Origin of the sequence: Phytopseudomonas argentinensis (assembly GCF_900113905.1) — a bacterium.
In the GTDB taxonomy this organism is placed as follows: Bacteria; Pseudomonadota; Gammaproteobacteria; order Pseudomonadales; family Pseudomonadaceae; genus Aquipseudomonas; species Aquipseudomonas argentinensis.
The window spans coordinates 1,186,950-1,242,189 of the sequence record NZ_FORC01000001.1 but is presented as its reverse complement, the minus strand read 5'-3'; the positions used below and the strand labels follow the sequence as shown (position 1 = coordinate 1,242,189).

Here is a 55,240-nt window from a genome sequence, read left to right as displayed (position 1 = left end):
CGATGGTTGCATTGGAAATGTCGATGGCACGGGCGGTTGCTCCAGTCTCGTCCACGGCGGTCACATCGATGCTTCCGCTGTTGACAAGATCCCCATCGACGCGCGCCTGATCGCCGTTACCGCTATAGGCGATAAGGTCAATGCCAGTGGCTTCATAGCCACTGACGGTGATGGTGCCGCTGTTGAGCAGCCGGCCGCGAACGATGCTGTCGCCGACGGTTATGCCGTTGGCTTCGCTCAAATTACGGGAGTCATCACGCGACTTGATGCCCGTTGCACGTACCGTTCCTGCGTTGATCAGTTCGGCCAGATCACTTTTGAAGTTGACGGCGATGGCGTGCACTTCATCACCAGTCACCTCGACACTGCCGCTGCTGGTATTTTCAAGGGCGCCGGCCAATGGGGTGCGTATCAGCTCTATACCTCTGCCAATATCCGCACTGATCACTTCAATGCGTCCGCTATTGCTCAGACTACCCACGCGGGTTTCGCTCAGGCTTATGCCGGCAGGCATCGCATCGCCCAAGAGGTGGTTCTGGGCGTCCAGTATGTAGGTGTCCCGGACACTGATCAGGCCTGTGTTGCTGAGCGTGCCATCTATGGAGAGATTGCGCCCCTGGATGCCGACGGCGCTGATACCGTTGGCGATCAAATTACCCTTATTGATGAGTCCGCCATCAATGCGCACCTCATCGGAGAAAGCGATCAATCCTTCCCCAAGAGTGAGCGGACGACTGTAACGTTCCTGTGAGCTTTCGGCGCCTGTCGTATTGATCGAGGCATCGATAATCAGGTCGCCCTGCACGTGGGTTCCCGGCTTCAGGGTCAGCGCGTTGGCTGGCGTGGTCAGCTCACCACCGATGCTAAGGCCATCTGCAATGACGACGTTCTCCCAGCTCTTGGGACCGTTATCGATCTGGTAGGTTTCTGCCTCGGCTGAGAGGCTGGCAGCTGCAATGGCGAGGGTGAGGAGGGAAAGGGATAGGGGGCTGTGTTGCATGGGGCTCTCCTTGAGCGCAGTAGCGGGTTCCGATAGCGCCGCAAGCCGGGCGCGTGTCGCCTCAGGCAAGCGGGCGACGCGGGCAAGGGTGCGCAGTGGTGGCGCCTGAGTCAAGGCTTAGCCAGCGAAGCTGCCGCGCGCATCACAGAGTTGCGGCGCTGCGGTTCCCCGGCCCCGCTCGGCCGGCATGCAGAGGAGCCGCCTGAAGGGGCCATACGCGGACCTGGTTGCTGACTATTTCAGTGGAATAAACCTATATCGCTTCGATCTAAGCAGCGCCCTGATTAGAAGAAGGTGCTGTGCTAGAGTGCGCCCTCGTCCAAGGCCCGTCTGGCCTGAATAAAATACCGTGACCTCGTGAGTAGCCATGCTCGATAAACTGACGCACTTGAAACAGCTCGAGGCGGAAAGTATCCACATCATTCGTGAAGTGGCCGCCGAATTCGATAACCCGGTGATGCTCTATTCCATCGGCAAGGATTCCGCCGTGATGCTGCATCTGGCGCGCAAGGCATTCTTTCCCGGCAAGCTGCCGTTTCCGGTGATGCACGTCGACACGCGCTGGAAATTCCAGGAGATGTACCGCTTCCGCGACAAGATGGTCAGCGAGATGGGTCTGGACCTGATCACCCACATCAACCCTGATGGCGTGGCGCAGGACATGAACCCCTTCACCTACGGCAGTGCCAAGCACACCGACGTGATGAAGACCGAGGGCCTCAAGCAGGCGCTGGACAAGTACGGCTTCGATGCTGCTTTCGGTGGTGCGCGCCGCGACGAGGAGAAGTCCCGCGCCAAGGAGCGCGTGTACTCGTTCCGCGACAGCAAGCACCGCTGGGACCCCAAGAACCAGCGCCCCGAGCTGTGGAACGTTTACAACGGCAACGTCAAGAAGGGCGAGTCGATCCGCGTGTTCCCGCTCTCCAACTGGACCGAGCTGGATATCTGGCAGTACATCTATCTGGAGCAGATCCCGATCGTGCCGCTGTACTTCGCCGCCGAGCGCGAAGTGATCGAGAAGAACGGCACGCTGATCATGATCGATGACGAGCGCATCCTCGAACACCTCAGCGACGAGGAGAAGGCGCGCATCCAGAAGAAGAAGGTGCGCTTCCGCACCCTGGGCTGCTACCCACTGACCGGTGCGGTGGAGTCCGAGGCCGAGAGCCTGACCGACATCATCCAGGAAATGCTCCTGACCCGTACTTCCGAGCGCCAGGGCCGGGTGATCGATCACGACGCCGCCGGGTCGATGGAAGAAAAGAAACGTCAGGGCTATTTCTGAGGATCACGCACCATGAGTCATCAATCCGATTTGATCGGCCAGGACATTCACGCTTACCTGGCGCAACACGAGCGCAAGGAACTGCTGCGCTTCCTGACCTGTGGCAACGTCGACGACGGCAAGAGCACCCTGATCGGGCGTTTGCTGCACGACTCCAAGATGATCTACGAAGACCATCTGGAAGCCATCACCCGCGACTCGAAGAAGAGCGGCACCACCGGTGAGGAAGTTGACCTGGCGCTCCTGGTCGACGGCCTGCAGGCCGAGCGCGAGCAGGGCATCACCATCGATGTCGCCTACCGTTATTTCTCCACCGCCAAGCGCAAGTTCATCATCGCCGACACCCCCGGTCACGAGCAGTACACGCGCAACATGGCCACCGGCGCCTCGACCTGCGACCTGGCGATCATCCTGATCGACGCCCGTTACGGCGTGCAGACCCAGACCCGCCGGCACAGCTTTATCGCCTCGCTGCTGGGCATCAAGCATATCGTCGTGGCCATCAACAAGATGGACCTCAAGAACTTCGATCAAGGCGTGTTCGAGCAGATCAAGGCCGATTACCTGGCGTTCGCCGAGAAGATCGACCTGCGCCCGACCACCCTGGAGTTCGTGCCCATGTCGGCCCTCAAGGGCGACAACGTGGTCAACAAGTCCGAGCGCTCGCCGTGGTACACCGGCCAGTCGCTGATGGAGATTCTCGAGAGCGTGGAAGTGGCGGGCGACCGCAACTTCGACGACCTGCGCTTCCCGGTGCAGTACGTCAACCGCCCGAACCTCAACTTCCGCGGTTTCGCCGGCACCCTGGCCAGCGGCATCGTACGCAAGGGCGACGAGGTCATCGCGTTGCCGTCGGGCAAGGGCAGCAAGGTCAAGTCCATCGTCACCTACGAAGGTGAGCTGGAACAGGCCGGCCCGGGCCAGGCCATCACCCTGACCCTGGAAGACGAGATCGACGTCTCGCGCGGCGACATGCTGGTGCACGCCGACAACCGCCCGCAGGTGGTCGACACGTTCGACGCCATGCTGGTGTGGATGGCCGAAGAGCCGATGCTGCCGGGCAAGAAATACGACATCAAACGCGCCACCAGCTATGTGCCGGGCTCGATTGCCAGCATCACCCACCGGGTCGATGTGAACACCCTGGAGCAGGGCGCGTCCAGCAGCCTGCAGCTCAACGAGATCGGCAAGGTCAAGGTTGCCCTCGATGCGCCAATCGCGCTCGACGGCTACGAGCACAACCGCACCACGGGCGCGTTCATCATCATCGACCGCCTGACCAACGGTACCGTCGGCGCAGGCATGATCATCGCCGATGCGCTGGGTAGCGGCGCCGGTCATCACAGCGAAAGCGGCCATGTATCCACCGCAGAACGCGCCGCGCGTTTCGGCCAGCGGCCGGCCACCGTGCTGTTCAGCGGCCTCTCCGGCGCCGGCAAGAGCACCCTGGCTTATGCCGTGGAGCGCAAGCTGTTCGACATGGGCCGTGCGGTCTACGTGCTCGATGGCCAGAACCTGCGCCATGACCTGAACAAGGGCTTGCCGCAGGATCGTGCCGGGCGTACCGAGAACTGGCGCCGTGCCGCGCACGTGGCGCGTCAGTTCAACGAGGCGGGCCTGCTGACTTTGGCGGCTTTCGTGGCACCCGATGCCGAAGGGCGTGAACAGGCCAAGGTGCTGATCGGTGCAGAGCGGCTGATCACCGTGTATGTGCAGGCTTCGCCGCAGGTATGTGCCGAGCGTGACCCGCAAGGGCTGTACGCGGCTGCCGGGGACAACATCCCGGGGGAGTCCTTCCCGTACGATGTGCCGCTGGATGCCGACCTGGTCATCGATACCCAAAGCCTGTCGGTGGAGGAGGGCGTCAAACAGGTTCTGGCCGTCCTGCGTACTCGCGGCGCCATCTAAAAACCTGCTTATGACCAGCTGCGCTTCGGCGCTGCTGCGTTAAAAAGAGGCTCGGAAAGCCGCTTGCGGCTAACGCACTTTAGTGCGGCTACGAAGGAGCGAGCGAAGCGAGTAATGTGAGTGGGCTACAGCACACTCGTCCGCGACCCCGACCGCTTCCTCGCCTGCTTTTGCCTTGCAGCGCTTTAGCTCGCAAGGTCATAAGCAGGTTTTGGTGGATATAAAAATGCCCGCTCTCCTAGGAGGCGGGCATTTTTCATTTCCGGCTGGCGGCAATCAGATGCCGTTGCCACGGGCGCGTTCGCGCGCGTTGATTTCCATCTGCTCGCAGGTCAGGAAGCCTTTGCTTTCCACGCGGTCAGCGGAGTTGAATGCGACGTAGTAGGGCTGCTCCTTGCCATCCTTGTTGAGGATGTAGTTGTTGCAGGTGCCCGGCGCCACGGTGCGATTGATTTCCGTAGAGGGTGGGCCGCCCAGCTCCAGGACGGTGGACTTGGTCATGTCCTTCTCGACCTGCTTGACCAGCGGCTCGTTGCGGAAGGTGATGTGGTCGACCGGATTTTCAGGCTTGCCGGCACAACCGGTCAGAACGGCCAATACGCATGCAGCACCCAGGCTTTGCTTGAACATGGTTAATTTCCCTTGTGATGAACCAGACCATTTTTCTGAGCCTGGGCCAGGTAATTAAGTTCGGCTTAAATCGCAAGGGCAGATGCAACCTCGTTCGCGTGCCCAACTAGCGCATGGCGCTACTGGGCGAAGTCGGCTTGCAGTTGGCTGCTGTCGATAGCCTCGCCCAGAATAGGCGCCGGGTGGCGACTGGGCAGTGCCAGTGCCTGCGCGCTCATCAGGCTCAGTAGCAGGGCAATGGTCAGGGCTTTCATGGTGTACCTCGTCTCTGGGCATTTGTTGCTTCACGGAACCATGCTAGGGCCGAGGCAGTCAGGGAAGAAGTCGAACGGCTCGATAGTGGCCATCGACGGTCATGATGTGCGTTGCGCTTGACCAGGGCCTGGTCAGGGTAACGCCCCAATGGAGACTGAAATGGGTCATCGTGCAGTTCCCCAGTATCCACTGGTTTTAGTTCCCGGCATGCTGGGTTTTGTCAGCCTGTTCGGTTTCGAATACTGGTATGGCATCACCACCGCGTTGCGTAACCAGGGCGTGGACGTTTACCCAGCACGCCTGTCGCCGGTGCACGCCACCGAACTGCGCGGCGAGCAGTTGGTGCTGCAGATCGCCGAGGCGCGTCGGCGCAGTGGGGCGGAAAAGGTGCACCTGATCGGTCACAGCCAGGGTGCGCTGGTGTGCCGTTATGCCGCCGCGCACCGACCGGAATGGGTCGCTTCGGTCACTTCCGTGGCGGGCCCCCATCAGGGCTCGGAACTGGCCGATCACCTGGAACGCAAGTACGCCTCGAACAGCCTGAGTAGCCTGCTGCTGCGCCTGGGCACCCATATGCTGGCGCGGCTGTTCACCCTGGTGGACAGCGGTGCGCGCGGTGCGACGATGCCGATAAATGCCATCGCCGCCCACCGCTCGCTGACCTCCGAGGGTGTGGGCATCTTCAACCATCAGTACCCGCAAGGCTTGCCCTCGGCCTGGGGCGAAGAGGGGCCGGAGGAGGTCAACGGCGTGCGCTACTACTCCTGGTCCGGCACCTTGCAGCCCGGTATCACCGACGCGGGCGGCAATCGCAAGGATCTGTCGAACTGGTTCTGCCGACGCTTCGCCCGCACCTTCGTGCGCGAGGCCGGGCAGTGCGATGGCATGGTCGGGCGGGTCAGTTCGCACCTTGGCAAGGTAATCCGCGACGACTATCCGCTCGACCATTTGGATATCGTCAACCAGCAGTTTGGCCGGGTCGGCGAGGGTGTCGACCCGATCAGCCTGTATATCGAGCACCTACGCCGCCTGCACGAGGCCGGTCTGTAACGCGGCTGTGCGAACGCGCGACCCTGGGCCGGGTCGCGCGATGCGATACCGGGGGCCTCCTCAAGCGTGATGCAGCCCTAGGGGTGGGCCGCACTCACTGTTCGGCCTGCGCCGCCTTGAGCGCTTCGTAGGCCGGCGCCGCGTAGATACCTACTTCGACTGCCAGCTCCAGCACCCGCGGCAGGTCACTGGTGTAAACCAGCACGGCCTGCAGTTCGTCATCCAGCGGCTCGCTGAAATCGACCAGCGTATAACCCTGGGTTTCCTTGGAAAGGCTACCGAGCTGCACCTGAATGCGATTGAGCGCCTTGAGCGGCTCGACCTTCTTGAGCTGCTTGGCGGTGAGCACGAAGTTCACTTCAGGGCCGAACGAGCCAGTGATCTGGCTGAACAGCTCTTCGTAGCTGTCGGCCTGGAACAGCACGGTGTCGGGCAGGTTGCCGACCACCATCCACTCGCCCAGGGGAATGGGAAAGCTGTCGTCGTAATTGATGTCCGGGTTGGCGGCCAGGAAGGCGGCGGGATCGGCATAGGCCTGGGCCGCTTCGTCGGCGATGCGGGTGATTTCGGCCTGTGGCAGGCAGCCCGAGCTGATTTTGCCGATGAGTTCTTCGAGCTGGACGCGCATGGCGGAATCCTGATGGTGTCGGTGGGGGCGCAAGGCTGCCCGTTAGCAGCGCTCAGCGCAATTGGCTTTCCGCCAGGTTGCGAGTCCGCGGAATAAGGTCTGCATCCCAGCGGGCCGCACTCCAGCGCAACAGTTCTTCGGCGCTGGCGTCGGCCAGCTCACTCGGTGTGGGCTGACCCAGGGCGCGCAGGGCACGCAGCAGCAGCGGCGTAGCCTGGTCGCCGGGCAAGGGGGGCGAACGATAGGACTTGCCGAGCTTGTGGCCGTCGGGCTGGATGATCAGCGGAACATGCAGGTAACGCGGCTGGGAGAAACCCAGCAGCTCCTGCAGGTAGAGCTGGCGCGGCGTCGAGTCGAGCAGGTCGGCGCCGCGCACCACATTGTTGATGCCCTGCCAGGCGTCATCGAGCACCACGGCGAGCTGGTAGGCGTACAGGCCATCACGACGACGGATGACGAAGTCGCCGACCTCACGGCCCAGGTGCTGGCTGTATTCACCCTGCACCCGATCATTGAAGCGGTAGGTCAGTTGTGGCACCCGCAGGCGGATCGCCGCGTCGTGGCGACTGTGGCCGGCATTGGCGCAGTAGCCCGGGTAGATACCGCCGCTGCCCTCGAGCTGCTTGCGCGAGCAAGTGCAGGCGTAGGCCAGGCCCTGGTCGAACAGGCGCTGTACCAGCGCTTCATATTCGTCGTGGCGCTCGCTCTGGCGTACCAGTTCACCGTCCCAGTGCAGGCCATAGCGCTCCAGGGTCTGCAGGATGGCGGCCTGGGCACCGGGGACTTCCCGCGGCGGGTCGAGATCTTCCATGCGCAGCAGCCAGCGGCCGCCGACGGAACGGGCATCGAGATAGGAGGCGAGGGCAGCGACCAGCGAGCCGAAGTGCAGGTAGCCACTGGGGGTTGGGGCGAAGCGACCGATATAGGGGGAGTTTGGCATGGCGGGGCGTTCAAACGGGCGAAACGAAACGGGGCGCCTAAGCGCCCCGTCTGTTGATCGACTCAGGAGCCGACCTGTTTTTCCTTGATTTCCGCCAGGGTCTTGCAATCGATGCACAGGGTGGCGGTAGGGCGGGCTTCCAGGCGACGGATACCGATCTCGACACCACAGGAATCGCACCAGCCGTAGTCTTCGTCTTCGATCAGCTGCAGCGTCTCGTCGATCTTCTTGATCAGCTTGCGCTCACGATCACGGGCACGCAGCTCCAGGCTGAATTCTTCTTCCTGGCTGGCGCGGTCGGCTGGATCCGGGAAGTTGGCCGCTTCGTCCTGCATATGGTGCACGGTACGATCGACTTCCTGCATCAGCTCCAGCTTCCATTTGTTCAGGATACTGGTGAAGTGGGCGCGCATCGCCTCGCTCATGTACTCCTCGCCCTTGGTTTCCTTGTAGGGTTCGAAGCCACGAATCAATTGGCCGTTTGTAGCTTTTGCTTTGGTGGGCATGGATGACCGCCTCTCACTCTCTCTAATCCACTGCGCAGGGAATGTGTCCGTTGCCGTTTACAATAACGGCCCTGCGACTGCAAGCGGGCGAACTTACCAGATCGACACAAGCCGCGCCACTCCCGGATGTCGCGGTTGTGCGTCTGGTTTCGAGCCGGCCCCGCCAGGGCTTCGCGGTGGGCCCGATGAGCCACCCCATGCCCTGGCGCAGGGTGCCTGCAATCGCAATGTAAACACGTATTTCAGTGGTGCGTTGGCACGGTATGACAGGGCACCGCTGATACAATTCCACCTTTATCGTTTCTCAAGGCAATCCCATGGCACAGCCTTACAGCGCCCGCAGCCGCGCGATCGAACCTTTCCACGTGATGGCCTTGCTGGCCCGTGCCAATCAGTTGCAGGCCGAAGGCCATGACGTCATCCACCTGGAGATCGGCGAGCCGGACTTCACCACTGCCGCGCCCATCGTTGCCGCTGGCCAGGCGGCCCTGGCTGCCGGCCATACTCGATATACCGCGGCGCGTGGGCTGCCGGCGCTGCGCGAGGCGATTGCCGGCTTCTACGCCCGGCGCTATCGGCTGAGCATAGACCCCCAGCGCATTCTCATCACGCCAGGCGGCTCTGGTGCCTTGCTGCTGGCCGCCAGCCTGTTGGTCGACCCTGGCAAGCACTGGCTGCTGGCCGATCCGGGCTACCCGTGCAATCGCCACTTTCTGCGCCTGGTCGAAGGGGCGGCGCAGCTGGTACCGGTCGGCCCCGAGCAGCGTTATCAGCTCACACCGGAAACGGTTGCCGAGCACTGGAATGACGACAGCGTCGGCGCCTTGCTCGCCTCGCCGGCCAACCCGACCGGCACGTTGTTGAGCGCCGCCGAGCTCGCGGCCTTGTCCCAGGCGCTGAAAGCCCGTGGCGGGCATATGGTGGTCGACGAGATCTACCACGGCCTGACCTACGGCGTGGACGCCAGCAGCGTGCTGGAGGTGGATGACGAAGCGTTCGTGCTCAACAGCTTCTCCAAGTACTTCGGCATGACCGGTTGGCGCCTGGGCTGGCTGGTGGCGCCCGAGGCGGCGGTGGCGGACCTGGAGAAGCTGGCGCAGAACCTCTACATCAGCGCGCCGAGCATGGCCCAGCATGCCGCGCTGGCCTGCTTCCAGCCGGAGTCGATGGCCATCTTCGAAGAACGTCGCGCCGCCTTTGCCGAGCGCCGCGATTTCCTGCTGCCGGCGTTGCGCGAGCTGGGCTTCGGCATTGCCGTCGAGCCCGAGGGCGCCTTCTATCTGTATGCCGACGTCAGCGCCTTTGGCGGTGATGCCTATGCCTTCTGCCAGCATTTCCTGGAAACCGAGCACGTGGCCTTCACGCCGGGCCTGGACTTCGGTCATTACAAGGCCAGCCACCATGTGCGTTTCGCCTATACCCAGAGCCTGCCGCGCCTGGAAGAAGCGGTTGCACGGATTGCCCGCGGCCTGAAGCGTTGGCAGCCCCATGCAGTTTGATCCACCCCTCGAAGAGGCCCGTCTGCTGCGGCGCTACAAGCGCTTTCTCGCCGATATCGAAACCGCCTCGGGCGAACGCCTGACCATTCACTGCCCGAACACCGGCTCGATGCTCAACTGCATGAGCGAGGGCTGCCGGGTGTGGTTCAGCCGCTCCGATGATCCCAAGCGCAAGCTGCCGGGCACCTGGGAGGTCGGCGAAACGCCCCATGGGCGGCTGGCCTGTATCAACACGGCACGGGCCAATGGCCTGGTGGAAGAAGCGCTACGTGCCGGGCGAATTCCTGAACTCGCGGGTTTCAGCGCCTTGCGCCGTGAAGTGCCTTACGGCGTGGAGCGCAGCCGGGTGGATTTCTGTCTCGAATACGCCAGCGGCGTGGCCTTCGTCGAAGTGAAGAGCGTGACCCTGGGCTTCGCCGACAGCGCCGTGGCCGCCTTTCCCGACGCGCGCACCGAGCGCGGCGCCAAGCACCTGCGCGAGCTGGCGGCCCTGGCGCGCAGCGGCGTGCGCGCCGTGCAACTGTATTGCGTGAACCTGTCGGGTATCGAGGCGGTGCGGCCTGCCCGGGAGATCGACCCGGCCTACGCGGCGGCTCTGGCTGAAGCGGTGAGCGCGGGCGTCGAGGTGCTGGCCTATGGCGTGGATATCTCGCCGCAGGGCATCGAGGTAATACGACGCCTGGATGTGCTGCTGACGTAACGGCGAACACCCGTTTTCACAGGTCGACCCAGATTCCCTCGCCATCCTCTCGGCAGTCGATTGCGTGCAGCGCTTCGCCTTCGCACGGCCCCGCCACGCACTCGCCGGACTCGATCAGAAACAGCGCGCCATGCCGGGCGCACTGGATCAGGCTGGCGCTGGGGTCGAGAAACTGGTCGGCCTGCCATTCCAGCGGCACGCCTCGGTGCGGGCAGCGGTTGCGGTACACGAACACCTCACCCTCCTTGCGAACGGCGAACAGTTGCAGGTCTTCAATACAGAAGCCCCGGCTCTGAGCTTCCGGTAGCTCATGGGGGGCGCATAGACGGATCATCGGAGTCTCCAGGCCTGACGGGGGATTATCCCCCATCGGCCTGGCGATGGAAGGGGCGCGTGCCCGCTCAGATTTCCCAGACCACATTGAAGGCCGCGTGGCGGCCAGGCTGGGCGTAACGGCCAAGGCTCTGGTTGTTTTCGCTAAGGCTGCGCACGTCGCCCCATTGCCAGTATTGCTTGTCCGTCAGGTTGAACAGGCCGGCATTGACCGATACGCCGGAGCCGATATTCCAGTAAGCACTGAGATCCAGCGTGCCGTAGCCCGAGGGTTCGAACTGGTTGGCGATCTGCGTTTGATCGACGCGTTTCTTGGCGGCCGCCACTGTCCAGGTCAGCTCGCCGCCAAAGCGTCCGCTTGGTGCATCGTAGCCAAGGCCCAGCACCGCCTTGAGCGGGTCGATGCTGTTGATCGGCTGGCCGCTCGCTTCGTCCTTGCCGCGGGCATAGGCGATGGCGCTGCGCAGGTGGCTGCCAGCCGGCATGCCAAGGCTGTCCAGCAGCAATTCACCGCGAGCTTCCGCGCCGCGTATGGTGACCCGATCGAGGTTCTGGTACTGGAAGGTCATGCGCCCGGCCCCGGTGGGGTCATTGGCCAAGGTCACCTGCTCGATGAAATCGTCGTAGCGGTTGTAGAACAGGGCGATACCAAAGGCGCCGGCTGCATACTGCCCGCGTAGGCCGACTTCATAACTATCACTGGTTTCCGGCTTGAGGCCGGGGTTGGCGATGGTCTGGTAATTACGGGCGAAGTTGATGAACTCGCCAAAGATATCCACCGGGTTCGGCGCGCGGAAGCCCGCGGCATACTGGCCATATACGCTATGGGCGTCGTCGATGCGGTAGGTGATGCCGAGCTTCGGTGAAATGGCCTCGTCGCGGTAATCGGCCGGGTTGCGGTTGATCGGCTGACTGTTCAGGTAGTGTTGCGTCACCTCCGGCTTCATCTCGTAGTGGTCGTAGCGCAAGCCGGGCAGCAGGGTCCAGCGGCCGATATCGATGCTGTCCTGCACGAAGAACGCATATTCGGTCGACGTCGGGTCCGGGAAATCGCTGAGCGGGAAGCTTTCATCGCCAGGGATTGCCGGAACCGGCAGGCCGCTGCTGACGAATACTTCGCGGCCCTTGCGCAGGTCGCTGCTTTCCAGGCGCTTGAGGTCAACGCCGTAGATCAGGTGGTGGCTCGCCGGTCCGGTATCGAAGGCCTTGTCGAGCTTGGCATTGAAGGCCCAGAGATCTTCCTCATAGGTCGAGTCGCGGTTGCGCTCACGCAAGGCACCAGCGCTGAAACGCTGCTGGTAGGTGCGTTGGCGAATCTGGCTTTGCTGATAACTCAGCTGCCATTCGGCGCCGTCGGCGATGGCGGTATCCAAGGCGAAGTTGTGCTGCAGGCTGAGGCGCTGGCGATCGGTGTTATCGGTGGCGTCGGAGGTGCGCACTGTAGCCGTGCTGCTGTATTCGCTGAGCACCTGGGTATCTGCATCGTCTTCATAGCGTTCGTAGGTCAGCTGCAGCCGATCCTCGTCGAGGTAATCCCAGCCGAGCTTGGCGAGCAGGTTGTTGGCCTGATAATCCTGATGGTTGGCCTCTTCGCGCGCGGCTCCAATCCCGCTTCGGCCGCCAAAGGTGTCGAGCGCCTGGCCATCGCGGCGGCCCAGGTGCAGCAGGCCGTCGACCTGGCCCAGACGTGCGGCAAGCGTGGCACTGCGCGACCAGCTGTCGTCGGCGCCGTCGTAACCGGTTTTCAGGCGGGCATAGGCGTCATTGCCGGCTTCCAGGTAGTCGGCGGCATCCTTGGTCATGAAGCTGACTGCGCCGCCAATCGCATCGCTGCCGTACAGCGAGCTGGCCGGGCCGCGGATGATCTCCACGCGCTTGAGGGTGTCCGGGTCGACGTAGTTGCGCCGCGCGTCGAGGAAGGGCCCGAAGGCGAAGGCGTCCGGCACCGGCACGCCATCCACCTGGGTGAGGATACGATTGCCGCCGATGCCGCGAATGGTGAAGCCCGCCAGGCCAAAGCGGCTGCCCGTTCCGCTGACCGACACCCCAGGCTCGTAACGCACCAGATCGCGGATGTTCTTCACGTTCTGGCGGTCGATATCCTGCCCGGTCAGTACGGTCACGGTACTGGGGACGGCATCGACAGGTTGTTCGCTGCGGGTTGCACTAATCGTGGTCTTTTCCAGCTGCAGCATTTCTGCACTGGCAAGCGCAGGACCAAGCAGCAGGATGGTCAGGCAGGTGCGGAACGGGTAGGGCGGGCGACTCGACATGGGGTTCTCCTTGATCATGTCGGAATACGAAGTGAGTGGCGGCTGATTAGATATTAATGATTCTTATTTGTAAAAGAGATTATGTGTCAATTAAGATTCGCTAACTGATAGCGGTTTCGCTCCCCGTGCAAGGCGTTTACCCTTTCGATTCACGGCGCCCCGCCTGTCGATGGCCCACAAGGAGTTGGTGTGATGAGTGATCTACCCGTAGCCGGCGAAGGCCTGTATGCCGCCTGGCAAGACCTGCGCGCCGAGCAGCCGCATCTGCGCGCCCGGGATGCCGCGGCGCAGCTGGGGGTCAGCGAGGGCGAGCTGACGGCCAGCCGCCTGGGCGTGGATACGGTGCGCCTGCGTGCTGACTGGGCGGCTTTACTGCCGGCGCTCGGCGAGCTTGGTCATGTCATGGCGCTGACCCGCAACGAGTCCTGCGTGCACGAGCGCAAGGGCGTCTACCGCGAGGTGACCATTGCCGGTAACGGCCAGATGGGCCTGGTGGTGTCGCCGGATATCGACCTGCGGCTGTTCCTCGGCGGCTGGGCCAGCGCCTTTGCGGTGGCCGAGCAGACGCCCCGTGGCGTGCTGCGCAGCGTCCAGGTGTTCGATCACCAGGGCACCGCGGTGCACAAGGTCTACCTCACCGACCACAGCGAGCAGGCCGCCTGGGAGCCGCTGGTCGCACGCTTTCGTGATGAGCAGCAAAGCGCCGAGCTGGCGCTCAAGCCCATGCCGGAGCCCGCAGCCGTGCAGGCGGATGAAGCCATCGACGGTGAATCGCTACGCGCCGGCTGGGCGGCGCTGAAGGACACCCATCATTTCTTCGCCCTGCTGAAAAACCATGGCGCAACCCGCACCCAGGCCCTGCGTCTGGCCGGGCGCGAGTGGGCCGAGCCGCTGGCGCCCGACGCCTTGCCAGGGTTGTTCGAGCGCGCCGCGGCGGCCGAGGTGCCGATCATGGTGTTCGTCGGCAACCGCCACTGCATCCAGATCCACACCGGGCCGGTCAGCAACCTGAAGTGGATGGACACCTGGTTCAACGTGCTGGACCCGCAGTTCAACCTGCACCTCAAGGCCAATGAGGTTCACACCCTGTGGCGGGTGCGCAAGCCGAGCACCGATGGGGTGATCACCAGCTGGGAAGCGTTCGACGCCAAGGGTGAGCTGATCCTGCAGCTGTTCGGTGCGCGCAAGCCCGGCGTGCCCGAGCGTGATGACTGGCGGCGTCTGGCCGAGCAAACCCCGGCCCTGCCAGCCTGACGCTACACTGCCTGCCCTGGCCGCTTGCGCATTTCGGGCGGCCCGATATGAACCTTGCTTTCGGAGTTGCTCCATGACCCGCCCCCTCGCTGCATTCGCCCTGTTCGCCAGCCTGCTGTCGCCGCTGGCGGCGAGCGCCGACAACCTGCCGCAACGCTGGGTCAGCGCCGGGGGCTCATTGAGCGAATGGGTGGTCGAACTCGGCGGTGAGGCCAAATTGGTCGGCGTGGACACCACCAGCCAACACCCGGCCTCGTTGCAGAAGCTGCCCAGCGTCGGGTACCAGCGCCAACTGGCCGCCGAGGGCATTCTGGCCTTGCGCCCCGAGGTGCTGCTCGGTACCGAGGAGATGGGGCCGCCGCCGGTACTGGCGCAGCTAGCCGCCGCCGGCGTGAAGGTCGAGGCGCTGCCTGCCGATGCCGACCTGCAGGTGCTGCATGGCAACCTCAAGCGCATTGGTTCATTGCTGGGGGATGAGGCACGTGCCGAGAGCGTGTTCGCGGCCTATCAGGCTCGCTTGAAAGAACAGGCTGCCTGGGTCGCAGAGGCCCAGGCGCAAACCCCGGCGCCGACCGTTCTGCTGTTGCTCGGCCATGCTGGCAGCAGCCCCATGGCGGGTGGGAAGGACACTGCCGCCGCCTGGGTGATCGATCGGGCGGGTGGCAAGAACCTGACCACCCATGATGGCTACAAGGCGCTGTCCACCGAAGCGCTTTTGGCGCTGGATCCCGAGGTGGTGATTTTTGCCGACCGCCGCCTCAGCGGTGATGAAGCCAGGCAGGCGCTGCTGGAGCAGAACCCGGCCCTGGCCTCGACCAGGGCCGGCAAGCAAGGGCGCCTGGTGGCCATCGACCCGACCCTGCTGGTCGGCGGGCTCGGCCCGCGCATTCCCGCCGGCCTCGCCGAGCTTTCCGCCGCCTTCTATCCAGGTCGCACACCGCTCAAACCCGCCACACCATGAAGGCCGTCATCAGCCCGCGCTCACTGTTTGTTGCACTGGGCCTGCTGCTGGCGCTTGCCTTGTGGCTGTCCCTGGCACTCGGCCCCGTCAGCCTGCCGCTGGGCGACACCCTGCGAGCCGCCTTGCGCCTAGCGGGTGTGCCGTTGCCGGCCGATGGGCTGCAGCAGGCGGAGCTGATCCTCGGGCAGATTCGAATGCCGCGCACCCTGCTGGGCCTTGCCGTCGGCGCGATGCTGGCCCTGTGCGGCGTGGCTATGCAGGGGCTGTTTCGCAACCCCCTGGCCGACCCCGGCCTGATCGGCGTGTCCAGTGGCGCGGCGCTTGGCGCGGCCATCGCCATCGTCGGCGGGGCGGCCCTGGGCGGTCTGCCGGAGCTGTTCGCGCCTTATCTGCTGTCGCTGTGCGCCTTTCTCGGTGGCCTGGTGGTGACGGCGCTGGTCTATCGCCTTGGCCGCCGCAACGGGCAGACCAGCGTGACCACCATGCTGCTTGCCGGCATCGCCCTCAACGCGCTGGCGTTCGCCTGCATCGGCCTGTTCACTTACCTGGCCGACGACGCCACCCTGCGCACCCTGACCTTCTGGAACCTCGGCAGCCTCAACGGCGCCAGCTATGCACGGCTGTGGCCGCTGCTGCTGGTGACCCTGGCAGTGGCGCTATGGCTGCCGCGCCGCGCCCAGGCGCTGAACGCCCTGTTGCTCGGCGAGTCCGAGGCGCGCCACCTGGGCGTGGCGGTGGAGCGGCTCAAGCGCGAGCTGGTGTTCTGCACCGCGCTGGGTGTCGGCGCGGCGGTGGCCGCAGCGGGCATGATCGGCTTTATCGGACTGGTCGTTCCCCATCTGGTGCGCCTGCTGGTGGGGCCCGATCACCGCGTGCTGTTGCCGGCATCCGCGCTGGCGGGGGCCAGCCTGCTGCTGCTCGCTGACCTGTTCGCGCGGCTGATTCTCGCGCCGGCCGAGCTGCCCATTGGCATCGTCACCGCCTTGATCGGCGCACCTTTCTTTCTTTATCTGCTGCTGCAGGGGCGTACCTGATGCTCTGCGCACACAAGCTGTCGATCCTGCGTGGCAGCAAACAGGTGCTGGTCGATATCGACCTCGGGCTGCAGCCAGGCCAGGTGCTCGGTGTGCTTGGCCCCAATGGCGCCGGCAAGAGTACCTTGCTCGGTGCGCTGTGCGGCGAGCTGAGCCCGGCCGCTGGCGAGGTCACCCTGGACGGGCGCCCGTTGCAGGATTGGCAGGGCATGGCACGCGCCCGTCGCCTGGCGGTGCTGCCGCAGAGTTCGTCACTGAGCTTCGGTTTTGCCGTCGGTGATGTGGTGAGGATGGGTCGCATGCCCCACGACACCGGCCGCGAGCGTGATGCGCAGATCGTCCGCGAAGCGCTGCAGGCTGCCGATGCCGAACACCTGGCTGAGCGCAGCTACCTGGAACTGTCCGGGGGCGAGCGCCAGCGCGTGCACCTGGCGCGGGTGCTGGCGCAGCTGTGGCCGGGCGGCGCCGAACAGACGCTGCTGCTCGACGAGCCCACCTCCATGCTCGACCCGCTGCACCAGCACACCACCTTGCAGGCGGTGCGTCGCTTTGCCGAACAGGGCGCCGCAGTGCTGGTCATTCTCCATGACCTGAATCTGGCGGCGCGCTACTGCGACCGCCTGCTGTTACTCAACGATGGCCGCACGCACGCCGTCGGCTTGCCGGCACAGGTGCTGCGTGCCGAACCACTACAGGCGGTGTTCGGCCTCGAGGTGCTGGTGCAGCAGCATCCCGAGCGGGGGCATCCGTTGATCGTCGCCCGTTAAAGGAGAACCGATGCGTACGTTGTGGTTATCTGTACTGCTGTTGCTCGCCGCCTGCCAAAGCCAGTCCGCCCTGGCGCCCGTGCCCCAGTGGCAAAGCCCTGGGGGACGTGAGCACGCCGAACTGGGGCAGATCATCGACCTGCGCAGCGGCACGCACCTGACGCCCGAGCAGCTTGTCACACGGCTGGCAACGGCGCCGCTGGTGCTGGTTGGCGAGCAGCATGACAACCCGGATCACCACGCCTTGCAGCTCTGGCTGCTGCACGCTCTGGAGGCGCGTCGGCCCCAGGGCAGCCTGCTTTTGGAAATGCTCGCGGCCAGTCAGCAGCCACAGGTCGACGACGTGAAGCAGCAGTTGCGCGAGGGCCTGCAGATCGCCGATCTGCCCAAGGCGCTGGAGTGGAGCAACGGTTGGCCATGGGCGCACTATGGGCCCATAGTGCGCCACGGTCTGGCCCAAGATTACCCCCTGCGTGCCGCGAATCTCGACCGGGCCGAGATCATGGCCATCTACCGCCAGCAGCCGCTGCTGCAAGGTAAGGCCTCGACCGCGGCGGCAGTGCAGGAGCCGCTGCTGGCGCAGATTCGCGAGTCGCACTGCGACAAACTGCCGGTTAGCCAGCTGCCGGCGATGCTGGCGGTGCAGCAGCAACGGGACCGGCGCAAGGCCGAGCAACTGTTGCAAGCGCCAGTGCCGGCGATGCTGCTGGCCGGCGCCTACCATGTGCGCCAGGACCTGGGCGTGCCGCTGCACCTGAGTGACCTGGGCGCGCCAGACAGTGCTCAGGTGCTGATCCTGTCCGAGGTCGGCAAACCGGTAACCGCCGAGCAGGCGGACTATGTGTGGTACACCGCCGCGCTACCGCCCGAGGACCATTGCGCGCAGTTTCGTTAGGCGACGCTCCCAGCGGTCGATACCGATTGGTGGGTTACGCGACGCGTCTTGGTTAGGTGGGATTTTTGAAATCGTGCCACGCGGCGCTCCACCCACCCTACGTCTGTGGGTTTGCCTCGATTTTGTAGGGTGGGTGAGGCGCCTGTTAGAGATGTTCAGGATTGTGCGGAAGGCGATGCGCCGTAACCCACCATGAGCGTCATGGCTGCTATCGGCTGGTGGGTTACGCGACGCACCAAGATGGCGGGGGCTGGTACGGCTATGTCTGGCGTCGCTAACCCACCCTACGGGAGCTTCAGAACCCTTCCAGCACGATCTTGCCCTTGGCCTTGCCGCTTTCCAGCAGGGCATGGGCGCGGCGCAGGTTGTCGGCATTGATGGTGCCGAAGTGCTCGCCCAGGGTGGTTTTCAGGGTGCCGGCATCCACCAGGTCGGCGACGCGGTCGAGCAGGCGGTGCTGTTCGATCATGTCGGCGGTCTCGAACAGCGAGCGGGTGAACATCAGTTCCCAATGCAGGGAAATGCTCTTGCGCTTGAGTTTCATCACGTCCAACGGCTGCAGCGGGTCGTCGATCAGCGCCAGGCGGCCTTGCGGGGCCAGGGCTTCGATCAGTTGGTCGTAGTGCTGGTCGGTCTGGGTCAGGCTGGCCACGTGGGTGACCTGGGCGATGCCGATCCGCGCCAGTTCCTCGTTCAACGGCTTGCTGTGGTCGATCACGTGGTGGGCGCCCAGTTCGCGAACCCAGGCCTGGGTTTCCGGGCGCGAGGCAGTGCCGATCACGGTCAGCCCGGTGAGCTGGCGCGCCAGCTGTACGAGGATCGAACCGACGCCACCGGCCGCACCGACGATCAGCAGGCTCTGACCCTGGTCGGTGGTGCCGTCAGCCACCTGCAGGCGGTCGAACAGCAGCTCCCAGGCGGTGATGGCGGTCAGCGGCAGGGCAGCGGCTTCGGCAAAGGGCAGGCTGGCCGGTTTGCGACCAACGATGCGCTCGTCGACCACATGCAGCTCGCTGTTGGCTCCGGCACGGTTGATGGCGCCCGCGTAGGCCACCTCGTCGCCGACCTTGAACAGGCTGACGTCGCTGCCGACCGCCTTGACCACGCCGGCAGCATCCCAGCCAAGCACCTTGGGCTGGCCGGCTTCGGGCGCCACGTTGCGGCGGATCTTGGTGTCCACCGGGTTGACGGAGATGGCTTTCACCTCGACGAGCAGGTCACGTGGGCCTGGTGTTGGCGCGTCCAGCTGGACGTCCTGCAGCGCTTGCAGGTTATCGATGGGCAATGACTGGTGGTAGGCGACGGCTTTCATGGGCTTCCTCGGAATCAGGCTATACGGTTCAGGGGTTGCAAGGCGACACTCTGCAGCGCATCGCCGCAGGTGGCCTTGAAGTGGCGGTAATGGTCGGTGGCCTGGTGAAAGGCGAGGGCGGCATTGTCCTGCCACTGCTCGATCATCACGAAGACATCGGCATCCTCCTGGTGACGATGCAGGTCGTACTGCAGGCAGCCAGTTTCGGTACGGCTGGCGCTGACCAGTTGGCGCAGCCCGGCTTCGACGATGTCGGCCTGGCCACTGCGGGCGGTGATGGTGGCAACCAGTGTCAGGGTCATGGTGAGGCTCCGCTATAAGGTAGAGCCATGCTCGTTTATTTGCGTGGCAAGAAAAACAGCGGGCAAGTAGAGTCTCTTTCAATTTTTTTTTGAAAGTGAGCGGCCGTGTTGCGTCTGGATGATTTGCAGGTGTTCGTGCGCACCGCCGAAGTCGGCAGCCTGTCGGCGGCCGCGCGGCTGCTCGATACCTCGCCCGCGGTGGCCAGTGCGGCACTGAAACGCCTGGAGCAAGCCTTGCAGGTTCGCCTGTTCGCCCGCTCCACTCGCAGCCTGCGCCTGACGGCCGAAGGTGAGGCCTACCTGGTGCATGCTCGCCAGGTGCTGCAGAGTCTGGAAGCCGGGCGCCAGCAGCTGGCCGGTAGCAAGTCGACGATCAGCGGGCCGTTGCAGCTCGCGGTGCCGTCGGACTTTGGCCGCAACACCCTGCTGCCCTGGCTCGACGCCTTCATGCAGGCACACCCCCAGGTGCAGCTGCGTCTGCTGCTCGGCGACCGGGTTACCGACCTGTTTCGCGAGCCCGTCGACATCGCCCTGCGCTATGGCGAGCCGGAGGACTCTAGCCTGGTGGCGCTGCCGGTGGCGGCGGGCAACCGGCGCGTGCTGTGCGCCGCACCTGCCTATCTGCAGCGCCATGGCGAGCCGCAGCAGATCAGTGACCTGCGCCAGCACAACTGCCTGATCTACATGCTAGGCGGCCGCGCCTACGAGCGCTGGCGCTTTCATGACGATGACCAGGCGCATAGCCTGCAGGTGGCTGGCGACCGCCTCAGCGACGATGCCGACGTGGTGCGACGCTGGGCCGTGGCGGGCGCCGGTGTGGTCTACAAATCCTGGCTGGACGTGGCCGGTGATGTGCACGCCGGGCGCTTGCGCATCCTGTTGCCAGAGGTGCTTGGCGAGCCGACGCCACTCAACCTGATCTGCACTCACCGCGAGCAGTTGAGCAAGCCGGTGCACCTGCTGCGCGAGTTCGTGCAGGCGCGCTGCGCCGAGTTGCTGGCGCAGGCGCCATGGCGACGTTAAGCTGCTGCGGCAATCCACCACAGCCCGATTACCGCCACTGCCCCTAAAATCGCCAGCCATGAACCTGTCCCGCTCTGATCGCTCGTTGCTCGCCTGGGTGCTGTATTTCAGCGTCCTGTTCAGCGCGCTCGCCTGTGCGGTCAGCCATGGGCAGATGACTGGCCTGCAGCTCAGCGGCATGGACGGCGGCTATTGCGGCCTGGATGCCAGCGCAAGTGGCAGCGTCGCGATGGACATGGGCGGCACGGGCTCAAGTACGCCGATGCCATTGCTGGGTTCCGGTTGCCCGCTGTGCTCCACCTTCGTCGCCCTGGCTCTGGCGGCCTTCTTCGGCCTGCTCGGGCTGCTGCCACGGCAGCGCCCTGGCATCCTACGCCCCAGCGCCGAGCCCGGCGGGGCGGTTCGTTACCTCTGGCCCTCGGCCAACCCCCGCGCCTCACCCTTTATCGCCTGATTCGCTTCCTTGTCGTTGCCTGTAGCGCGCTTGGCGCTGCCGGCAATTCGCCTATGCACAAGATCGGGCTCCACATGAAAAACTCGACCCCCTCGTTCTACAACCTGGCCTGGCGCTGGCATTTCTATGCCGGCCTGTTCGTCATTCCCTTCATGATCATGCTGTCACTGACCGGCATCATCTACCTGTTCAAACCGCAGCTCGATCAGCTGATGTACGCCGACCTGCTGCAGGTCGAGGCTTCGGGGCAGCAGCTGACCGCTGACGAGATGCTCGGCCGGGTCCAAGCGGTTTATCCCCAGGGCAGCATCGGCAAGTACCTGCCGCCGGTGGACGCCAACAGTAGTGCCCAGTTCGTGGTGAAGGTCGGCGAGCGCACCCGCAACGTGTTCGTCGACCCTTACGGGGGCGCCATCCTCGGTACCCAGGATGCCCATGACAACCTGCAGGCTCTGGCCCGTGCGGTGCATGCCGACCTGCTGATCGGCACGCCGGGGGATCGATTGATCGAACTGGCTGCCGGATGGGGCGTGGTGCTGGTGGTGTCCGGACTGTACCTGTGGTGGCCGCGCGGGCGCGGCGTTGGCGCTGGCGTGTTGTGGCCACGCCTGTCAGCCCGTGGCCGGCTGTTCTGGCGCGACCTGCATGCCGTTACCGGTTTCTGGGGCGCTTTGCTGCTGCTGTTCATGCTGCTTACCGGCATGACCTGGACGGGTTTCTGGGGCAAGCAGTTCGCCGGCGCCTGGAATCATTTTCCGGCAGCCATGTGGGATCAGGTGCCAACCTCGGATCGCCAAGCCGGCGAGCTCAACCTGAGCCACAAGCAGACCGTGCCCTGGGCGCTGGAGAACACCCCGCTGCCCGAGTCCGATCCGCACGCCGCGCACAATGGCGGGGCCGCGCCGGCCTCTACCGCCAACCCGACCGTGGGCCTGCAGCAGGTGGTGGATATCGCCAGCGAGCGCGGGGTGCATCCGGGCTATAGCATCAGCTTTCCGAGCACGCCGACCGGGGTCTATACCATCTCGGTGTTCGCCGATGACCCGCGCAACGATGCCACTCTGCATGTCGACCAATACAGCGCCGCGGTGCTGGCAGACGTGCGCTGGGCCGACTATGGCCTGGCGGCGCGGGCCGTCGAGAGTGGCGTGATGCTTCACCAGGGCAAGCTCTACGGCCTGCCCCATCAGCTGTTCATCCTGTTCGTGTGCCTGATGATTCTGCTCAGCTCGGTCAGCGGCCTGATCATGTGGTGGAAGCGTCGGCCCAGCGGCAGCCTCGGCGTGCCGCCGCTGCGCCATGACCTGCCGCGCTGGAAGGTTGGCGTGGCGATCATGATCGGCCTGGGCGTGCTGTTTCCGCTGGTCGGCGCCTCGCTGCTGATGATCTGGGCGCTGGATTACCTGCTGCTCTCACGCCTTGCCGCCCGGCGCCTGGCCTAGATAACCGGCCGCACCCGTGGCGGCCGAGACAACCGAATTCGATTGAAGGAGATGCACCATGACCCTGAAGAAACTGGTTCTGAGCGCTGCACTGCTGGCCACCAGCCTGCTGGCCAACGCCCACGAATATGAAGTTGGCCAACTGCATATCGACCACCCCTGGTCGCGGGAAATGCCGCCGGTAGCGCCGACGGCCGCCGCCTATTTCGTGGTGCACAACAAGGGCGATGCGGATGACCGTCTGCTCACCGTGGAGACGCCGGTGGCCGGCAAGGCGGAGATCCACGAGCACGCCCATGTAGGCGGCCTGATGAAGATGCAGCAGGTGCACAACGTGGTGATTCCCGCCGGCGGCGAAGTGAAGTTCGCGCCCATGGGCTACCACGTGATGCTGTTCAACCTGAAGCAGCAGGCCCAGGCCGGCGACCGCTTCCCGCTGACCCTGACCTTCGAAAAGGCCGGAGCAGTGACGGTCGAGGTGGCGGTGCAGAAGGATGAGCCCGCGGCGGAAGGTGGCCATGAGCATAAGGGGCATTGATGCCCTGGTATTAGGGGCTTCGCTGTGCCGCTCTGAGGTGCTTTCTTCCACAAGGCTCGCAGACGACATCAATTGCCCCTTCAGAAGGCCGAGTGGAATCGTTGCGTAGAGGGTTGAGCGGCATGGATGCCGCGAGAGCCGCGATGGGCCAGGGATGGCCCTTCGCGGCGGGCCCTCGGAGCAACGATGTAGCGAGGGAACCACGGCGAAGCCGGGGCCGGATGTCGGGGCTAGACCTTTTGGTTCCTTTTGGGGCAATGCCAAAAGGAACCCGCTCGTTAGAGCGGAACCGGACATACAAGCGATGCGGTAATTCTGAAAACCACGGCGTGGTGGATGGGTGAAGCGTCATCCACCCTACAACCGGTCGATCTACCGTAGCCTGGGTTGAGCGCAGCGGTACCCAGGCTACCGGCGTTTCACACCAACCGCGCATCCAGGCTGTTTTGCGCCAGACGCTTGGCCTGGTCTTCGCTCATGCCCAGGCCTTCGTGCAGGGCCATGAAGTTCTCGGTGACGTAGCCGCCGAAATAGGCCGGGTCGTCGGAGTTGACCGTGACCTTCACGCCGCGCTCGAGCATGTCGAGAATATTGTGCTGGCCCATGTGCTCGAACACGCAGAGTTTGGTGTTCGACAGCGGGCAGACGGTCAGCGGAATCTGCTCGTCGATGATGCGCTGCATCAGGCGCTCGTCTTCGCTGGCCCGCACGCCGTGGTCGATGCGCACGATCTTCAGCAGATCCAGCGCTTCCCAGATGTACTCGGGCGGGCCTTCCTCGCCAGCATGGGCCACGGCGTGCAGGCCTTCGCTGCGCGCCTTGGCGAACACCCGCTCGAACAGGCGCGGCGGAAATCCCTTCTCCGAGCTGTCGAGGCCAACGCCGATAAAGGCATCGCGAAACGGCATGGCCTGCTCCAGGGTCTGGAAGGCCTGCTCTTCGGGCAGGTGGCGCAGGAAGGCAAGGATCAGGCCGTGGCTGATACCCAATTGCTTCTCGCCATCGTCCAATGCCGCCTTGATGCCGCGCATTACCACCTCGAAGGGAATGCCGCGGTCGGTATGGGTCTGCGGGTCGAAGAAGGGCTCGACGTGCACCACGTTCTGCGCCTTGCATTTGAGCAGGTAGGCCCAGGTCAGGTCGTAGAAGTCCTGCTCGGTGCGTAGCACGTCGGCACCGCGGTAATACAGGTCGAGGAATTCCTGCAGGTTGTTGAAGGCATAAGCCGCGCGTAGCGCCTCGACATCGTTCCAGGGCAGGGCGATGCGGTTGCGCTCGGCCAGGGCGAACAACAGTTCGGGCTCTAGGGAGCCTTCCAGGTGCAGGTGCAGTTCGGCCTTGGGCAGGGCGTTGAGCCAGTCGTACATGGGCAAATCTCGTTCGGTGAAAGCGTGGCCGCGAAGTTTACTCGCATGCGCCCTGCCGTGCGGCATCCAAGGGCATCAACGGTAAGTGGTTGGAATCATTTACAGGATGTTGCAGTCGGAGCAGGATCGCTCTCACCGCTCTGAAAGGAATCATCCATGTTCAATGCCATCAAGCAGGAATACTGGCTGCTGCTGGCCGTGCTCGCCGCCCTGATCGCCCTGCCGATGGAGCATGCCTTGCTCGGTCACGGCCAGGCCATCGCGCTGGGCGGTGCCTTGGCGCTGATCGCCGCCATCGTCTGCGCCTCGTTGCGCGTCGCACACCATGCCGAGCAACTGGCCGAACGGGTCGGTGATCCTTACGGCACCATGATCCTCACCCTGTCGGCGGTGCTGGTCGAGGTGGTGATCCTGGCAATCATGATGAGCAACCAGGCCTCGCCGACCCTGGTACGCGACACCATCTACTCGGCGGTGATGCTTGATATCAACGGCATCCTTGGCCTGGCCGCGCTGATGGGCGGCCTCAAACATGGCGAGCAGTCCTACAACGACGACTCGGCACGCAGCTACAGCGTGATGATTCTCACCGCCATGGGCATTTCCATGGTGGTGCCCGAATTCATTCCCGAGTCGGACTGGAAGGCGTATTCGATGTTCACCATCGGCGCCATGCTGGTGCTCTACGCGGTGTTCCTGCGCATGCAGGTCGGCCCGCACAGCTACTTTTTCAGCTACAGCTACCCGGAAAAGAAGCACCGCGGCGGCGAGGGGCATGGCGAGGACGCGTCCCAGGTCAACGTGGCCTGGTCGATCGGCGTGCTGGTGTTCGGGGTGATCGTCATCGGCGTGCTGGCCGAGGTGATGTCCCTGGCCCTGGATGTCGGCCTGGAAGGCACCGGCGCGCCCCCGGTGCTGACTGCCATCGTGGTCGCAGGCATTTCCGCTGCGCCGGAGATCCTCACCGCCTTGCGGGCGGCGCTGGCCAACCGCATGCAGTCGGTGGTCAATATCGCCCTGGGTGCGTCGCTGTCGACGGTGATCCTTACCGTGCCGGTGATGGAGGCCATGGCGCTGTACAGCGGTCAGCCGTTCCAGATGGCCATGACCCCGGTGCAGACGGTGATGGTGTTCATCACCCTGATCGTCTGCGCCATCAACCTCAATGATGGCGAGACCAACGCCATCGAGGGGATGACCCACTTCGTGCTGTTCGCCACCTTCATCATGTTGGCGATGCTGGGGCTTTAACGGGCCAAGAAAACTACCTGCGTTGCCATCGCTGCGTTAAAAGCAGACTGGGTCGCCAGCCCGGTCGAAATGCTCATGTACAAAAGTACACTCCGCTTTCTCGCCTGCTTTTGCCTTGCGCTGGCTGCCTCGTCTAGGTTTTCAGACTCTACTAACTAACTTAACTAGAGTCGTAGGATGGGCGCTAGCCCATCAAGCCGCACCCTTAATCGCAAGCTATCCGCAGCCCCTTACCAATCGATCTTCTGGCCCTGATAGTCGACGAAGTGGTGGCCGCCCTGGCCAGCGAAGCGTTCAACCTGGGCAATCAGGCCGCGGCAGCTATCGGCCACTTCGACCATGGCGTTTTCGCCGCCCATGTCGGTCTTCACCCAGCCCGGATGCAGTGACAGTACGGTCGGGCGCGGTTCCGGCAATTGGCAGACGAAGCTGTTGGTCAGCGAGTTGAGCGCCGCCTTGCTGGCCTTGTACAGCGCCAGGTTATTGCCTTCCGGGTTGGCCACGCTGCCCAGCCCCGAACTCATGAAGGCCAGCACCCCGGTCTGTGGGCGCAGCTGGCCGACCAGGCGTTCGGCCAGGCGGATCGGTGCCGTCACGTTGGTCATGAACAGCTGACCGAGCTCCGCGGCGGTGGCTTGCGCAGCCGACTGATGGTCCGGGCCGAGGATCCCTGCGTTGACGAACAGCAGGTCGAACACCTGGCCCTGCAAACGCTGCGTCAGTGCATCCAGCGCAGCGCTGTCATCGATATCCAGTGATTCGATCTGCACACCGGGCAATGCCTGCAGCTCGGTGGCGCGTGCCGGGGTGCGCACCGTGGCGGTCACCTGCCAGCCCGCGCCGTGTAGCTGGCGCACCAGGCCCAGGCCGATGCCACGTGACGCACCGATGATCAGGGCAGTTTTGTTCGAGGGCATGACGAAACTCCGCTAGTTGGCAAGGCCACCAGCTTAGCAAGGCTGCGCAACTGTTACCTCGCGTTACTACATATTCACTGACAAATCATGAGCTTAGCGATGCCGATCATAAAGGTTCGTGAAAGGTTGGCTTTCTAGAGTCCGCGCCTCGTGTCTGTGCCCGCACCGACTAAACAAGAAGAAGGAGAGTTCGGTTTGTTGACTCTGATTGGTCTGTTGACCATCGTTTGCCTGGTGGCCCTGTTACTTAGCGGGCGCATGTCGCCCGTTCTGCCCCTGATCATGGTGCCGCTGTTGGGCGCCTTCTGCGCCGGCTTCGGCCCGGCGGAAATCTCGGTGTTCTTTACCGATGGCGTTGGCCGAGTCATCAGCATCGCCACCATGTTCATCTTCGCCATCACCTTTTTCGGGGTGATGCAGGACACCGGCCTGTTCCGGCCGATCATCGGTTTCATGGTAAGGCTGACCCGCGGCAACGTGATCGCGGTGGCGGTGGCCACGGCGATCATCGGCATGCTCGCCCACCTGGACGGCGCCGGCGCCACCACCTTCCTGCTGACCATTCCGGCCCTGCTGCCGCTCTACAAAAGGTTGCGCATGAGCCCCTACCTGATGCTGATGCTGCTGGCCATCGGCGCCGGCATTCTCAATATGGTGCCCTGGGCCGGCCCGCTCGGCCGCTCGGCGGCGGTAACGGGCATCGAGGTCACCGAACTGTGGCGACCGCTGCTCGCCGTGCAGGGTGTCGGCGTAGTGCTGCTGGTGGCGATGGCGGCCTTGCTGGGCTGGCGCGAGCAGCGCCGTATCGCGCAAACCGGCGGCACGCTGATCGAGGATGGCGAGAGCGGTCATATCGGCGACCCGGGTGCGCTCAGCGACGAGGAGCGTGCGCTCGAGCGTCCCGGGCGCATGTGGCTCAACGCCGGTTTGTTTTTCGCGGTGCTGGTGTCGCTGTTCACCGGCATCCTGCCGGCGGGCTATGTGTTCATGATCGGCCTGAGCGTGGCCCTGTTGATCAACTACCCGGACGGCAAACTGCAGATGAAACTGCTGGCCGCCCATTCTCCCGCGGCCTTGAGCATGGGCATGATCATCCTCGCCGCCGGCTCGATGCTCGGCATTCTCGCCGGTACCGGCATGCTCACCTCCATCGCCCAGGATCTGGTCAAGGTGCTGCCCGAGCCGATGGTCGGCCAGTTGCACCTGATTCTTGGTTTCTTCGGCCTGCCGATGGAGTTCCTGCTGAGCACCGATGCCTACTACTTCGGTCTGTTGCCGGTAGTGCTGGAAGTGGTCGAAAGCCACGGGGTGGAAGCGGCCAGCGTGGTCTACGCGCTGATGATCGGCAATATCATCGGCACCTTTATCAGCCCCTTCTCACCGGCGCTGTGGCTGGCGCTGGGCCTGGCCCGCCTGGAGATGGGCAAGCACATCCGCTACTCGTTCTGGTGGATGTGGCTGTTCTCGCTGCTGATGCTCGGCGTTGCAGGCCTGCTCGGCCTGTTCTGAACGAGAAAGGCGCCGTGACGGCGCCTTTTTTGTTAGCGCCCCAGGCGCCGCAACTCGTCGGACTCGACGATGCGCAGCCCTTCGCCTTCCTCCAGGGCCAGGCGCCACAGGGCACGGGCCAGGGCCGTTACATCGATGGCGCGGTGCTTGCCCGGCAGCCAGCGCAGCAAGGGCGCGGCCAGCCGTTCACCAAGGCGAAACTCGTTGCGCGGGCCGAGCAGCAGGGACGGGCGGGCAATGGTCAGTTGCGGCCAGCCCTGGGCCTTGAGCGCTTCCTCGGTCTGCCCCTTGGTGCGGTTATAGAACACCGAAGAATTCGCGTCGGCGCCGATGGCGCTGACCACCAGCAGGTGCCGCGCGCCCAGCTCCCGGGCCCGGGCGGCGAAGGCCAGCACCAGGTCGTGATCGACGGCGCGAAAGGCTTCCTGGGAACCGGCCTGCTTGATGGTACTGCCCAGGCAGCAGAACGCGGTGTGCACCGGGCCACTGAGGGCGGGCAGCAGGTCGAGCAGTTCGCCGACCGGGTTTTTCAGGTGGGGGTGTTCGGCCAGCGGCTTGCGACTCGGGGCCAGCACGCGCTCGACGGTGGGTTCGTTGAGCAGGCGATCCAGCAGGTGTTCGCCGGTCATGCCCGAAGCGCCTGCCAGAAGAATGTGCTGGGGAGTCAGATACATGGTCGATCCTCGACTGCTATTCACTGTGTAGTTTAGAGGTCAATCGCCGATTTATCGTTCAAGGCGCTTCGCTGCGCACCTGGCGCAACGCATTCCAGTGCTCGAGCACCGCGCCAGGCGCCCAGATCTGCGGTTCGGACGGCTCGAAGCCATCGGCCTGCTCGCGTTCGGCCACCGCCGTGCGGGCCAGTTCGAACGCCTCCTGCAGATCGCTGGTCTGCTGCAGCGCTTCGGCGAACAGGGCGCGGCCGAAGTAGGTGAAGTCGGCCTCCTCGGAGCAGCCGAATGACACCCGGTCGGCGCGGGCTGCGGTCATCAGCAGGGTCTTGTCGTCCTTCAGGGCCGGGATGAAACCGCCCGAATAGCAGGCGGAAATCACCACCACCTTGTGGCGCTCGGCGAGGGGCTCGAGCAGATCGGCCAGATCACTGGCGGGCAGGTCGGCGAGCTGCAGGCGCGGCTGATCCAGGTTCAGCTCATGGGTACGCGAGCCGTGGCTGGTCAGGTAGATGAACACCAGGTCTTCCGGCCCGCTGCGTTCGGCGATGGCCTGCACCGCGCGGCGCAGGTTCTCGCGGGTCGCCAGGGGGCGATCGGCCAGGTGATCGCGGTGGTTGGCCAGGGTGATGCGGCCGTATGCGGAAAAGCGCTTGGTGAGCAGGTCGGCCACGTAGTCGGCCTCGCGCAGGAAAACGCTCTGCTTGCCGTCACCGGCCAGGGTCAGGGCATAGAGTTCGCCGCGCGGTGTGGATGCTGGCAGCGCGGCGATGGCCTTGTCGAGCAGTCCGCGCTGCTCCAGCAGGCCGATTTCCAGCGGGTCAGGCAGTGCCTGGCCATGCTCGTCGCGCACCCGCAGCCCGCGGCGCCAGGTGCCTTGCTGCCGCGTGCCGTCAGCGGAGACCAGAGTGCCCTGGCCGTTGAACTGGCCATGGACGAACTGGCCGTCATAACGGCTGCCGTCGGCCTGTTGCAGATGGCCTTCGCCCTGGTAGCGCCAGTCGCGGAATTGCCCCGTATAGCGGCTGCCATCGGTGCCACGGTATTCGCCTTTGCCGGTGAGGGCGCCCTCGGCAAAGGTGCCGCTCCAGGCCTCGCCGCTGGCGCTCTGGTAACGGCCCTTGCCATGGAACAGGCTGTCCTTGAGTTCGCCGTCGTAGCTGTCACCCTCGCTGCCCCGGTAGCTGCCGGCGCCCTTGAGCTGGCCGCCGACGAAGTGGCCGGAAAGCTGGTTGCCCAGTTCGTCTTCGCGCACGCCCTGGCCACCTGGCAGGCCCTTGGCGAAAACGCCCTGGAAGCGGCTGCCATCGGCCTGCTCGAGAATGCCGAAGCCGTGAAAGCGGCCGGCACGGAACTGCCCTCGATAGGTTTGCCCGGCTTCCTCCAGCACCCCTTCGCCGCTGAACTGGCCCTCGCGGAAGCCGCCGCTGTAGCGGCTGCCATTGGCTTTGTTCAGGGTGCCCTCGCCGTGATAGCGGCCGGCGGCGAACTCGCCGACGTAATGCTCGCCATCGGCGCCTTGCCACTCTCCAGCACCCTGACGCTGACCGTCGACGAAGTGCCCGACATAGCGGCTGCCATCGGGATAGTCGAGGCGCCCTTCGCCCTGCAGCAGGCCTTCGACGACCGTGCCGTGATAGCGCGAACCGTCGGGCAGGATGGCATCGGGAGGAAGGAGTTGAGTGCTTTGGCCGCAGGCGGTGAGAGCAAGGGTCAGGGCCAACGGCGCGAGGCGAAACATGCAGGACGTCCTGGTCAGTTGAGCGATGCCGCAGTATGCCGCAAACCGCCTGGCTACGCGCTGCCACGCTGAACAGGGTGGTGGCGTGGCATCTGGCCCTGTTAAGGGACCTGCATTGGCAGCCTATAATGGCCGCCTTGGGAGCGGGCAAGTGGCTGGGCCCGTCGAGTTTGTGGGGGACAATCATGCTGCTTCGTGGCCTGTTCTGGCTGGTGCTGTGCCAACTGCTCGGCACGGCGATCAATGCGCTGTTTCTGCCGATGCTGCCAGGGCCGATTCTCGGCATGCTGCTGTTGGTGGTGTTTCTGCTCTGTCGGGGGCAGGTCGATGAGCCGATCCAGCAGGCGGCCAGCAGCCTGCTCAAGTACCTGCCGCTACTGCTGGTGCCGCCGGCGGTCGGGGTGATGGCCTATGCCGAGGCGATCGCCGCCGACTTCTGGGCGGTAATCGGTGCGCTGGTGCTGTCGCTGATCCTCTCGCTGGTATTCGCCGGCTGGATGATGCAAAAGCTGATCGAGCGCCAGGCGCGCCGCCGGGAGCAGCCATGATGCTGGACTGGCACGGCGCCTGGATGGCCGTCACCCATCATCCGTTGTTTGGCGCGGGCGTCACCCTGGGCGCCTATCAGCTGGCGATTGCCGTCTACGAAAGGACCCGCCTGGTGTTTCTGCAACCGGTGCTGGTGTCCACCATGCTGGTGATCGCCATTCTGCTGCTGTGCGGGCTGACCTTCGGCGAATACAAGACCAGTGCCGATGCGCTGACCCTCTTTCTCGGCCCGGCCACCGTCGCCCTGGCGGTGCCGCTGTACCTGAACCTGCGGCGTATTCGCCAGGTGTTCTGGCCCACGGTGCTGACCCTGCTGGTCGCCGGAGTGGTCGCCACCGTGCTGGGGGTTGCCCTGGCCTGGCTGCTCGGCGCCGAGCACAACATGCTGATGAGCATGGCGCCCAAGTCCGTCACCTCGCCGATCGCCATGCTGGTGGCCAGCCAGATCGGTGGCCTGGCGGCACTGGCGGCGGTGTTCGTGATGATCACCGGGGTGTTGGGGGCAATCATCGGCCCGTCGTTGCTGCGCCTTTGCGGGGTGCGCAATCATGCTGCCATGGGCATGGCGCTGGGCATGACCGCCCACGCGGTCGGCACCTCCCGGGCCATGCAGGAGAGTGAAGAGTGCGGCGCCTTCGCCGCCCTGGCCATGAGCCTGATGGGCGTGTTCACCGCCATTCTGTTGCCTCTGGCCATCGTCTTGCTGAGTTGAGAGTCCTATGACCCTACCGCTATTTCCGCTGCACACCGTGCTGTTTCCCGGCTGCCTGCTGGATCTGCAGATTTTCGAGGCGCGCTACCTGGATATGATCAGCCGCTGCATGAAGCAGGGTGAAGGTTTTGGTGTGGTGTGCATCGTCGAAGGTGACGAGGTTGGCGAGGCCGCCGAGCGCGTCGCGCAGATCGGCTGTGAAGCCCGGATCACCGACTTCCAGCAGCGCCCCAACGGCCTGCTGGGCATCCGCGTGCAGGGTGGGCGGCGCTTTCGCGTCAAGCAGGCCCAGGTACTGCCGGACAAGTTGACCCTGGCCCAGGTCGAGTGGCTGGAGGAGCAGCCCGATTTGCCGTTGGGCGAGGAACATGCCGACCTGCTGGCGCTGCTCGGCGCCCTGGCCGAGCACCCGATGGTCGCCAGCCTGGACATGGAGGGCGGTGCCGGCAGCCAGGCGGAGCTGGCCGACAAGCTCGGCTACCTGTTGCCGTTCAGCGCCGAGCAGAAGATCGCCTTGCTGGCCGAGCCCGATGCCGCCCAGCGCCTGGGCATGCTGCAGGCCTGGGTGGAGACGCTGCAGGACGACGGCGCCGCTTAGTAGCGGTAGATCTCCACACCCTCTGACATGCGCAGCAGCGCCATGCCCGTCAGCAGCAGCGCGCAGCACGGCACGATCAGCCACCAGACCTTGGCCGGCAGCGGCGGCAGCGAGGCGAAGCGCTGCATCAGCGCCAGGCTCAGTGCGCACAGGCTGCTGGCCAGCAGCGCGCCGGCGATGATGTCGCTCGGCCAATGCACGCCCAGGTAGACGCGTGACAGGGCGATGAGCAGGGCCGGCAGGCAGGCCAGCAATATCCAGGTCAGGCGCAGGCGGGCCGGTTGGCCGCGGCCGGCCAGGATGGCGACGGTGAGAAAGAAGGCGAAGGCGGCCGAACTGTGCCCGCTGGGGAAGCTGTAGGTATGCAGCGGCTCGAGCAGCACATCGGGGCGCGCCCGCTCGAACAGGTTCTTGAGCAGCCCGTTGGCCACTGCGGTACTGAGCATGGCGCCGCCGGCGAACAGCAGCGCCTGCCATTTGCGGGCGAGCAGCAGCAGGAGGCACAGCAGTGCCGCGACCGCCAGTTGCACGTCGAAGTCGCCGAAGTGGGTGATCATCACCGCCACATGATCGAAGCGCGGGTTACGGCCCTCCTGGATCAGGGTCATCAGGCCCTGGTCGAGCTGGATCAGGTGCGGCCAGCCGATGAACAGGGCGACCAGCAGGATGGTGCCCAGCCCAGCGGCGATCAGGCTGGCCTGGCGCTGTTCGCGCAGGCTGCTCTGAATGGTCAGCACCAGCAACAGTGCCAGGCCACCGGCCACCACGGCTGCCTGCGGCCAGAACCCGTCGGGCAATGGCAGGCGAAAGGCGGCGCCGGCGGCCCAGCCCGGCAGCAGGTAGGCGACCGCCCAGCCAGCGGCCGCCAACATGCTGACCGCGATAAAGCGCCCGAGCGGCATGCTCAGCATACCGGCGACCATCGGCAGCATGGGGCGCAGCGGGCCGATGTAGCGGCCCAGCAACAGGCTGGCTACGCCATAGCGCTCGAAGTAGGTTTCTGCGCCACTGAGCCACTGCGGATGGCTGCGCAGCCCCGGCAGGCGGCGGATATCCTGATGGAAGTAACGCCCCAGGGCGTAGGAAATGGCATCGCCCAGCAGGCCACCAAAATAGGCCAGCAGCAGGGTTTCCCACAGGCTCAGGGCACCATTGCCGGCCATCACGCCGACGGCGAACAGCAGCACGGTTCCGGGAACGATGATGCCGGCGATGGCCAGGCATTCGATGCAAGCGATCAGGAAGATCGCCAAGCCCAGCCATTGCGGGTTGGCTGCCAGCCAGGTAGTCAGACTATCGAGCCATTGGCCCATGGATGGACACCTTATAGAGAAGAAATCGAGCCTTCGACCTACCACCTGAAAGGCGGTTCCTTTGGCGGTCGTGCCCTGTCAGGCGGCGCCAGCGGCCGATCATAGCAACGCGCCGGGCGATTGAAAGGGTGTTCATACGCCCGGTTACAAGCTGCCGATGACCATCTGCCAGGCGCCGCTGTGCGCGGGGCGGCATGGCCGCTATAATCAGCAACTTTTTCCAACTGCCGACCTGAGTTGCCATGACCGAGTCCGTGCTTGACTACATGACCCGCCTGGGCCGCGCGGCCCGCCAGGCTTCGCGCGTGCTCGCGCGGGCCAGCACCGCGCAGAAGAACCAGGCCCTGCAGGCCGCCGCCGCGGCGCTGGATGCCGCCCGCGCCGAGCTGACTGCCGCCAACGAACGGGATCTGGCTGCCGCCCGCGCCAATGGCCTGGAACCGGCCATGGTCGACCGCCTGGCGCTGACGCCGAAGGTCATCGACAGCATGATCGAAGGCCTGCGTCAGGTTGCCACGCTGCCGGACCCGATCGGCGAGATCCAGGGCATGCGCTACCTGCCGTCGGGCATTCAGGTCGGCAAGATGCGTGTACCGTTGGGTGTGATCGGCATCATCTACGAATCGCGGCCCAACGTGACCATCGATGCGGCCAGTCTGTGCCTGAAGTCCGGTAACGCTGCCATCCTGCGTGGTGGTTCCGAGGCCATCCATTCCAACCAGGCCATCGCCCGCTGTATCCAGGCTGGCCTGGACGAAGCCGGTTTGCCGGCCAGCGCGGTGCAGGTGGTGGAAACCACCGATCGCGCTGCCGTGGGCGCGCTGATCACCATGCCCGAATTCGTCGACGTCATCGTGCCGCGCGGCGGCAAGGGCCTGATCGAGCGCATCAGTCGTGACGCCAAGGTGCCGGTGATCAAGCATCTCGACGGCGTTTGCCACGTTTACGTGGATATCGCCGCCGATCTCGACAAGGCCATCCGCGTTTGTGACAACTCGAAAACCCAGCGCTACTCGCCATGCAATGCCATGGAAACCCTGCTGGTGCACGCCGACATCGCCGCCCGTGTGCTGCCGCCGCTGGCCGTCATCTACCGCGACAAGGGCGTCGAGCTGCGTGGCGACGCGCAGACCCGCGCGTTGCTCGGCAATGACGTGCTGCAGGCCAGTGAAGACGACTGGTACGCCGAGTACAACGCGCCGATTCTGGCGATTCGCGTGGTCGACTCGCTGGACGCGGCCATCGAGCACATCAATACCTACGGCTCGCAGCACACCGACGCGATCATCACCGAGAACTTCAGCGATGCGCGGCGTTTCCTCACCGAAGTGGATTCCAGCTCGGTGATGGTCAATGCCTCGACGCGTTTCGCCGATGGCTTCGAGTACGGCCTGGGCGCGGAGATCGGTATCTCCACCGACAAGCTGCACGCCCGCGGGCCGGTCGGCCTGGAGGGGCTGACCAGCGAGAAGTACGTGGTATTCGGCGACGGGCACGTGCGCACCTGATGGCAAACCGCAAGCGCATCGGAATATTGGGCGGTACCTTCGATCCGGTGCATATCGGCCACTTGCGCGGTGCGCTGGAAGTGGCCGAGTTCATGGCTCTGGACGAGTTGCGGCTGGTGCCCAGCGCGCGCCCGCCGCACCGGGAAACCCCGCAGGTCGGCGCGCGGGATCGCCTGGCGATGGTCGAACAGGCCGTGGCGGATTTGCCGCCTTTGCGGGTGGACGATCGCGAGCTCAGGCGCGACAAACCGTCGTACAGCATCGACACCCTGGAGTCGTTGCGAAGTGAGCTGGCCGTGGACGACCAGCTGTTTCTGATTCTTGGCTGGGATGCCTTTTGCGGACTGCCGGCCTGGCACCGCTGGGACGAGTTGCTGCAGCACTGCCACATTCTGGTATTGCAGCGCCCGGATGCCGGCAGCGAGGCGAGCGAACCGCTGCGCGATCTGATGGCTGCGCGCAACGTGGCCGACCCGCTGGCGCTGCAGGGCCCGGCAGGGCAGCTTTCTTTCATCTGGCAGACGCCCCTGGCGGTGTCTGCCACCCAGATTCGTTCGCTATTGGCGAACGACCGCTCGGTGCGCTTCTTGGTGCCCGATGCGGTTCTGGCTTATATCAACGCCCATGGACTGTACCGTGGGTGAATCGAACACGAGGCAAACGAGCACGTTATGACGGACAAAACCATGCACAGTGAAGACCTGGTCAAAGTGGCCATCGCAGCACTGGAAGAAATCAAGGCCCAGGACATCACCACCATCGACGTGCGTGAGAAGACCAGCATCACCGACTACATGGTGATCGCCAGCGGCACCTCCAGCCGCCACGTCAAGTCGCTGGTCGACAACGTGCTGGAAAAGACCAAGGAGCAGGGCGTGCGGCCGATCGGCAGTGAAGGCCTGGACAGCGGCGAGTGGGCACTGCTCGACCTGGGCGACATCGTGGTTCACGTGATGCTGCCGACCACCCGCCAGTTCTACGACCTGGAGCGCCTGTGGCAGGGCGCCGAGCAGAGCCGTGCCCAGCAGAGCGGCGAGCGCGAGTAAGGCTTGTCGTGCGCATCAAACTGATCGCGGTGGGCTCGCGCATGCCGCGTTGGGTCGAGGACGGCTGGCAGGAATATGCCAAGCGCATGCCGTCCGAGCTGTCCCTGGAACTGGTGGAAATTCCCCTCACCACGCGCGGCAAGAATGCCGACGTGGCGCGGATGATCCGCCAGGAAGGCGAAGCCATGCTGGCCAAGGTGCAGCCCGGGGAACGCATCGTCACCCTGGAAGTCGAAGGGCGACCCTGGAGCACCGAGCAACTGGCGGTCGAGCTGGACAAGTGGCGGCTGGATTCGCGCACGGTCAATCTCATGGTCGGTGGCCCCGAAGGGCTGGCGCCGGAAGTTCAGGCGCGTAGCGAGCAGCGCTGGTCGCTGTCGCCACTGACCTTGCCCCACCCGCTGGTACGGATACTGGTCGGCGAACAGATCTATCGTGCCTGGACGGTATTGTCCGGTCACCCTTATCACAAGTAGTCAGCGGTCCCGATGCCCCAGCCGATCCGTCTAAAAGATCACGAGAAGGACGCGCGCCTGATTCGCAAGCGCGCGCTGGTCGGTGGTTCGGTGTTCCTGGTGCTGACCCTGGTACTGATCGCCCGCATGTACTACCTGCAGGTGATCCAGTACGAGTACCACTCCACCCTGGCGGAAAACAACCGCATCCACGTGCAGCCGATCCCGCCCAACCGCGGGCTGATCTACGACCGCAACGGGGTGATCATCGCCGATAACCGGCCCAGCTTCAGCCTGACCCTGACCCGCGAGCGCGCCGGCGACTGGCAGCAGGTGCTCGACGTGATCGTCGAGGTGCTGGAGCTCACGCCCGATGATCGCGAGCTGTTCGAGCGCCGGGTCAAGCAGGGGCGGCGGCCGTTCGAACCGGTACCAGTGCTGTTCGAACTCAGCGAGGAGCAGATTGCCCGGCTGGCGGTGAACCAGTTCCGCCTGCCCGGCGTCGAGGTGGTCGCGCAGCTGGTGCGTCACTACCCTCAGCGCGAGCACTTCGCCCATTCGGTCGGCTACGTGGGGCGTATCAACGAACGCGAGCTCAAGGAACTCGACCCGGTCGAGTACAGCGGCACCCACCATATCGGCAAGACCGGCATCGAACGCTTCTACGAGGACGAACTGCACGGCAAGGTGGGTTACGAGGAGGTCGAGACCAATGCCCGCGGCCGTGTGCTGCGGGTGCTCAATCGCACCGACCCGCTGCCCGGCCGGGACGTGGTGCTGACCCTCGACGTACACCTGCAGGAAGTCGCGGAAAAAGCCCTGGGCGGCCGGCGCGGCGCGGTGGTGGCGATTCAGCCGCAGACCGGCGAAGTGCTGGCGATGGTCAGCCAGCCGAGCTTCGATCCCAACCCCTTCGTCACCGGCATCAGCTTCAAGGCCTATGCCGAGCTGCGTGACTCCATCGATCGGCCGCTCTACAACCGCGTCTTGCGCGGGCTTTATCCGCCGGGCTCGACCATCAAGCCGATGGTGGCGGTCGCCGGCCTGGATGCCGGGGTGGTGACGCCGAGCTCGCGGGTGTTCGACCCCGGCTTCTATCAGTTGCCCAACAACAGCCACAAATACCGCAACTGGAACCGTACCGGTGATGGCTGGGTGGATCTGAACACCGCGATCATGCGCTCCAACGACACCTACTTTTACGATCTGGCCCACAAGATGGGTATCGATCGGCTGCACGACTACATGAGCCGTTTCGGCATCGGCCAACGCGTGTCCCTGGACATGTTCGAGGAAACCGCCGGCCTGATGCCCTCGCGCGACTGGAAGCGCGCCCGCTATCGGCAGCCCTGGTACCCAGGCGAAACGCTGATTCTCGGCATCGGCCAGGGCTATATGCAGGCCACCCCCTTGCAGCTGGCCCAGGCCACCGCCCTGGTAGCTACCAAGGGCAAGTGGATTCGCCCGCACCTGGCGCGCACCATCGACGGCAGCCTGCCCCACGACCCCGACCCGATGCCGGATATCGTGTTGCGCGACCCCAAGTACTGGGATTACGCGCGCCTTGGCATGGAGTCGGTGATGCACGGTGCCCGCGGTACCGCGCGCAAGGTTGGCGACGCCGCGGCCTACCGTATCGCCGGCAAGAGCGGTACGGCCCAGGTGGTGGCGATCAAACAGGGCGAGAAATACGACCGCAGCAAGGTCCAGGAGCGCCACCGTGACCACGCCCTGTTCGTCGGCTTCGCGCCGGCGGACAACCCGCAGATCGTCGTCGCGGTGATGGTCGAGAACGGTGAGTCCGGCTCCGGGGTAGGCGCCCCGGTGGTCAAACAGGTGATGGACGCCTGGCTGCTCGATGAAAATGGCCAGCTCAAGGCCGAATACGCCAAGCCCGGTGCCGCGGCGCCGCTCAATGCAGAGGTGAAGCAACCATGAGCCTGACCGGCAGCTTCGACCGCACGCTGTCCAGCGACGACGTCCTGCGTCGCCGCTCCAGCCTGCTGCAGCGCCTGCACATCGACGGCATCCTGCTGTTGCTGCTGTTGCTGCTGGCCACCGGCAGCCTGTTCATTCTCTACTCGGCCAGCGGCAAGAACCTCGACCTGCTGATGAAGCAGGCCAGCTCCTTTGGTATCGGCCTGGTGGCGATGGTGGTCATCGCCCAGTTCGAACCGCGTTTCATGGCCCGCTGGGTGCCGCTGGGGTACCTCTGCGGGGTGGCCCTGCTGGTGGTGGTCGACGTCATGGGCCACAACGCCATGGGCGCCACGCGCTGGATCAACATTCCCGGGGTGATCCGCTTCCAGCCATCGGAGTTCATGAAGATCCTGATGCCGGCGACCATGGCCTGGTACCTGTCCAAGCGCACCCTGCCACCGAGCCTCAAGCACGTCGCGGTGAGCCTGGGGCTGGTGGTCACGCCATTCGTGCTGATCCTGCTGCAGCCGGATCTGGGCACCTCGCTGCTGATTCTCGCCTCCGGTGCCTTCGTGCTGTTCATGGCCGGCCTGCAATGGCGCTGGATTGCCGGGGCGGTGGCGGCGATCGCGCCGATCGCGGTGGCGATGTGGTTCTTCGTCATGCACGACTACCAGAAGCGCCGGGTGCTGACCTTCATCAATCCGGAAAGCGACCCCCTGGGCGCCGGCTGGAACATCATCCAGTCCAAGGCGGCGATCGGCTCGGGCGGGGTGTTCGGCAAGGGCTGGCTGCTGGGCACCCAATCGCACCTGGACTTTTTGCCGGAAAGCCACACGGACTTTATCATTGCCGTTCTGGCCGAAGAATTCGGTCTGATTGGTGTCTGTCTGTTGCTGCTCTTGTACATTCTGTTGATTGCACGCGGTCTGGTGATTACCGTGCAAGCGCAGACGCTGTTCGGTAAGCTGCTTGCCGGCGGTTTGACCATGACCTTCTTCGTCTATGTGTTCATCAATATCGGCATGGTCAGTGGGTTGTTGCCGGTAGTGGGAGTGCCGCTGCCGTTCATCAGTTATGGCGGCACGTCATTGATTACGTTGTTGTCGAGTTTCGGAATCCTGATGTCCATCCACACGCACCGCAAGTGGATCGCTCAGGCATGATTGGGGTTATGAATTCAATGCAGATTTTGCGTGGCTGGGCCGCACGACATGCACAATGGCTGGCGGTCGCCGGCCTGCTCGGGGCTCCACAGGCGATGGCTGCCAACGAATACGCGAATTCGCCGCTGGTCGGCGAGTTCATCACCGAAATGACCCGTGACTACGGTTTTGCCAGCGAGCAGCTGACTACCTTGTTCGCCGATGTGGAGCGCAAGCAGGCGATCCTCGACGCCATTTCCCGTCCTGCCGAACGGGTCAAGCCGTGGAAGGAATACCGCCCGATCTTCATCACCGATGCGCGCATCAACAAGGGCGTGGCGTTCTGGAACGAGCACGCCGAAGCCCTGGCCCGTGCCGAGAAGGAATACGGCGTGCCGGCCGAGATCATCGTCGCCATCATTGGCGTGGAAACCTCCTACGGTGGCAATACCGGCAACTACCGGGTGATCGACGCGCTCTCCACGCTGGCGTTCGATTATCCGCCGCGCGCACCCTTCTTTCGCAAGGAGCTGCGCGAGTTCCTCATGCTGACCCGCGAAGAGCAGGTCGACCCGGCCAGCCTGAAAGGCTCCTATGCCGGCGCCATGGGCCTGCCGCAGTTCATGCCGAGCAGCTTCCGCGCCTATGCCGTGGATTTCGACGGCGACGGCCACATCAATATCTGGAGCAACCCGACCGACGCCATCGGTAGCGTGGCCAGCTACTTCAAACGCCATAACTGGCAGCCGGGTCAGCCGGTGGCCAGCCTGGCAACGGTCAAGGGCGAGCAGGCCGACCAGGGGCTGAGCTCCGGCCTGGATCCCGAGAAGACCGTAGGCGAACTGCGCGCCCTGGGCTGGTCGAGCAACGACGTGCTGGCCGACGACCTGCCGGTTACCGCCTTTCGTCTGGACGGCGCCGAAGGCCCCGAGTACTGGATGGGGCAGCCGAATTTCTTCGTGATCACCCGCTACAACCGCAGCGTGATGTACGCCATGGCGGTCAATCAGTTGTCCGAGTTGCTGGTTCAGGCCCGAGGTGCCAATCAATGACACGCTTGCCGTTCAAGCTGGCCGTCTGCGGCGTTGCTGTTGTGCTGCTGGCCAGTTGTTCCTCCAGCCGCGCGCCGACCGGCTCGGCGCCGAGCCAGGCGGGCAGCCCGATGTCCGGTCCCAGTGATTTCAACCGCCCCCACAAGGACGGCGCGCCCTGGTGGGATGTCGACGTCTCGAAGATCCAGGACGCCATCCCGATGCCGCACTACGGCCCGGTCAAGGCCAGCCCCTACGTGGTCTTCGGCAAGCAGTATTACCCGATCGCCGATGCCCGTCGCTACGTGGCCACCGGCCCGGCGTCCTGGTACGGCACCAAGTTCCATGGCCAGGCGACTGCCAACGGTGAAGCCTACGACCTGTACGGCATGACCGCCGCCCACAAGACCCTGCCGCTGCCCAGCTACGTGCGGGTGACCAACCTGGAAAACGGCAAGAGCGCGATCCTGCGCGTCAACGACCGTGGGCCGTTCTATTCCGACCGCATCATCGATTTGTCCTTCGCCGCTGCCAAGAAGCTTGGCTACGCCGAAAAGGGCACTGCCCAGGTGCGTGTCGAAGGCATCGATCCCACCGAGTGGTGGGCCCAGCAGGGGCGTCCGGTGCCGATGATGATCAAGCAGCCGCAGATGGCCAAGGTGCAGTCCGCGCAGATGGAACAGCTGAAGCTGGCCAATGCGCCGGTGGAGCAGTATTCGCCGCCCGTGCAACAGCACGCCGCCGCCACCGTGCCGGTGCAGATCGACTCAAAAAAAAACGCTTCAGCCGCAGCGTCTGGCCTGTATCTCCAAGTGGGAGCCTTCGCCAATCCCGACGCTGCGGAGCTTCTCAAGTCCAAGTTGAGCGAGTCGGTGAGTGCTCCGGTATTCATCAACTCAGTGGTGCGCAACCAGCAGATACTGCACCGCGTACGGCTGGGGCCGATCAACAGCCAGGGCGAGGCTGACCGGGTGCGTGACAGCATTCGTGTCGCCAACCTCGGGCAGGCAACCCTGGTCAAGGCCGACTAAGAACCTGTTCACGATCTGCTGCGCGTCGGCGCTACTGCGTTAAAAACAAGCTCGGAATGCTCATTTACCACTTGTAAACTCCGCTTCCTCGCTTGTTTTTGCCTTGTATCGCTCTAGCTCGCGAGATCGTGAAAAGGTTCTAAGGCCGGTTCTGGCGAGCAACTAAATGGCTCGCCGCCTGACTAAGCAGTGGATCGCCGCGGTGCGGCGCCACGTTTACATGTGCCCGCAAGGGCCTGTTCCACCCTCCAGCGATCTAGAGAGACGGATGAAAATCACCAGCTTCGCGCAACGCATCTTCCTGTCACTTATGCTGCTCGGCACCTCCAGTGCCTGGGCCAACCAGGCGCCGCTGCCGGCTCCGCCGCAACTGGCTGCCAAGTCCTATGTGCTGATGGATGGCGCCAGTGGCAACGTCCTGGTCGAGAACAATGCGGACCAGCGTCTGCCGCCGGCCAGCCTGACCAAGCTGATGACCGCCTATATCGCCACACTGGAAATCCGCAACGGCAAGATCGGCGAGCAGGACAAGGTCACCATCAGCGAGCACGCCTGGCGTACCGGTGGTGCTGCCTCGGGTGGCTCCACCATGTTCCTGCCGGTGAACAGCCAGGCGACCGTCGACGAGCTGCTGCACGGGGTGATCATCCAGTCCGGCAACGATGCCAGCATCGCCATCGCCGAGCACATCGCCGGCAGTGAAGACGCCTTCGCCGACATGATGAACGCCACCGCCGAACGCCTGGGCATGAAGAACAGCCACTTCATGAACGCCACCGGCCTGCCGCATCCCGATCACTACTCCAGTGCCCACGACATGGCGATCCTGGCCCGTGCGATCATCAACGAGGATGCCGAGCACTACGCCATCTATTCGCAGAAAGAGTTCCTGTGGAACAACATCAAGCAGCCCAACCGTAACCTGCTGCTGTGGCGCGACCGTACCGTCGACGGCCTGAAAACCGGCCACACCAACGAAGCCGGCTTCTGCCTGGTCGCTTCGGCGGTTCGTGACGGCGCGCGGATGATCACCTCGGTATTCGGCACCGACAGCGAAAGCGCCCGGGCCGCCGAAACCCAGAAGCTCTTGACCTACGGTTTCCGCTTTTTCGAAACCCGTACCTTCTACCAGAAGGGTGCCGAGCTGGCACAGGCGCCGGTATGGAAAGGCCAGGCTTCCCAAGTCAAGGCCGGTCTGGCTCAGGACCTGACCCTCACGCTGCCGAAAGGCCAGCTGGAGAAGCTGCAGGCGAGCATGACCCTCAACCAGCAGATCACCGCACCGATCGCCCAGGGTGACGTGATCGGCAAGGTGGAAGTGAAGATGGGTGATCAGGTGGTGCACAGCGCCGACCTGGTCGCACTCGAGGCGGTCGAGGAGGGTGGTTTCTTCCGCCAGCTGTGGGATAGCATTCGACTGTTCTTCTACGGGTTGTTTAACTGACAGCTCGCCCCAATGTTGCGATGAACGCCCTCGATCCGAGGGCGTTTCATTTTGGATCAGTGAACACCATGACCGATACCGACGTACAAGCTCCGAAAATCGAATTCCCCTGCAAGAACTACCCGATCAAGGTGATCGGTGAGGCCGGCGAGGGCTTCACTGACATGGTGATCGAGGTGATGCAGCGCCATGCGCCTGACTTCGATGCCGGCACCCTGGTGACCCGCGACAGCAGCAAGGGCCGCTTTCTCTCCGTGCAGGTGCTGATCACCGCCACCGGCGTGGAGCAACTGCAGGCCATTCATGTCGACCTGCGTGCCACCGGCCGCGTGCATATGGTGCTGTAGTGGCCGCAGCCGAGCTGATCGTGCGCCACCTTGGGGTGGTGGAGTATCTGCCGACCCTCGAGGCCATGCGCAGGCTGACCGCCGAGCGCGATGACGCCACGCCCGACGAGATCTGGCTGCTGCAGCACCCGCAGGTGTTCACCCAGGGCCAGGCCGGCAAGCCGGAACACCTGCTGGCGCCGGGTGACATACCGGTGGTGCAGGTCGAGCGTGGTGGCCAGGTGACCTACCACGGCCCCGGTCAGCTGGTCGGCTACCTGATGCTCGACCTGCGTCGCCTGGACCTGGGCGTACGCGAGCTGGTCACCGTCATGGAGCAGGCGCTGGTCGACGTGCTGGCGGGCTATGGCATCGAATCCGCACCCAAGGCCGATGCGCCGGGCGTCTACGTCGAGGGCGACAAGATCGCCTCGCTGGGCCTGCGGGTGCGCCGCGGCTGTTCGTTCCACGGCCTGGCGCTGAACGTCGACATGGACATGACGCCTTTCCAGCGCATCAACCCGTGCGGCTATGCCGGTTTGCAGATGACTCAGTTGAAGGATCTGGTGGCTACGCCGCCTGTCTTCGACGAGGTCGCCAGATGCCTTGAGCAGGCGCTACGCCAACGATTGGGCTACGCCTAGGGCACGCAGTCTGTGTGCGTGGCAAACGACGAAAAAGGGACGCCGAGGCGTCCCTTTTTCGTTTTTCTGGATTGGCCAAAGGCCTGACCCAGCGCGCTCAGTTGACGTTGAGGGCAGGGATCAGGCTGTTGTCGACCTGCTGGCCGGGCACCGGAACCGGTGCGGCGAGGCCCAGATTGTTCTTCTCGAACACCTTGTCGGCGCGATAGCTGGAGCGCACCAGCGGGCCGGCCGCCACTTCCATGAAGCCCATCTGCAGGCCGATATCACGGAAACGATTGAACTCGTCCGGGCTCACCCAGCGCTTGACCGGCAGGTGATTGCGGGTCGGCTGCAGATACTGGCCGAGGGTGAGGATATCCACGCCCACCGCGCGCATGTCCTGCATGGCCTCGAACACCTCGTCGTCGGTCTCGCCGAGGCCGAGCATCAGGCTGGTCTTGGTGAGCACGTCGGGGCGATGGCGCTTGGCATGGGCCAGCACGTCGAGGGTCTTGCGGTAGCCGGCGCGCGGGTCACGCACTTCGCGGGTCAGGCGATTGACCGTCTCGACGTTCTGGGCGAACACCTCGAGGCCGGAATCCACCACGCGCTCGATGGCCTCGAGATCGCCGTCGAAGTCCGGGGTCAGCGCTTCGACCACCACCTGCGGGGTGTTGGTCTTGATCGCCTGAACGCAGGCGGCGTAATGCGCAGCACCGCCGTCGGGCAGGTCATCGCGATCCACCGAGGTCAGCACGATGTAGCGCAGCGCCATCAGCTCCACCGACTTGGCGGTGTTCTGCGGCTCTTCCTTGTCCAGCCAGCCGTTCGGGTTACCGGTGTCCACCGCGCAGAAGCGGCAGGCACGGGTGCACACCGAACCCATCAGCATGATGGTGGCCGTGCCGTTGGACCAGCACTCGCCCATGTTCGGGCAGTGGGATTCCTGGCAAACGGTGCTCAGGCGGTGCTCGCCGACGTTACGCTTGACCGCTTCGAAACGGCTGCCGCCCGGCGCCTTGACCCGCAACCAGCTCGGCTTGGGCTCGTAGACCTTGGCTTCGGTCGAGGCGCGGCGCTTCTGGCCGTCCTTGATAGCGGTAATACCCTGTGCGGTGCGGAATTTTTCACCGCTGGCAATGGGTTTCTGGGGGGCTGTATCGGACATCGAAAATCTCGGCTCCGGTAGGGGCAGCGGTGGCGGAGGGGCAGCTTTTGGCCGCCGCGAAGTGTATCACACACCGCTGTGGCAAGCGCCTGACCGTCCACCCTGTGGAGCCGCCTCTAGCTGCAATCAGGCATCCGGCAGCTTGGCGATCACCTTGATCTCGAACTGGAAGCCATACAGCCAGGTCACGCCCACGCACGTGATGTTCGGGAATGGCGCAGTGCCCCAGTACTCGGGCACCACCTCCCAGATGGTCTCGAAGCGCTGTTCGGGGTTGACGATGAACACCGTCACGTCGACCACGTCATCGAAGCTGCAGTCGGCGGCCTCCAGCACCGCGTTGAGGTTCTCGAAAGCCAGGCGAACCTGGGCCTTGAGTTCCGGCTCGGGGGAGCCGTCCGGGCGGCTACCCACCTGCCCGGATACGAACAGCAGGCCGTTGGAACGCACCGCCGGTGAATAGTGGTTGCGTTCGTATAGGGCCTGGCGGCCGGCGGGGAAAACCACGTCGCGAATTGTCATGTCGTTTCCTCTGGGTCGCTGGACCCGTCCAAGTGATGGATGCACTTTAGAAACCCTGACGGGCTGGATAAACCGGCCAGTTCGATCAACACTGTTTGCGAAATCCAAACAATCACTGGCTGAACAGATGGATCGATTCGATGCGATGCGCGCCTTCGCCCGGGTGGTGGAGGCGGGCAGCTTCACCAAGGCCGCCGATACGCTGCACATGAGCAAGACCAGCATCACCCAGCTGGTGCAGCAGCTCGAGGCGCGGCTGCGCGTGCGTTTGCTGAACCGCACCACTCGCAAGGTCGCGGTGACGGCCGACGGTGCGGCGTACTACGAACGCGTGGTGCGCCTGCTGGCCGATATGGACGACGCCGAGACCAGCCTGTCGGACGCCACCAGTCAACCGCGTGGCCGGCTGCGCGTGGATGTGCCCAGCCCGTTCGCACGGATGATTCTGGTGCCTTCGTTACCGGCCTTTCATGCGCGCTATCCGGATATCCAGCTGGATCTCGGGGTCAGTGACCGTCTCGTCGACCTGGTCGGTGAGAACGTCGATTGCGTGATCCGCGGTGGCGAGATCATGGATCAGTCGTTGATGGCGCGTCGCGTCGGTGATCTGCAGTCGGGCGTTTATGCCGCGCCAAGTTACCTGCAGCGCTGCGGCGCACCCGTGCACCCGCAGGAACTGGTCGACAGCCACCACCGTATCGTCGGCTTCAAGCGTGCACGGGCTGGCAAGGTGTTTTCCTATCGCATGCAGCGCGGTGCCGAACGCCTCGACATCGAGGGCCGCTACGTGCTGGCGGTGGACGATGGCAATGCCTACCTGGCCGCGGGGCTGGCCGGCCTGGGGGTGCTCTGGCTACCCACTTACATGGCTGATGAGCATCAGCAGCGCGGCGAACTGGTGGCGGTTTTCGCAGACTGGCAGTTCGAGCCGATGCCCATGTATATCGCCTACCCGCCCAACCGTCACGTCAGCACCAAGCTGCGGGTGTTTATCGAGTGGGTCGCCGAGTTGATGGCGCTGCACGCGCCGGCGATCGACCGCAGTGGTCGTTGACCTGACCGAGGGGCAGCGGCTTTGCGGTAAACTGCGCGCCCGTTCCACCATGATGTACGCTGCATGTCCCGACCCGCCCGCCCCAAACATCCCGCATCGCGTCCTTACCGAGTGGCCAAGGCCCCGCCGGCCGAGCCGCGGCTGATCGTGCTGAACAAGCCGTTCGACGTGCTGACCCAGTTCAATGACGACCAGGGCCGCGCCACGCTCAAGGACTTCGTCGCGGTGCCCGGTGTGTATCCGGCCGGCCGGCTCGATCGCGACAGCGAAGGCTTGCTGCTGCTCACCAATGACGGGCAACTGCAGGCGAAGATCGCCGATCCCAGGCACAAGCTGGCCAAGACCTATTGGGTGCAGGTCGAGGGCGAACCCAGCGCCGAGCAGTTGCAACAGCTGCGCGATGGCGTGCAGCTCAACGATGGGCCGACGCTGCCCGCCGGGGCGCGGCAACTGAGCGAGCCCGAGCTGTGGCCACGCAACCCGCCGGTGCGCTTCCGCAAGAGTGTGCCTACCAGTTGGCTGGAACTGGTGATTCGCGAAGGGCGCAACCGCCAGGTGCGGCGCATGACGGCGGCGGTCGGCTTGCCGACCCTGCGCCTGGTGCGGGTACGCATCGGCCCCTGGTCGTTGGATGGCTTGCAGCCGGGCGAGTGGCGCGACCTGCCGCCAAGCCTCAAATAGGTAAGCGGAGCACCATCCCTTTCAGGCGTCGTAGCCCGCCTTGATCACGCTGATGCCTTTGACCAGCACCTCGCGCCAGCCTTGCAAAGTCGTGGCGTCGGCCTGCTTGTCGTGCTCCACGATGGTTTTGAGCAGCGCCTCCAGCCACAGATCGTAGAGTTCGGGGCGAATGTCCATGGCGTTGCGTGCATGGCTGCAGCCCAGGGCGCGCAGCTTCGTATCGGGCATGCCACGGGCATGCATCACCAGGTTGAGGATGCCCTGGCGCAGCAGCAGTTTTTGCGCGGCCATGTCGGTGTTGAGGAATTTCTCGCGTACGGCCGGGGAGCTGGCGAGAAAGTGCCGGTAGAAATCGTCGAAAAAGGCCGGGCTGGCGCAGCAGCGTCCGTAACTCTGCATGACGCGATCGGTGGCGTTCATGTGTTTCTCCATGGGCAGCAGGCAAGGCAATACGGCGCGCGCCGCGATTCTTTTTTGTGGGCTTCAGACGCCTTCCAGGCCAGCGATGACCAGGCTCTTGATAAGGAAGCCGAGCACGCCGAGGCCAAGCGCGAAGAACAGGATGAAGGTGCCAAAACGGCCCGCCCGGGATTTTTTTGCCAGATCCCAGACGATAAAGGCCATGAACAGCACCAGGCCGCCTACCAGCAGGGTCATCATCAGTTCTTCGAAAAGCTCGGGTTCCATCCTCACCTCGGCGGCGATCCATAAGCTGTCGCCGCGGCGCCAGCGACAAGGCACAGTAAAGGTGTGGATATTACAGCGTTGCTGGCAGGTATGCGTAGCGGGCTAATGGTCGTATGGCTTCAACCGCGCAGGTGCTGCAGGGGAAGCTGGGTGCTGGAGAGGATCTGCTGCAGCACGAAGCTCGAGCGCACGCTGGATACGCCCTCGATGCGGGTCAGGGTGCCGAGCAGCAGCTTCTGGTAGTGATCCATGTCCGGCACCACCACCTTGAGCTGGTAGTCGGCGTCCATTCCGGTGACCAGGCAGCATTCCAGTACCTCGGGGCATTTGCGGATCTCCTCCTGAAAATGCTCGAAGCGCTCGGGGGTGTGACGATCCATGCCGATCAGCACATAGGCGGTCAGGGTCAGCCCCAGCTGGCGGCGGTCGAGCAGGGCCACCTGCCCGGTGATATAGCCGTCGTCTTGCAGTTGCTTGACGCGCCGCGAGCAAGGCGAGGGCGACAGGCCGATACGCTCGGCCAGTTCCTGATTGGACAGCGTCGCATCGCGCTGCAATTCGGCGAGAATGTTCAGGTCGTAGCGATCAAGTTTGTTCATGTCTGGCTGCTATCGTGATCTGATTGCTGTAAATTGATGGTAATGGATTTATTATTGCGAAATTGGTTGTTCAGTTAGCAATCTTAGCAATCTTTCATCGCGGCCATAGGGGTAATCTTTACCTCAGTTTCAAGGCCCGGACGACAGGTCCACCCGGCTCGCCCAATCAGGAGAGCTGGCGCCGCCGACCCTACCGGGTCGTCACGGCACCCGGGTCCGCACTGCCCAACCAGGCGGGCGACGAAAGCGGCGACAGAATTGCCAGCACAGGACATCTACGAAAGGGGAGGCCGAGAGGTCTCCCCTTTGTTCTTTGCGGGTGTCAGTGATCGTCGCAGCATGACTGCCAATGCTTGAGCTTGGAGGTCTGGCCGATGCCCGGGTTGAAGGCATTGGTTGGGTCCAGTTCGCGGTAGAAGCCCGCCAGGGCCGGCTTGGCAACGTAGAGATGGCCAACGTTGTGTTCGGCCGGGTATTCGGCGCGACGCTCGTCGAGCAGCTTCCACATGGCGTGCTCCATGGCGATGGGGTCGACACCCTTCTTGACGATGTAGTCCTGGTGGAACACGTGGCAAAAGAAGTGCCCGTAGTAGAGCTTGTGGATGATCTGTTCTTCCATCGCCGCCGGCAGCGTCTCCACCCAATCACGGTCATTGCGGCGCAGGGCAATGTCCAGGGCGAGAATGTCCTCGACCTCACGACGGTGTGCCTCGCGGTAGCGGATCGCCGCGCCGGCGATGGCGAAGCGGTGCAGAAAGGCCTTGCGGCCCTCCTCGGCATCGCACTCGAAAAACGCGCCCGTGCTGCCGGCGCCGAAATACTCGGCCAGAAAGCACCGGGTCTGCTCCAGGCTGTCGTTGGCCACGCGGATCATCAGGTGATGCTCGAAGCGATCACGGTATTCGCGCATGCGTGGCGGCAGATGGCTGGGTAGCAGGTTCATGGCCAGTTGAATGACCCGGTCACTGATGCCGCGCAGGCCGAAGCGCTCGAAGCAGCCGTCGATGCGGCTCTTCAGGGCGAAGGCGGCAGGTACCCTGGCGGTGCCGAAACGGTCGATCAGCAGGAAGGTATCCTTGCCATATTGCGCACCGATATCGAAGGCAGTGCGATGGATGTATTCGCCTGCGATCGGCAGGCTCGGCAGCCTGTTGAGCAGGTGGCGGCGCACCTCGGTCAGGTCATCAGCCGCATTGCTGCCAATGTAGAAGACCGTGCTCGGCTCCTTGACGAAGGTGTCCAGGCGCACGGCGAACAGGCACAGCTTGCCCGCCGAGCCGGAGGCCTCGAACAACCGTGAGGGGTCGGCGTTGAAACGCGCCGGGGTGTCGGCGTCGACATCGCGCACGTGCTCGCCATAGCGCTGGTCCGATGCCTTGCCGCCCGCCTGGTTGCTGACCTGGCGTGGGCCGTAGTCGCCGCGCTGCAGGCGGGTGAGGATCTCCTCGGGGCTGCTGCCCAGGTCGATGCCCAGGTGGTTGACCAACTCCAGGGTGCCGTCTTCCTTGACCTGGGCGTACAGCGCCAGTTCGGTGTAGGCCGGCCCGCGACGTACCAGCGAGCCGCCGGAATTGTTGCACACGCCGCCAAGCACCGAGGCGCCGATGCACGAAGAGCCGATCACCGAGTGGGGCTCGCGGCCCAGGGGCGCCAGGGCCTGTTCCAGGCGGTCGAGGGTGGCACCGGGCAGGCAGACGACCTGTTCGCCATCATTGATCAGTTGCACGCCGGTGATGCGCAGGGTGTTGATCAACACGATCTCGCGGTCGTAGTCATTGCCATCCGGTGTCGAGCCGCCGGTCAGGCCGGTGTTGGCCGCCTGCATGATGACGATACGGTCGGCGGCCACGGCGGCTTCCAGCACGCGCCATTGTTCCAGCAGGGTACCGGGGCGCACCACGGCCAGCACGTTGCCTTCGCCGGTGCGGTGGCCCTTGCGAAAGCGCCGGGTGCTTTGCCCGTCGGTGAGCACATGGTCACGGCCCACGGCATCGCGCAGTTGTTTGAGCAAGGTGTCGCGGCTGATCATCTCAGGGCTCCCTGACCAGTGAATCGGCGCTGATCTCGGCGATGGACTTGGCACCGGTGAGCACCATGGCGACGCGCATCTCCTTGTCGATCAGGTTCAGCAGGTTGCTCACCCCGGCGCCACCCGCGGCGGCCAGGGCATAGATGAATGCGCGCCCGAGCATCACCGTATCGGCGCCCAGGGCGATCATGCGTACCACGTCGAGGCCGTTGCGGATGCCGGAGTCGGCGAGGATCTTCAAATCGCCTTTCACTGCATCGGCAATGGCCGGTAGCGCGCGGGCGCTGGACAGTACGCCGTCGAGTTGGCGGCCACCGTGGTTGGAGACCACGATGCCGTCTGCGCCGAACTTGACCGCATCGCGTGCATCCTCGGGGTCGAGGATGCCCTTGATGACCATCGGGCCGTCCCAGTATTCGCGAATCCACTCCAGGTCCTTCCAGGAAATCGACGGGTCGAAGTTGGCGCCCAGCCAGCCGATGTAGTCGGCCAGCCCGGTCGGGTTTCCGCGGTAGGTGGAGATGTTGCCCAGGTCGTGGGGCTTGCCCATCAGGCCCACGTCCCAGGCCCAGGCCGGGTGGGTGAAGGCCTGCAACATGCGGCGCATGGCGGCGTTCGGGCCACTCATGCCGGAATGGGCATCGCGGTAGCGGGCGCCGGGCGTGGGCATGTCCACGGTGAACACCAGGGTGGTCACGCCCGCGGCCCTGGCGCGCTCCAGGGCGTTCTTCATGAAGCCGCGGTCCTTGAGCACGTACAGCTGGAACCACATCGGCCGGCTGATCGCTGGCGCCACTTCCTCGATCGGGCACACTGAAACGGTCGACAGCGTGAAAGGGATGCCCTTGTCTGCCGCCGCCTTGGCCGCCTGCACTTCGCCGCGCCGTGCGTACATGCCGGTCAGGCCCACCGGCGCCAGGGCCACCGGCATCGACAGGGTTTCGCCGAACAGCCTGGTTTCCAGGCTCAGCTCCGACATGTTCTTCAGCACGCGCTGGCGCAGCGCGATGCCGGCAAGGTCCTCGACGTTGCGCTTGAGGGTGTACTCGGCATAGGCGCCGCCATCGATGTAGTGGAACAGGAACGGCGGCAGGCGACGCTGGGCGGCGGCGCGGTAATCGGTGGAGGCAGAAATGATCATGGGCTCTATTCCGTGTCTGGGCTGACGCCTCGTGGCGGCAGCGACAAAGCCCGGACACTGTCGCGGGCCTTGGGTGTGTAGCACGCCCTGGGTCAGGGCGCTGCGGTTGCGTCAGCGTGTCTGGCGAGTTCGCGGCGCCATGGTGCCGACGCGCAGCTGCTCGTACCTCAATGCACCAGCATTTCGGTCAGCCAGTACGCCTGCACCAGGGTGATCAGGCCGACGAAAGTGGCGAAGATCAGGCTGTGCTTGAGCGTGAAGCGGAACAGGTCGGATTCCTTGCCAACCATGCCGGTCGCCGCGCAGGCCACGGCGATCGATTGTGGCGAGATCATCTTGCCGGTCACGCCGCCGCTGGTGTTGGCCGCTACCAGTAGGGTGTCATTGACGCCGATCTGGTGCGCCGTGGTGGCTTGCAGGGAGCCGAACAGCGCGTTGGACGAGGTGTCCGAGCCGGTCAGGAAAACCCCCAGCCAGCCCAGGAACGGCGAGAAGAACGGGAAGGCGGCGCCGGTGCCGGCCAGTACCAGGGCCAGGGTGGTCGACATGCCGGAGTAGTTGGTGACGAAGGCGAATGCCAGCACCATACCGATGGACAGGATGGGCCAGCGCAGTTCGTAGAAGGTCTCCTTCAGGGTGGTCAGACCAATTTTGAAACTGATCTTAAGCACCAGCATCGACAGCACTGCGGAGAAGAAGATCGCAGTGCCGGTCGCCGAGATCGGATCGAGCTTGAATACGGCAGCGATCGGTGTCGGGTTGGCGACGATGGGGGCGACCTTGACCACCAACTGATCCAGATGGGGGATCGGCAGCATGAACACCAGGTGGTCCAGGGTGCCGCCCGGGGCGAACAGCGCCTTGAAGGGTTTCAGCGTCCACAGGGTGACCATGGCGGTGAGGATCAGGAATGGCGACCAGGCTTTGAGGATCTCGCCCAAGCTGTACGGCGAGGGCGTGGTGCTGCGTGCGCCACCGAAGCCACCAGCCACCGCCACACCGCCGGCATTGCCGGCAAGCTGGGCGTTGGCGGCCCGCTTGGGCTGCCAGACTTTGAGAAAAAGGGTCAGGCATACCAGGCTGACCAGTGCCGAGGTGATATCCGGCAGTTCCGGGCCGATGTAGTTGGAGGTGTAGTACTGGGTGATGGCGAAGCTCGCCCCGGCAACCAGCGCAGCCGGCCAGGTTTCCTTGATGCCCTTCCAGCCATCCATCATCGCGACCAGCCAGAACGGCACGATCACCGACAGCAGTGGCAGCTGGCGGCCGGTCATGGCGCCGATCTTGAATGCGTCGATCCCGGTGACCTGGCCGGCGACGATGATCGGGATGCCCAGGGCGCCGAAGGCAACAGGGGCGGTGTTGGCGATCAGGCAGAGGCCTGCGGCATAGAGTGGATTGAAACCCAGACCGACGAGCAGGGCGGCGGTGATCGCCACGGGCGCACCGAAACCGGCGGCACCCTCCAGAAAGGCGCCGAACGAGAAACCGATCAGCAGCACCTGCAGGCGCTGGTCGTCGGTGATCGACAGCACCGAGCTGCGAATGACCTCGAACTGGCCGCTCTTGACGGTCAGTTTGTAGAGGAACACTGCCGCCACGATGATCCAGGCGATTGGCCACAGGCCGTAGGCGAAGCCGTAGCCAGCCGCGGCCAGGGCCATGTCCACCGGCATGCCGAAGGCGGCGATGGCGATCACTATCGACAGCGCCAGGGTGATGCTGCCCGCCACGTGCCCCTTCAGGCGGAATACGGCGAGGGCGAGAAAGAAGAACACGATGGGTACGACTGCCGCCAGCGCGGACAGGCCAAGGCTGCCGAGCGGTGTGTACAACTGTTGCCATGTTTGCATGGGAGAGGCTCGCTGATTGTTGTTGGTATCGCCTGATCGCGAGCTGCTGCAGATGCATCACCGAATGCAGAGCAGTTTTGCGAACGGGTTGTTATTATTGGTAAGACCAATTTACAAGTGGCGAGCGCCAGAATAATTTCTTTTCACTGGGTGCGTCAATTTGCGCCGTTGCGACTTTGGTCGGAGTGCGCGGCAGCGGGTGCTGCGCTTGTGGCGCCAGGTGCCACTGGGTAGGCTGCACGGATTTACGGTAGCCAGGCGACCCGGCGCCGCTTTCGGGGTGTGTGGAGTGTTCAAGAAATGAGCTTTGGTCCGCTGCGACAGCGGCGTCTGTCAGACGACATCGTCGCTCGCCTGGAGGCAATGATTCTCGAAGGGACGCTCAAGGCCGGCGAGCGCCTGCCAGCCGAGCGCGTGCTCGCCGAGCAGTTCGGCGTATCGCGCCCGTCACTGCGTGAAGCCATCCAGAAGCTGGCCGCCAAAGGCCTGCTGAGCAGTCGTCAGGGTGGCGGCACCTATGTGTGCGAGAACCTGGGCTCGACATTCAGTGATCCGCTGATGCATCTGCTGGAAAGCAATGCCGACGCCCAGCGTGATTTGCTCGAGTTCCGCCATACCCTGGAAGGGTCCTGCGCCTATTACGCGGCGTTGCGCGCCACCGATATGGATCGTCAGCGACTCGGCGAGGCGTTCGAGCGTCTACAGGATTGCTATGGCCGTGCCGGGGAGGTGACCCGGGCCGAGGAGGGCGCGGCGGACGCCAGCTTCCACTTGGCCATCGCCGAGGCCAGCCACAATGCCGTGCTGCTGCATACCATTCGCGGATTGTTCGATCTGCTCAAGCGCAACGTGGTGACCAACATTGGCGGCATGTATGCCTTGCGCGGAGAAACCCGCGGCATGCTCAATGCCCAACACCGCGCGCTGTTTGAGGCGATCATGGAGGGGCGTGCCGAGGACGCGCGGGAGCTGTCCAACCAGCATATCGATTATGTGCAGGAGGTCCTGGCTGACGTGGTTCAGCAGGAGGCCCGCGAGCGACGCGCGCAGAGGCGCCAGGGGTTGTAGTCAGTCGGCTGGAGTTGCCTGAGGCGGCAACATGGAAGGCGCTGGAACGTGCTGCGATTCGCCATCGAAGCGCAGCGCTTACTCGTCCTTGCCCTTGCTGCGCATGGCGCGTTGCACTTCGCGATCGGCGTCGCGCTCTTTCTCGGTATGGCGCTTGTCGAAATCCTTCTTGCCCTTGGCCAGGGCAATTTCGCACTTCACCAGGTGCTGCTTCCAGTACAGCGACAGCGCCACGCAGGTGTAGCCTTTCTGCTGCACGGAGCCGAACAGCTTTTCCAGCTCGCGCCTG

57 protein-coding genes (2 of these 57 only partly in view) are annotated in these 55,240 nt (G+C 64.3%); 33 read left to right on the top strand and 24 right to left on the bottom strand.

Translation table 11 applies throughout. The features are described from left to right. A protein-coding gene (locus BM154_RS05675; protein WP_083414455.1) for an autotransporter family protein crosses the window boundary here: on the bottom strand, positions 1-1,000 show its start. It extends 1,862 nt beyond the left edge of the window; the window shows 1,000 of its 2,862 coding nt (coding positions 1-1,000); its start codon is at positions 998-1,000; its stop codon lies off the left edge, out of view. Between the two features lie 367 nt (positions 1,001-1,367). On the opposite strand from BM154_RS05675, the gene cysD reads away from it, so the two are divergent. Together cysD and cysN are read left to right on the top strand one after the other, a co-directional pair. Beyond that, positions 1,368-2,285, top strand: coding sequence for a sulfate adenylyltransferase subunit CysD (cysD, locus tag BM154_RS05670; protein WP_074881383.1), 918 nt, complete (start codon positions 1,368-1,370; stop codon positions 2,283-2,285). A 12-nt stretch (positions 2,286-2,297) separates the two neighbouring features. Further along, complete coding sequence (gene cysN, locus BM154_RS05665) at positions 2,298-4,193, top strand: sulfate adenylyltransferase subunit CysN (protein WP_074881382.1); 1,896 nt, start codon at positions 2,298-2,300, stop codon at positions 4,191-4,193. A 276-nt stretch (positions 4,194-4,469) separates the two neighbouring features. Here cysN and osmE read toward each other — a convergent pair whose 3' ends face one another. Both osmE and BM154_RS24525 read right to left on the bottom strand, forming a co-directional pair. After that, complete coding sequence (osmE, locus tag BM154_RS05660) at positions 4,470-4,823, bottom strand: osmotically-inducible lipoprotein OsmE (RefSeq protein ID WP_074881381.1); 354 nt, start codon at positions 4,821-4,823, stop codon at positions 4,470-4,472. A 119-nt stretch (positions 4,824-4,942) separates the two neighbouring features. Then, complete coding sequence (locus BM154_RS24525; protein WP_279626209.1) at positions 4,943-5,077, bottom strand: hypothetical protein; 135 nt, start codon at positions 5,075-5,077, stop codon at positions 4,943-4,945. Positions 5,078-5,237: 160 nt separating this feature from the next. Between BM154_RS24525 and BM154_RS05655 the strand changes: the two genes are divergently transcribed. Next, complete coding sequence (locus BM154_RS05655; protein WP_074881380.1) at positions 5,238-6,128, top strand: esterase/lipase family protein; 891 nt, start codon at positions 5,238-5,240, stop codon at positions 6,126-6,128. Positions 6,129-6,222: 94 nt separating this feature from the next. Here the strand turns inward: BM154_RS05655 and BM154_RS05650 are convergent, their stop codons facing one another. The 3 genes from BM154_RS05650 to dksA form a co-directional block, all read right to left on the bottom strand. After that, on the bottom strand, positions 6,223-6,756 hold the full coding sequence (locus tag BM154_RS05650) for a hypothetical protein (RefSeq protein ID WP_074881379.1): 534 nt from the start codon (positions 6,754-6,756) through the stop codon (positions 6,223-6,225). Positions 6,757-6,808: 52 nt separating this feature from the next. After that, positions 6,809-7,696, bottom strand: a complete 888-nt coding sequence (gluQRS, locus tag BM154_RS05645) for a tRNA glutamyl-Q(34) synthetase GluQRS (protein WP_074881378.1) — start codon at positions 7,694-7,696, stop codon at positions 6,809-6,811. Between the two features lie 62 nt (positions 7,697-7,758). Then, entirely contained in the window at positions 7,759-8,202 is a 444-nt protein-coding gene (gene dksA, locus BM154_RS05640; protein ID WP_013792734.1) for an RNA polymerase-binding protein DksA, read from the bottom strand. Positions 8,203-8,519: 317 nt separating this feature from the next. On the opposite strand from dksA, the gene BM154_RS05635 reads away from it, so the two are divergent. Further along, positions 8,520-9,701, top strand: a complete 1,182-nt coding sequence (locus BM154_RS05635; RefSeq protein WP_074881377.1) for a pyridoxal phosphate-dependent aminotransferase — start codon at positions 8,520-8,522, stop codon at positions 9,699-9,701. Then, positions 9,691-10,401 carry a DNA/RNA nuclease SfsA gene (gene sfsA, locus BM154_RS05630; RefSeq protein ID WP_074881376.1) on the top strand — a complete coding sequence of 237 codons (711 nt, stop codon included), beginning with the start codon at positions 9,691-9,693 and terminating at the stop codon, positions 10,399-10,401. Before BM154_RS05635 ends, sfsA begins: the two co-directional genes overlap by 11 nt. A 16-nt stretch (positions 10,402-10,417) precedes the next feature. Here the strand turns inward: sfsA and BM154_RS05625 are convergent, their stop codons facing one another. After that, a complete protein-coding gene (locus BM154_RS05625) occupies positions 10,418-10,735 on the bottom strand; it encodes a Rieske (2Fe-2S) protein (RefSeq protein ID WP_074881375.1) in 318 nt (105 codons plus the stop codon). 67 nt (positions 10,736-10,802) lie between these two features. Next, positions 10,803-13,007, bottom strand: coding sequence for a TonB-dependent hemoglobin/transferrin/lactoferrin family receptor (locus BM154_RS05620; RefSeq protein WP_074881374.1), 2,205 nt, complete (start codon positions 13,005-13,007; stop codon positions 10,803-10,805). A gap of 192 nt (positions 13,008-13,199) precedes the next feature. Between BM154_RS05620 and BM154_RS05615 the strand changes: the two genes are divergently transcribed. From BM154_RS05615 to BM154_RS05595, 5 genes are all read left to right on the top strand, one after another. Then, the gene (locus BM154_RS05615) at positions 13,200-14,261 is read left to right on the top strand and encodes a hemin-degrading factor (RefSeq protein WP_074881373.1); all 1,062 of its coding nucleotides are present in this window, start codon (positions 13,200-13,202) and stop codon (positions 14,259-14,261) included. A 73-nt stretch (positions 14,262-14,334) separates the two neighbouring features. Then, positions 14,335-15,222, top strand: coding sequence for a heme/hemin ABC transporter substrate-binding protein (locus tag BM154_RS05610; protein ID WP_074881372.1), 888 nt, complete (start codon positions 14,335-14,337; stop codon positions 15,220-15,222). Beyond that, entirely contained in the window at positions 15,219-16,256 is a 1,038-nt protein-coding gene (locus BM154_RS05605) for a FecCD family ABC transporter permease (RefSeq protein ID WP_074881371.1), read from the top strand. Before BM154_RS05610 ends, BM154_RS05605 begins: the two co-directional genes overlap by 4 nt. After that, positions 16,256-17,023, top strand: coding sequence for a heme ABC transporter ATP-binding protein (locus BM154_RS05600; RefSeq protein WP_074881370.1), 768 nt, complete (start codon positions 16,256-16,258; stop codon positions 17,021-17,023). Before BM154_RS05605 ends, BM154_RS05600 begins: the two co-directional genes overlap by 1 nt. A gap of 10 nt (positions 17,024-17,033) precedes the next feature. Beyond that, entirely contained in the window at positions 17,034-17,918 is an 885-nt protein-coding gene (locus BM154_RS05595; protein ID WP_074881369.1) for a ChaN family lipoprotein, read from the top strand. 295 nt (positions 17,919-18,213) lie between these two features. Here the strand turns inward: BM154_RS05595 and BM154_RS05590 are convergent, their stop codons facing one another. Then, the gene (locus tag BM154_RS05590; protein WP_074881368.1) at positions 18,214-19,230 is read right to left on the bottom strand and encodes a zinc-binding alcohol dehydrogenase family protein; all 1,017 of its coding nucleotides are present in this window, start codon (positions 19,228-19,230) and stop codon (positions 18,214-18,216) included. A 14-nt stretch (positions 19,231-19,244) separates the two neighbouring features. Beyond that, positions 19,245-19,532 carry a putative quinol monooxygenase gene (locus tag BM154_RS05585; RefSeq protein WP_074881367.1) on the bottom strand — a complete coding sequence of 96 codons (288 nt, stop codon included), beginning with the start codon at positions 19,530-19,532 and terminating at the stop codon, positions 19,245-19,247. A gap of 105 nt (positions 19,533-19,637) precedes the next feature. On the opposite strand from BM154_RS05585, the gene BM154_RS05580 reads away from it, so the two are divergent. The 4 genes from BM154_RS05580 to BM154_RS05565 all read left to right on the top strand — a co-directional run bounded on the left by BM154_RS05580 (position 19,638) and on the right by BM154_RS05565 (position 22,989). Continuing rightward, entirely contained in the window at positions 19,638-20,555 is a 918-nt protein-coding gene (locus BM154_RS05580; protein WP_074881366.1) for a LysR family transcriptional regulator, read from the top strand. Positions 20,556-20,613: 58 nt separating this feature from the next. Beyond that, positions 20,614-21,009: a DUF2946 domain-containing protein gene (locus BM154_RS05575; RefSeq protein ID WP_074881365.1), complete on the top strand. Its 396-nt coding sequence runs from the start codon at positions 20,614-20,616 to the stop codon at positions 21,007-21,009. 74 nt (positions 21,010-21,083) lie between these two features. Then, positions 21,084-22,451, top strand: coding sequence for a PepSY-associated TM helix domain-containing protein (locus BM154_RS05570; RefSeq protein WP_074881364.1), 1,368 nt, complete (start codon positions 21,084-21,086; stop codon positions 22,449-22,451). Between the two features lie 58 nt (positions 22,452-22,509). Further along, complete coding sequence (locus BM154_RS05565) at positions 22,510-22,989, top strand: copper chaperone PCu(A)C (RefSeq protein ID WP_074881363.1); 480 nt, start codon at positions 22,510-22,512, stop codon at positions 22,987-22,989. A 419-nt stretch (positions 22,990-23,408) separates the two neighbouring features. On the opposite strand, the gene BM154_RS05560 is transcribed toward BM154_RS05565, so the two are convergent. Further along, positions 23,409-24,356, bottom strand: a complete 948-nt coding sequence (locus tag BM154_RS05560) for an adenosine deaminase (protein ID WP_074881362.1) — start codon at positions 24,354-24,356, stop codon at positions 23,409-23,411. A gap of 156 nt (positions 24,357-24,512) precedes the next feature. On the opposite strand from BM154_RS05560, the gene BM154_RS05555 reads away from it, so the two are divergent. After that, positions 24,513-25,607, top strand: a complete 1,095-nt coding sequence (locus BM154_RS05555; protein WP_074881361.1) for a calcium:cation antiporter — start codon at positions 24,513-24,515, stop codon at positions 25,605-25,607. Positions 25,608-25,837: 230 nt separating this feature from the next. Here the strand turns inward: BM154_RS05555 and BM154_RS05550 are convergent, their stop codons facing one another. Beyond that, the gene (locus tag BM154_RS05550) at positions 25,838-26,524 is read right to left on the bottom strand and encodes an SDR family oxidoreductase (RefSeq protein ID WP_074881360.1); all 687 of its coding nucleotides are present in this window, start codon (positions 26,522-26,524) and stop codon (positions 25,838-25,840) included. A gap of 195 nt (positions 26,525-26,719) precedes the next feature. Here BM154_RS05550 and BM154_RS05545 point away from each other — a divergent pair, with 195 nt between their 5' ends. Further along, positions 26,720-28,033: a CitMHS family transporter gene (locus BM154_RS05545; protein WP_074881359.1), complete on the top strand. Its 1,314-nt coding sequence runs from the start codon at positions 26,720-26,722 to the stop codon at positions 28,031-28,033. Between the two features lie 32 nt (positions 28,034-28,065). Here the strand turns inward: BM154_RS05545 and BM154_RS05540 are convergent, their stop codons facing one another. Both BM154_RS05540 and BM154_RS05535 read right to left on the bottom strand, forming a co-directional pair. Beyond that, on the bottom strand, positions 28,066-28,707 hold the full coding sequence (locus BM154_RS05540) for an oxidoreductase (RefSeq protein WP_074881358.1): 642 nt from the start codon (positions 28,705-28,707) through the stop codon (positions 28,066-28,068). A 58-nt stretch (positions 28,708-28,765) separates the two neighbouring features. After that, entirely contained in the window at positions 28,766-30,445 is a 1,680-nt protein-coding gene (locus BM154_RS05535; RefSeq protein ID WP_074881357.1) for a C13 family peptidase, read from the bottom strand. 185 nt (positions 30,446-30,630) lie between these two features. Between BM154_RS05535 and BM154_RS05530 the strand changes: the two genes are divergently transcribed. The 3 genes from BM154_RS05530 to BM154_RS05520 are packed head-to-tail and all read left to right on the top strand — an operon-like array spanning position 30,631 to position 32,304. Beyond that, positions 30,631-30,993 carry a CidA/LrgA family protein gene (locus BM154_RS05530; protein ID WP_074881356.1) on the top strand — a complete coding sequence of 121 codons (363 nt, stop codon included), beginning with the start codon at positions 30,631-30,633 and terminating at the stop codon, positions 30,991-30,993. A gap of 2 nt (positions 30,994-30,995) precedes the next feature. After that, a complete protein-coding gene (locus BM154_RS05525; protein WP_139225413.1) occupies positions 30,996-31,706 on the top strand; it encodes an LrgB family protein in 711 nt (236 codons plus the stop codon). A gap of 7 nt (positions 31,707-31,713) precedes the next feature. Beyond that, positions 31,714-32,304: an LON peptidase substrate-binding domain-containing protein gene (locus BM154_RS05520; protein ID WP_074881354.1), complete on the top strand. Its 591-nt coding sequence runs from the start codon at positions 31,714-31,716 to the stop codon at positions 32,302-32,304. Here BM154_RS05520 and BM154_RS05515 read toward each other — a convergent pair. Beyond that, positions 32,301-33,617 carry a bifunctional DedA family/phosphatase PAP2 family protein gene (locus BM154_RS05515; RefSeq protein WP_074881353.1) on the bottom strand — a complete coding sequence of 439 codons (1,317 nt, stop codon included), beginning with the start codon at positions 33,615-33,617 and terminating at the stop codon, positions 32,301-32,303. The genes BM154_RS05520 and BM154_RS05515 overlap by 4 nt on opposite strands. A 242-nt stretch (positions 33,618-33,859) precedes the next feature. Between BM154_RS05515 and BM154_RS05510 the strand changes: the two genes are divergently transcribed. The 11 genes from BM154_RS05510 to lipB all read left to right on the top strand — a co-directional run bounded on the left by BM154_RS05510 (position 33,860) and on the right by lipB (position 44,167). Then, on the top strand, positions 33,860-35,125 hold the full coding sequence (locus BM154_RS05510) for a glutamate-5-semialdehyde dehydrogenase (protein ID WP_074881352.1): 1,266 nt from the start codon (positions 33,860-33,862) through the stop codon (positions 35,123-35,125). Next, positions 35,125-35,769, top strand: a complete 645-nt coding sequence (nadD, locus tag BM154_RS05505) for a nicotinate-nucleotide adenylyltransferase (RefSeq protein ID WP_074881351.1) — start codon at positions 35,125-35,127, stop codon at positions 35,767-35,769. Before BM154_RS05510 ends, nadD begins: the two co-directional genes overlap by 1 nt. Positions 35,770-35,811: 42 nt before the next feature. After that, a complete protein-coding gene (rsfS, locus tag BM154_RS05500; RefSeq protein WP_074882393.1) occupies positions 35,812-36,171 on the top strand; it encodes a ribosome silencing factor in 360 nt (119 codons plus the stop codon). 8 nt (positions 36,172-36,179) lie between these two features. Further along, a complete protein-coding gene (gene rlmH, locus BM154_RS05495; RefSeq protein WP_042554860.1) occupies positions 36,180-36,647 on the top strand; it encodes a 23S rRNA (pseudouridine(1915)-N(3))-methyltransferase RlmH in 468 nt (155 codons plus the stop codon). Between the two features lie 12 nt (positions 36,648-36,659). Beyond that, positions 36,660-38,564, top strand: a complete 1,905-nt coding sequence (gene mrdA, locus BM154_RS05490) for a penicillin-binding protein 2 (RefSeq protein ID WP_074881350.1) — start codon at positions 36,660-36,662, stop codon at positions 38,562-38,564. Between the two features lie 2 nt (positions 38,565-38,566). Beyond that, complete coding sequence (gene rodA, locus BM154_RS05485) at positions 38,567-39,712, top strand: rod shape-determining protein RodA (RefSeq protein ID WP_139225412.1); 1,146 nt, start codon at positions 38,567-38,569, stop codon at positions 39,710-39,712. Between the two features lie 17 nt (positions 39,713-39,729). Beyond that, positions 39,730-40,743 (top strand): lytic murein transglycosylase B, encoded by a 1,014-nt coding sequence (mltB, locus tag BM154_RS05480; protein WP_074882391.1) that lies wholly within the window; start codon positions 39,730-39,732, stop codon positions 40,741-40,743. After that, the gene (locus tag BM154_RS05475) at positions 40,740-41,753 is read left to right on the top strand and encodes a septal ring lytic transglycosylase RlpA family protein (RefSeq protein ID WP_074881348.1); all 1,014 of its coding nucleotides are present in this window, start codon (positions 40,740-40,742) and stop codon (positions 41,751-41,753) included. The genes mltB and BM154_RS05475 overlap by 4 nt, the downstream gene beginning before the upstream one ends. Before the next feature lie 268 nt (positions 41,754-42,021). Beyond that, entirely contained in the window at positions 42,022-43,197 is a 1,176-nt protein-coding gene (locus BM154_RS05470) for a D-alanyl-D-alanine carboxypeptidase family protein (protein WP_074881347.1), read from the top strand. Positions 43,198-43,265: 68 nt separating this feature from the next. Beyond that, entirely contained in the window at positions 43,266-43,544 is a 279-nt protein-coding gene (locus BM154_RS05465) for a DUF493 domain-containing protein (protein WP_074881346.1), read from the top strand. Next, positions 43,544-44,167, top strand: a complete 624-nt coding sequence (lipB, locus tag BM154_RS05460; protein WP_074881345.1) for a lipoyl(octanoyl) transferase LipB — start codon at positions 43,544-43,546, stop codon at positions 44,165-44,167. Before BM154_RS05465 ends, lipB begins: the two co-directional genes overlap by 1 nt. A 97-nt stretch (positions 44,168-44,264) precedes the next feature. On the opposite strand, the gene lipA is transcribed toward lipB, so the two are convergent. Beyond that, positions 44,265-45,317: a lipoyl synthase gene (lipA, locus tag BM154_RS05455; RefSeq protein WP_074881344.1), complete on the bottom strand. Its 1,053-nt coding sequence runs from the start codon at positions 45,315-45,317 to the stop codon at positions 44,265-44,267. Positions 45,318-45,443: 126 nt separating this feature from the next. Beyond that, on the bottom strand, positions 45,444-45,839 hold the full coding sequence (locus BM154_RS05450) for a RidA family protein (RefSeq protein ID WP_074881343.1): 396 nt from the start codon (positions 45,837-45,839) through the stop codon (positions 45,444-45,446). A 127-nt stretch (positions 45,840-45,966) separates the two neighbouring features. Here BM154_RS05450 and BM154_RS05445 point away from each other — a divergent pair, with 127 nt between their 5' ends. Beyond that, positions 45,967-46,893, top strand: a complete 927-nt coding sequence (locus tag BM154_RS05445; RefSeq protein ID WP_074881342.1) for a LysR family transcriptional regulator — start codon at positions 45,967-45,969, stop codon at positions 46,891-46,893. 63 nt (positions 46,894-46,956) lie between these two features. Then, positions 46,957-47,574 carry a pseudouridine synthase gene (locus tag BM154_RS05440; RefSeq protein ID WP_074881341.1) on the top strand — a complete coding sequence of 206 codons (618 nt, stop codon included), beginning with the start codon at positions 46,957-46,959 and terminating at the stop codon, positions 47,572-47,574. A gap of 21 nt (positions 47,575-47,595) precedes the next feature. Here the strand turns inward: BM154_RS05440 and BM154_RS05435 are convergent, their stop codons facing one another. From BM154_RS05435 to BM154_RS05410, 6 genes are all read right to left on the bottom strand, one after another. Beyond that, positions 47,596-47,994 (bottom strand): globin, encoded by a 399-nt coding sequence (locus tag BM154_RS05435; protein WP_074881340.1) that lies wholly within the window; start codon positions 47,992-47,994, stop codon positions 47,596-47,598. A 63-nt stretch (positions 47,995-48,057) separates the two neighbouring features. Further along, positions 48,058-48,261 carry a DUF2788 domain-containing protein gene (locus BM154_RS05430; protein ID WP_074881339.1) on the bottom strand — a complete coding sequence of 68 codons (204 nt, stop codon included), beginning with the start codon at positions 48,259-48,261 and terminating at the stop codon, positions 48,058-48,060. Positions 48,262-48,380: 119 nt separating this feature from the next. Further along, complete coding sequence (locus BM154_RS05425) at positions 48,381-48,860, bottom strand: Lrp/AsnC family transcriptional regulator (RefSeq protein ID WP_074881338.1); 480 nt, start codon at positions 48,858-48,860, stop codon at positions 48,381-48,383. A gap of 322 nt (positions 48,861-49,182) precedes the next feature. Next, on the bottom strand, positions 49,183-50,889 hold the full coding sequence (gene dld, locus BM154_RS05420) for a D-lactate dehydrogenase (protein WP_074881337.1): 1,707 nt from the start codon (positions 50,887-50,889) through the stop codon (positions 49,183-49,185). Between the two features lies 1 nt (position 50,890). Continuing rightward, entirely contained in the window at positions 50,891-52,030 is a 1,140-nt protein-coding gene (lldD, locus tag BM154_RS05415) for an FMN-dependent L-lactate dehydrogenase LldD (RefSeq protein WP_074881336.1), read from the bottom strand. Positions 52,031-52,197: 167 nt separating this feature from the next. Next, positions 52,198-53,883, bottom strand: coding sequence for a lactate permease LctP family transporter (locus BM154_RS05410; RefSeq protein ID WP_074881335.1), 1,686 nt, complete (start codon positions 53,881-53,883; stop codon positions 52,198-52,200). 300 nt (positions 53,884-54,183) lie between these two features. Here BM154_RS05410 and BM154_RS05405 point away from each other — a divergent pair, with 300 nt between their 5' ends. After that, positions 54,184-54,951 (top strand): GntR family transcriptional regulator, encoded by a 768-nt coding sequence (locus BM154_RS05405; RefSeq protein WP_074881334.1) that lies wholly within the window; start codon positions 54,184-54,186, stop codon positions 54,949-54,951. 78 nt (positions 54,952-55,029) lie between these two features. Here BM154_RS05405 and smpB read toward each other — a convergent pair whose 3' ends face one another. Next, positions 55,030-55,240 carry the end of an SsrA-binding protein SmpB gene (gene smpB / locus BM154_RS05400; protein WP_074881333.1) on the bottom strand. 272 nt of this gene lie beyond the right edge of the window, so only the last 211 of its 483 coding nucleotides appear in the window; the start codon falls outside the window, past its right edge — the gene reads right to left on this strand; the stop codon is at positions 55,030-55,032.

What these genes read in the sequence shown, in the direction of transcription:
- cysD (WP_074881383.1), top strand. Translation starts at nt 1,368, where the DNA reads ATGCTCGATAAACTGACGCACTTGAAACAGCTCGAGGCGGAAAGTATC.
- cysN (WP_074881382.1), top strand. Translation starts at nt 2,298, where the DNA reads ATGAGTCATCAATCCGATTTGATCGGCCAGGACATTCACGCTTACCTG.
- osmE (WP_074881381.1), bottom strand. Translation starts at nt 4,823, where the DNA reads ATGTTCAAGCAAAGCCTGGGTGCTGCATGCGTATTGGCCGTTCTGACC.
- BM154_RS24525 (WP_279626209.1), bottom strand. Translation starts at nt 5,077, where the DNA reads ATGAAAGCCCTGACCATTGCCCTGCTACTGAGCCTGATGAGCGCGCAG.
- BM154_RS05655 (WP_074881380.1), top strand. Translation starts at nt 5,238, where the DNA reads ATGGGTCATCGTGCAGTTCCCCAGTATCCACTGGTTTTAGTTCCCGGC.
- BM154_RS05650 (WP_074881379.1), bottom strand. Translation starts at nt 6,756, where the DNA reads ATGCGCGTCCAGCTCGAAGAACTCATCGGCAAAATCAGCTCGGGCTGC.
- gluQRS (WP_074881378.1), bottom strand. Translation starts at nt 7,696, where the DNA reads ATGCCAAACTCCCCCTATATCGGTCGCTTCGCCCCAACCCCCAGTGGC.
- dksA (WP_013792734.1), bottom strand. Translation starts at nt 8,202, where the DNA reads ATGCCCACCAAAGCAAAAGCTACAAACGGCCAATTGATTCGTGGCTTC.
- BM154_RS05635 (WP_074881377.1), top strand. Translation starts at nt 8,520, where the DNA reads ATGGCACAGCCTTACAGCGCCCGCAGCCGCGCGATCGAACCTTTCCAC.
- sfsA (WP_074881376.1), top strand. Translation starts at nt 9,691, where the DNA reads ATGCAGTTTGATCCACCCCTCGAAGAGGCCCGTCTGCTGCGGCGCTAC.
- BM154_RS05625 (WP_074881375.1), bottom strand. Translation starts at nt 10,735, where the DNA reads ATGATCCGTCTATGCGCCCCCCATGAGCTACCGGAAGCTCAGAGCCGG.
- BM154_RS05620 (WP_074881374.1), bottom strand. Translation starts at nt 13,007, where the DNA reads ATGTCGAGTCGCCCGCCCTACCCGTTCCGCACCTGCCTGACCATCCTG.
- BM154_RS05615 (WP_074881373.1), top strand. Translation starts at nt 13,200, where the DNA reads ATGAGTGATCTACCCGTAGCCGGCGAAGGCCTGTATGCCGCCTGGCAA.
- BM154_RS05610 (WP_074881372.1), top strand. Translation starts at nt 14,335, where the DNA reads ATGACCCGCCCCCTCGCTGCATTCGCCCTGTTCGCCAGCCTGCTGTCG.
- BM154_RS05605 (WP_074881371.1), top strand. Translation starts at nt 15,219, where the DNA reads ATGAAGGCCGTCATCAGCCCGCGCTCACTGTTTGTTGCACTGGGCCTG.
- BM154_RS05600 (WP_074881370.1), top strand. Translation starts at nt 16,256, where the DNA reads ATGCTCTGCGCACACAAGCTGTCGATCCTGCGTGGCAGCAAACAGGTG.
- BM154_RS05595 (WP_074881369.1), top strand. Translation starts at nt 17,034, where the DNA reads ATGCGTACGTTGTGGTTATCTGTACTGCTGTTGCTCGCCGCCTGCCAA.
- BM154_RS05590 (WP_074881368.1), bottom strand. Translation starts at nt 19,230, where the DNA reads ATGAAAGCCGTCGCCTACCACCAGTCATTGCCCATCGATAACCTGCAA.
- BM154_RS05585 (WP_074881367.1), bottom strand. Translation starts at nt 19,532, where the DNA reads ATGACCCTGACACTGGTTGCCACCATCACCGCCCGCAGTGGCCAGGCC.
- BM154_RS05575 (WP_074881365.1), top strand. Translation starts at nt 20,614, where the DNA reads ATGAACCTGTCCCGCTCTGATCGCTCGTTGCTCGCCTGGGTGCTGTAT.
- BM154_RS05570 (WP_074881364.1), top strand. Translation starts at nt 21,084, where the DNA reads ATGAAAAACTCGACCCCCTCGTTCTACAACCTGGCCTGGCGCTGGCAT.
- BM154_RS05565 (WP_074881363.1), top strand. Translation starts at nt 22,510, where the DNA reads ATGACCCTGAAGAAACTGGTTCTGAGCGCTGCACTGCTGGCCACCAGC.
- BM154_RS05560 (WP_074881362.1), bottom strand. Translation starts at nt 24,356, where the DNA reads ATGTACGACTGGCTCAACGCCCTGCCCAAGGCCGAACTGCACCTGCAC.
- BM154_RS05555 (WP_074881361.1), top strand. Translation starts at nt 24,513, where the DNA reads ATGTTCAATGCCATCAAGCAGGAATACTGGCTGCTGCTGGCCGTGCTC.
- BM154_RS05550 (WP_074881360.1), bottom strand. Translation starts at nt 26,524, where the DNA reads ATGCCCTCGAACAAAACTGCCCTGATCATCGGTGCGTCACGTGGCATC.
- BM154_RS05540 (WP_074881358.1), bottom strand. Translation starts at nt 28,707, where the DNA reads ATGTATCTGACTCCCCAGCACATTCTTCTGGCAGGCGCTTCGGGCATG.
- BM154_RS05535 (WP_074881357.1), bottom strand. Translation starts at nt 30,445, where the DNA reads ATGTTTCGCCTCGCGCCGTTGGCCCTGACCCTTGCTCTCACCGCCTGC.
- BM154_RS05530 (WP_074881356.1), top strand. Translation starts at nt 30,631, where the DNA reads ATGCTGCTTCGTGGCCTGTTCTGGCTGGTGCTGTGCCAACTGCTCGGC.
- BM154_RS05520 (WP_074881354.1), top strand. Translation starts at nt 31,714, where the DNA reads ATGACCCTACCGCTATTTCCGCTGCACACCGTGCTGTTTCCCGGCTGC.
- BM154_RS05515 (WP_074881353.1), bottom strand. Translation starts at nt 33,617, where the DNA reads ATGGGCCAATGGCTCGATAGTCTGACTACCTGGCTGGCAGCCAACCCG.
- BM154_RS05510 (WP_074881352.1), top strand. Translation starts at nt 33,860, where the DNA reads ATGACCGAGTCCGTGCTTGACTACATGACCCGCCTGGGCCGCGCGGCC.
- nadD (WP_074881351.1), top strand. Translation starts at nt 35,125, where the DNA reads ATGGCAAACCGCAAGCGCATCGGAATATTGGGCGGTACCTTCGATCCG.
- rsfS (WP_074882393.1), top strand. Translation starts at nt 35,812, where the DNA reads ATGCACAGTGAAGACCTGGTCAAAGTGGCCATCGCAGCACTGGAAGAA.
- mrdA (WP_074881350.1), top strand. Translation starts at nt 36,660, where the DNA reads ATGCCCCAGCCGATCCGTCTAAAAGATCACGAGAAGGACGCGCGCCTG.
- mltB (WP_074882391.1), top strand. Translation starts at nt 39,730, where the DNA reads ATGCAGATTTTGCGTGGCTGGGCCGCACGACATGCACAATGGCTGGCG.
- BM154_RS05475 (WP_074881348.1), top strand. Translation starts at nt 40,740, where the DNA reads ATGACACGCTTGCCGTTCAAGCTGGCCGTCTGCGGCGTTGCTGTTGTG.
- BM154_RS05470 (WP_074881347.1), top strand. Translation starts at nt 42,022, where the DNA reads ATGAAAATCACCAGCTTCGCGCAACGCATCTTCCTGTCACTTATGCTG.
- BM154_RS05465 (WP_074881346.1), top strand. Translation starts at nt 43,266, where the DNA reads ATGACCGATACCGACGTACAAGCTCCGAAAATCGAATTCCCCTGCAAG.
- lipA (WP_074881344.1), bottom strand. Translation starts at nt 45,317, where the DNA reads ATGTCCGATACAGCCCCCCAGAAACCCATTGCCAGCGGTGAAAAATTC.
- BM154_RS05450 (WP_074881343.1), bottom strand. Translation starts at nt 45,839, where the DNA reads ATGACAATTCGCGACGTGGTTTTCCCCGCCGGCCGCCAGGCCCTATAC.
- BM154_RS05445 (WP_074881342.1), top strand. Translation starts at nt 45,967, where the DNA reads ATGGATCGATTCGATGCGATGCGCGCCTTCGCCCGGGTGGTGGAGGCG.
- BM154_RS05440 (WP_074881341.1), top strand. Translation starts at nt 46,957, where the DNA reads ATGTCCCGACCCGCCCGCCCCAAACATCCCGCATCGCGTCCTTACCGA.
- BM154_RS05435 (WP_074881340.1), bottom strand. Translation starts at nt 47,994, where the DNA reads ATGAACGCCACCGATCGCGTCATGCAGAGTTACGGACGCTGCTGCGCC.
- BM154_RS05430 (WP_074881339.1), bottom strand. Translation starts at nt 48,261, where the DNA reads ATGGAACCCGAGCTTTTCGAAGAACTGATGATGACCCTGCTGGTAGGC.
- BM154_RS05425 (WP_074881338.1), bottom strand. Translation starts at nt 48,860, where the DNA reads ATGAACAAACTTGATCGCTACGACCTGAACATTCTCGCCGAATTGCAG.
- dld (WP_074881337.1), bottom strand. Translation starts at nt 50,889, where the DNA reads ATGATCAGCCGCGACACCTTGCTCAAACAACTGCGCGATGCCGTGGGC.
- lldD (WP_074881336.1), bottom strand. Translation starts at nt 52,030, where the DNA reads ATGATCATTTCTGCCTCCACCGATTACCGCGCCGCCGCCCAGCGTCGC.
- BM154_RS05410 (WP_074881335.1), bottom strand. Translation starts at nt 53,883, where the DNA reads ATGCAAACATGGCAACAGTTGTACACACCGCTCGGCAGCCTTGGCCTG.
- BM154_RS05405 (WP_074881334.1), top strand. Translation starts at nt 54,184, where the DNA reads ATGAGCTTTGGTCCGCTGCGACAGCGGCGTCTGTCAGACGACATCGTC.